Source organism: Streptomyces amritsarensis, from assembly GCF_001953875.1.
Taxonomy (GTDB): Bacteria; Actinomycetota; Actinomycetes; order Streptomycetales; family Streptomycetaceae; genus Streptomyces; species Streptomyces amritsarensis.
On the sequence record NZ_MQUR01000028.1, the window covers coordinates 1 to 56052 of the forward strand.

Here is a 56052-nt window from a genome sequence, read left to right on the forward strand (position 1 = left end):
CCTGGGCGGCACCACCGCCCAGGCCGCCGATGATGGCGCTGATCAGGATGACGACGACGAAGAAGACGCCGAGGGTCGGCATCGCGCCGACGCCGGCGACGAGCAGTACCCACTTGCGGTTGTTCTTCTTCTTTCCGCCTCCGCCGCCCTGTCCCGAGGCCACCTGGGCCGCGCTCTTGGCGGCCTTCGCCACCTTGGCGGCCTTCGACGCGGCCGCCAGTACGGCAGGAGCCACCACGGCTGCCTCACCCTCCCTTGGGCTCGGGCGCGCCCACGTTGCCCAGGCCGTAGATGTCGAAGCCGCTCACCTGCCACTTGCCGCCGCTCTTGCGCGCGCTCACCAGCCAGGTGTTGGTCTCGGTCTCGGCCTTGCGGCCGTCGTTCGAGCGGGTCGCGGTCACTTCCACCACGCTCGAGATCGTCTGGCCGCTGCCGCGTGTGAGTTCGTCGGCGATCAGCGCGTCCCGGCGTACGAAGGCCTGTCCTGTGGAGGAGCACTTGGACTGCCGGCACACGGCCCAGGCCTTGTCGCTGGGCAGCACGGTCAGTTTCTTCATCGTCTCGCCGCCCTCGGTGAGGGCCAGCAGGCGCGGTGCCCAGGAGGCGGTGTCGTCGGTGTACTTGAAGGTGTTCAGGCCCGCCATGTAGTCGGCCATCGTGCGGTGGGCCTCGACCAGGTCGTCGGGCTGAACGATCGGGGGCACCCCGGAAGCCGCCCCGGACTGCGCCCCGGCGGTCCCGGCGGCGGAACCTGCACCCGTACCTGTGCCCGCGCCTCGTGTGGCTGTGGTCGCGTTGGGCTTGGCATCGGCCTCGGCGCCGTCCTCGCCGTCGAAGACGATGAGCACGACCAGGCTGCCGACCAGCAGGGCACCCAGTAGTGCCAGCGCCAGTACCGCACTTCGCTTGTTTTCGGCAGGAGAATCCACCGTCCCGGCCCTCCCTCAGTCAGGTCGCCGAGACACGGTAGGTGGCGGGACGGCCGGCCGGACGTGCGCTTTCCTCGCGGGGAAAGACGAGGAAAGGGGCGGGGAGGGGTGGGGAAAACGCCTGGTGGGCGCGGGAGATGCCGGCGCGGACGCCGTTAGGGCCGCTGAGTGTGCCCCCACCGGGCACCTACAAGGGCTGAGCCTCGGGGTCGTACTCCTCCAGCGGGAGCGCGTCGAAGGGATACGCGGTGTGCCCGCCCTCCTTGGGCGAACAGGCTGCGAACGGGCCGAGGTCGGTGTCCATCAGCACGCGCAGGTGCGGATCGGCGTGGTGCAGCCACCACGTCGACAGGCCGAGCGTCGGTTCCAGGCGCAGTTGCTCCCAGGCCAGCCACAGCGCGGACAGCCGCGCGCCGGCCTCGGGGTGCTCCCACCAGCGGGGGCACCAGGTGGCGGAGGACCCGTTCAGCCGGCGACGCACCGTCGGGGCGAGGAACTCCTTGACGAAGGCGAAGACGTCCGAGAAGTAGAGCTCGACCTCCTCGCCGGGGGGCGGTACGTCTTCGTGACCGGTCACTGCTCGATCCCAGGGGACTTGGGGGCGGCCTCGGGCACCGGGTTGATCGTGCCGTGCGTGCCTGCCACGACGGGGCGGGGGCGCGGCGGCACGACCACACGGCTGGGAACTACCCCGCCGTGCACGAAGGAGTGCCCCAGCGGGGGTGCCTTGGGCTCGGGTTGCGCAGGCGCAGCCGGTGTGGGCACCGACTGCGCGGGTTCGGCCTTGGCCGGCTCGGACTGAGCGGGCTCAGGCTGGGTGATCTCGGACCCCGTGGCCTCCGCCGCGGGCGCGGTCAGCTCCTCGTAGCTCGTGGCCGCACTCAGCCTCGCGACCGCTGCGGTGTGCGCCTGCTTCAGGTGCTCGGGGACATCGATGGCGCCGAGCTTGGCGGCGAACTGCTCGGGAGTCGTCGTCCCCTCCTTGTAGTCCTCCAGCCGTAGCTGACACCGGATGGAGTCTTCGGACAGAAAGGCGTACATGCTCTCCGGCAGGTGGGCGTGGTGGGGGAACTCGACCGGAAAGCGCACGGCCTCCTTGCCCACGCCCTCGGGGCCGAGGACCCGGGGCATCTCCATTCGCCCCAGTACCGAACGGGCGCCGATGTCCGCGGCGAAGATCTCGACCTCCCCGGTGGCCGCTTTGGCGTAGCACTCGGAGGCGGCGTCCCAGATCTCCGCGGGGCTCTCCTGGACGTACTCCTCGTCCAGACCGAACCGCTTGATGAGCGCCGATTGAACGTTCTCGTCCCACAGCTCGTACGAGTCCAGCCGCCGGCCCACCGGAGAGTCCTCCAGCACCTGGTAACCACGGCTCTCACCGCACGCCTGGGCGAGGAACCGGTGCCCCACCTCGCGCGGGGCACCCTCCGGCTGGGATTTGAAGGACCAGAGCGCGCGGGTCTCACCCCGGTGCTCGGCGGTGGGCGATTCCGTCTTCGCGACGTGGGTGGCGAATTGCAGTACGTCCGCGAACTTCTTTTCGCCACCCGCCGCGATCCATTCGCCGTACAGGCGGTCCACGGCCTGCTTGACCCGCTCCGGGGGGAGAGGACGGCCTTGCTGGTACGCGTCCTCGAGATCGATGGCACGTTTGATCTCGGCCTGTGTGAACCGGGGGGCCTCTGTCACCGGCGGGCCTTCGCGTACTCGGCGGGGGGACGGATTTCGAGCGAGACGGCCGAGCCACCCGCCATGTCGGCGGTCCACGTGGGAAACGTGACCGACTGCGTCAGCGTGATGAACGGCAGTCCCGGAACACCCGCCTCCGGTGCCCAGTAGGCGAAGCGATAGGGCTCACGGTTGAGCATCCGCTCATCCCGGTCGGACCAGTACGACGGGTGGGGCGGATCGGGGAAGTCGACCGAGTCCCAGGATCCGGTCCAGGTCGGAGCGCCGAGCACCGTAGCGGCCGCACTGAGAAATTCCGGCCACCTCGCAGCTGCGGTGTCGAGCACCGCACCGTTCTCGGCCGCTGTCTCAGCCCTTGTCTGCCACGTGTAGTGGACGAGGCTTGCCAGGGGGCTCCACAGGCCACCCACCCGGTCGTAGAACGTCCATTTTCCGCCGCTGCGCGTCCGGACGCGCAGCTGCCGATCGAAGGTCAGCGGCTCCCAGCCGTACCGCCCACACCACGTGTCGAACTCTGCCGATCCGCTCTGCGGCGGTCCGGCCCACACCGAGGGCCAGTCGTCGACGGCCTTGAAGCCCGCCAGTTCGGCGGCAAGGTCCTGGGGTGTCCGGCCGGTCGATTCCGTCAGCATGTGTGTCTCCTTCGTCCGTGGTGCGTTTGACCGTATCTCGTCAGGAAAGCAAGATCCCGAGCGCGAACACGGCGAGGACGATCGCACCCATGACAAGGCGGGCCTTCGGGTCCTCCCGCTCCCACAGTTCGTGGACCACGGCCCAGCCGGTCAGTCGCGCCGCGCGGCCGTTGTGCAGGCTCGCTGCCTCCGCCGGTCCGTCAGGCTGTGCGCCGTCCTCGGCCCCCTCGGCGTCGGGGTCGTACAGGGCGTCCGCACCCGTCACCCCCTGCTGCTCCTGGGCGACGACCACCAGGCCCTCCAGCAGGTCGGGCATGGTGTGCGGCGTGAGGGGATACGCGACCGTGCCGTGCGCGGTGCGCAGGCAGAGCTTCGCCTGCCAGGGGTTGCCCGGCTCGTAGTCGGCGATCCAGGCGTGCTCGGCGTCCGCGACCGGCACTTCGGTGGGCTCGTCGGCGGTGCCCGCGTCCTGCCACGGGTGAACCTTCAGCTCGCTCAACTCTCGTCCTTCGGATGGTCGGGGACGGCTCCGCGCCCGCAACCCGGGCACAACCCGGCATTGTGACGGAGCCGCAGGTCGGTCGCCTCGCCATCGGCCCGCGGTTTTCCCCACAGGGATTCCTTATTTTTTCCTCACTTCTCCCCGTGAGGAAAAGCGGAAGGGGAATGTCGGCTCGATTTGCCACACTGCCGACCGCACCTGGTCTCACCAGGCCCGCCGCACGCCCGACCGGCGGACGGGGATCACACGCGGGGGGAGAACCGAGTCGATGACGGACCACAGCAGTTCTGCTGACGGGGCCGGCGAGGGATGGCCTTCCCAGCAGCCCGTCCCGCCCCAGCTCTCTGCGGAGGCCGCCCGCAGTCAAGTGGCCGCGGCCTGGGTGCGCGTGGCCCCGCAGTCCAACGTTCCGCCGGGGCAGGTGGCTGTACCGAGCCTTCCGCCGCGCGCGGACCGACCTGCCGGCGAGTCGAAGAAGGAAAAGCGGGAGCAGGCGAAGGCCGAGCGCAAGGCCGAGTACGAACGCAAGAGGGCGGCCCGCAAGGCCGAGTACGAGAGCAAGCAGGCCGCGCGCGCGAGCCGCAAGGGCGGCGGAAAGGTTTCCGTCCCCGCGACATCCGCCGAGGCCACCGCACCCACCGCCGGTGCGGCCCCGTCCGCCGCCCAGGCTGCCCCCGCGCCCGCGCGGAGCGGCGTCAAGGGGCCGGAGGCCCGGTTCGACGTGCCGCGCCCCGGAGGCCGCCTCCCCTCGAACGGCCGGAGCACGCACGTCGCCCTGCGCGCGACCCTGTTGGTCACCACCTGCGCCTTCGCGCTGGGGTCCTGCGGCGTCACGGGCCTGGTCATCGGCCGGTCCTCCGTCTCCGTATCGCCCGCAGCCCTGGACGACAAGGACCTGGACCGCTACCGCCTCACCGACTTCCCCGTTCAGTCGGCGGCCGTCTTCGCCGAGGAGTACGCATCCCTCTGCATGACGTACGCACCGGAGAACACCGACAAGCGACGCGAGTCCCTCGCCCGCTACATCTCGGCGGGCGTCGACCGGGACTGCGGCTGGAACGGGAAGGGCAAGCAGCAGGTCAAGCAGGCGAACTGGGACGGGACCGTCGAAGAGCTCCCCGAGTACGGGAAGAACGGCCGGTACCTCAACATCCAGGTCACCTACACGGGCGGCCGCACCACCACCCTCTCCGTACCGGTGTACGTCAAGGACCTCGCCGGAGCGTCGGGGCTGCGGATCGTCGGCAACGTCGGCGAGATGCCGCTGCCCGTCCGCGACACCGCGCCCGCGTTGGAGAAGTCGGAAGAGGTCGTCGACCAGGAACTCTCCACGCAGCTCAAAGACCAGGTGCTGGCGGGCTACTTCAAGGCATGGGCCGCGTCAGACACCACCGCCCTGACCCGCTTCACCACCCCTGATGCCACGCCTGCGGCGGTCTCGGGCCTGGCCGGCGCGCTGACCGCACCGGTGGTCCAAGAGGTCCAGGCGCTGGCCCCCGAGGGCACCGAGGTCGGCAAGAAGGCCACATACGCCCAGGGCCAGGCGGTCCCGGCACGGGTGACGGTCGTCTGGGGCGGTGGAGGTGCCGATGACGCGAAGGCGGAAGTGGCCCTGAAGCGCTCGTACCGGGTCACCGTGGTGAACACGGCGCAGGGCTGGTTCATCAAGGACATCCACGGCGGTGTCATGGACCCGACGGGTGGACGGGCGGACACGCCGAGCCCGGCCTCCCCGACCGCCTCCCCGACCGTCGCCCCGGCCTCCGGAGCGAGCGCTCCGGCCGCCGCGGCCGCCGCCCCGTCCGGCGCCGCCTCGCCCGCGTCGCCCAAGCCGGCTGCTTCCGCGCCGGCCCACTGAGTCGGCGTCGTGCACGGCGGCGTACCGGCTGCCCTGCGCGACGCACCACCCATCCGTATCCCTCACACCGAAGGACACCGCGTGATCCTGGCAGCAACGACCCTCGACAGCATGTTTGGCAAGATCCAGGACATCCTGGGCGGCCTGGGCATCACGATCGCCTCCTGCGCCCTCCTCATCCTCGGCATCCGGATGCTGCTGTCGATGAAGCGCGGCGAAGGCATGCGCGAGGCCTTCCAGGGCTTCGGCATGATCGCGCTGGCCGCCTTCATCATCGGTGGCGCCGCCGGCCTCGCCGGAATGCTCATCAGCCTCGGCGAGCAGATCGGCGGCAAGGGCTGATCCCGGGTCCCGGCCGCGCCGCAAGGGACGTGGCCCGCCGCCGTGGACGCGCCGCCCACGACCGCGCCCGCGACCACATCCACGCCCGCGACCACGCCGGCGCCCGCGCCCACGCCCAGCGGCACGCAACCAGGCCAGAGAGGGGGACCGACTGATGACACAGGAAGCGCCGGATGCACCGGCGACCATGGTCGCTTACGACCACACGGACCTGCTGAACCGTCCCAAGCGCATCTGGAACTGGGGCAACATTCCGCTGCCCGGTCTGCTCCTGCCCGCCCTGGGTGCCGCTTTCGCTTTCGGCGTGCTGTGGATCGTGGTCCTGCTCTCGGTGTCGGCCTTCGTGCCCTTCCTGGGGCTTTCGCTCATCACGTCGGTCCTGTACCTCGGGCCGCCGGTCGGCGTCTACTTCGTCTGGGGCCGACCGCTGCCCTCGGCCCTCACCCTCAGCCAGCAAGTGGTGGTGTGGGCCGACTACTGGGTGCAGCCCAAACGGCTCCAGGGCCTGGCCGCGGACCGCGAACCGGAGGAGCTGCACTGGCAGGTCATCCTCTGGCAGCCGCAGGCGCGCCGCTGGCACAGGCGCTACGACGCGGCACTCGCGACGGCGGCCCGGGACGGCTCCTCGTACGCCGCCTCCGCCCCGTCCCCGTCTCCGAGCACGTCCTCACCGAACGCGCCCGCCGAGACCGCACACTCCGAGACTGCAGGATGACTCGTCCATGTTCATGCTGATCATTTTTGGCGGGGCGGTCGCCTTCTTCCTCGTCGCCATGCTCCTCGCGTCCACTTCCTCCAAGAAGAATGCCGGTGCCAAGAACGCCGGCTCCAGGAACGGCGGCTCCCCACGGAGCCAGGCGCCGGCCAAGCGGCGCGAGGAGATGCGGCTGCCCTACCGGTACGCCGACGACCTGATCTTCGTCCACGGGGACTCCGTCTGGACGGGCATCGCCCTGCCCACGGCCATCGACGAATACCTCAACGCCGTCGAGCTCCAGGCCATGGCCGAGGCCCCGGCCCGCGCGCTGCTGAACCTCGCCCGCGGTGACCGCAACGTCGAGTGCCACTACCGCAAGGTGTACCGGCCGATCACCGCCCAGGACTGGGCCGAGCAGCTCAACGCCGTGGCCTGGGACCCGACGGAGAACTACAAGGCGTACAACTTCCGCAAGGCCGAGTACCAGGAGCGCATCGGCGCGCTGCGCGAACGCAACATCCTGCTCGTCAAGCTCGGGTCGATGAAACGGAAGTCCGGCGGTGAGAGCGGCGTGCTCCCCGGCGGCGACGACCCGGTCGAGGAGGCCGGTCTGACCCAATCGGTACGCGGTGCCGCCGACACGGCGGCCGCCGGTGCCACAGGCGTGCACGACGAGCACCTGTCGCCGGAGCTCCTGGCCCGGTGGACCCAGGTCGCCCGCGAGGTGCACGAGAGCCTCGACGGTCTCGGCGGTTCCCCGCTGAGCCGCGAGGAACTGGTCTGGCTGATCCGCAAGCCGCTCCACGGCGACCTGCCGGTTCCCGCCGAGCCGGTGCTCGGCAGCCGTTCCTGGGGGCCCGACCAGTTCGACCTGGTGGTCGACTTCTCCGGCGAGAACCACAAGACGCACATCGTGCTGCACCAGTACGACGAGATGACCGGTGAGCGGCACACCAGCTACACGACGACGCTCGTCGCCGCGAGCTGGCCCACCGAGACCCGTTTCCGGCAGTCCACCGCGTGGGCGCGCTACGCGGCGCAGCATGTCGACTTCCCCGTGGAGATCGACATGCGGTTCTCCCTCATCCCGTACCTGAAGTTCCAGGACCGGGCGAAGAAGATCAGCGGCAACCTCGTCGACGAGATGAACGACATGGCCAACTCGGGACGTGCCCCCGGCACCCAGCTGGCCGCGCAGGTCACCCGTGCGCAGAACCTCCTCGACGACGTGGAGGAGCACAAGATGCCGGGCATGGAGGCGCAGATCCGCTTCACCGTCTCGGCCCCCGACCTCGCCGAGCTGGAGCGCCGCCGCCGCGTCCTGGAGATGCAGTTCAAGCAGGACCTGAAGGTCACCCTGCTGCGTCCGAGCCGCCAGCAGTGGCGGCTGCTGCAGTCGCAACTGCCGGGTGACGCGCCCAAGCTGCCCATCGCGCCGTACCTGCGCCTCCAGGAGGTCGAGCAGCTCGGTGCCGGGCTGCCCACCGCGGGCACCGAGCTCGGCGACAACCCCGAGCGCCGCTCCGGCAAGCAGCTCGGCTGGGTCGGCAACCTCGTCGGCTGGGCGGGCAAGACCCCGGTCCACTACTCCCTGCACGTCGGCCCGGCGCGCAACGACGGCGGTGGCGTCGCCATCGTCGGAGCATCGGGCGGCGGCAAGTCCTCGCTGGCCCTGCAGAAGTTCTACGAGGAGTCGGAGGCGGGTGTGCGCTGCCTCGTCATCGACCCCAAAACCGACTTCGCCCAGCTCTGCTACTACCTGGCCTTCGGGTCCCAGGTGAACGATCCCGAGTTCCCCCTCGATGCCGAGGCGGGCCTCCTCGGGACCGCGCAGAGCCGCTTCCAGCCGGTCAATCCCGAGTTCTGGGCCGAGACCGAGGTCGTCGACCTCCTCAAGGGCCAGGCCGGCGTGCTCGACCCCTGGGTGGTCGCCCGCGACGTCCCCTCCGGCCGGCTGCTCGCCGAGACCATGCTGAGGGGCTTCCTCGGGGACGAGGACTACCAGCGGGTGCGCCTTCCCGTCATCGAGGCGATGGCCACCGTGGTCGGCTGGTACAACTCGGCGATCAGGCAGGCCACCGAGCAGGGCCTGAGCGCCCGCGACGCCGAGCGCCAGGTGCCCAGGCCGACGCTGTGGCAGGTGGTCGACGAGGTCATCCGGGCGTACGACGAAGCGGTGGCCTCCGGAGACCGCGAGGCCGTCAAGGACCTCAAGCTCGCCCAGATGCTGCTCACCGAGCTGCGCACCCTGCCGTACGCACGCCTCGCCTTCTCCGAGAACCCGCAGACCCTGTCCGCCATGCGCAAGCGCCGTACGGTCATCACCCTGCGCGGTTTCCAGACGCCGGCCTCCTCCGACCCGCGCAGCTGGAACCCCGCCGAGCGGTTGGCCGCCACCGCCCTCATGGCGGTCGTGGAACTGGGCAGCCAGATGCTCGACGTGGGCTACGAGAAGAACCCCGTGACCGGCGAGGTCGGGCTGCGGCCCAAGGCGCTGTTCGTCGACGAGGCGTATGTCGTCACCGCGACCGAGAGCGGCCGCGACCTGATGCGGCGCGCGCTCAAGCAGGGCCGCTCGTACCTGGCGGTGATCGTCCTGATCACCCAGCAGGCCATCGACCTCGTGCAGATCGAGGACTCCGAGGCGCGCAGCGGTGGTGCCAACCAGATCCACACCGTCTTCGCGTTCAAGCAGAAGTCCGCCCAGGAGGCCTCGCTGGTGGCGCCGCTGCTCGGCCGGCCCGAGAGCGACACCAAGGTGTCCAACTCCCTTCAGGAGCTGCGAACGGGTGTCTGCCTGCAGCGGGACGTCGACAAGAGGGTCGGCACGGTCGCGGTGGACCTCGTCTTCCAGGAGATCCTCGCCGCCACGGACACCAACGGCACCACCCGTCCGGGCCGCCAGGCCACCGACCCGCCCCTCAGCGTGTGGGACTGGACCTTCATGCAGGAGGCCGCCCGCGAGGAGCGGGCGGCCGAGGCCGAGGCCGCCCGATAGCGGTGCCTCGCACCAAGACCCATCCGAACGCATAACCCAGGGAGACACACCATGCGCCTGTCCAGGACCCTCACCGCAATGACCGCGGCCGTCGCGCTGACGGCACTGACCGGTTGCGGTGGAGAGGGAAACAGCGGGCCGCTGGCCGCCCTCGGCCTGCCCAAGGCGGACAACATGGCTGCCGTCGAGAAGCTGATCAACGCCAACGGCACCTGTCGCGAGCTGGAAGGCGGCCCGAAGCACCTCGACAAGGACACCGCGAAGATGGTCGACGACCCGGCCTTCGCCATCAAGGAGAGCGCACGCTGCAAGGACCGAAACGGCAAGAGCATCTACCTGCTGCTGCTGTCCGACATGAAGAAGTTCCAGGAAGCGAACAAGAAGGCGCAGGAGACCGACGAGGACTTCGACTCGTCCTACCTGATCGGCCAGAACATCGCGCTCGTCTCCAAGGGCGACGACACGGTTCGGGGGCTCATGGCGGCCAAGTTCGCCCTCATGAGCTGCAATCCCCAGCACACGAAGGACATCCCCAGCGGCTACAAGAAGGACGAACCCCTGGTCAAGGGCTGCGTTGTGACCGACTACATCCCCGGATAGTCCGCGCGCCGGCCACTGCCCCTTGTCCGATGCGGAACCTTTGAAGGAAGCCGATGTTCGTGCGCCCCAGCACCACACCACGCCGAACCGCCGATGCCCCCCCGTCGCTCAGTGACCGGCTGAAGGGGGTCGGGCGGGCAGCCAGGGCCGGGGCGTTCGTGATCCTCGCGCTGATCGCGCTGACCCTGGCGACACCCGGCACCGCGTCCGCGGACTTCTCCTGCAGTTTCACCGGCGACGACTCCTACGAACTGGACTCACCGGGGGCCAACGGCGAGTCCGTCTTCCCCGCCGTCAACCAGTGGGAGAGCGAGGCTCAGCGGGCCAAGAACCTCAACGACACCACCGGCATGATCACCGGGGCGGTGAACATGCCCAACGGCGCGGACCAGTACACCATGTACGAGATCAACGCCATGCGCGGCATGAACTGGACCGGCACGCAGAGGGACATCGGAGACGCCTCCCAGACCGATTCCCGTTGGGACGCCAGCGGCGCCGACAACTGCAAGGTCATGGACTATGTCAACAACGGCATCGCCAACATGGTCTTCGACGGCACCAAGATCCTGACGCGCGTATCCATATCCATCAAGGAGTTCGCCTCCAACCCCAGCCCCCTCAGCGGGCTGTACACCGGCCGGGACAACGTCGTCGAAACGCTGAAGACGAAGGTCTTCGTCCCCGCCGTCCCAGTCATGATCGCCCTCACCGGCTTCTGGGTCTTCACGAAGTGGCGCAAGGGCGAGATGCGTGAAGCCTGGTCCGGCGTCGGCTGGGCCGCACTGACCACGGTCGCCGTCGTGGCGCTCCTGACCGGCGGCAACTTCCACAAGGTCATCAATACGGCAGACGCGGGTATCGCCGAGGCCAACAGCCTTCTCAGCGCAGCGGTGCTGGGCGGCATCTCGGACGAGATGCAGCCTCCTTGCGACCTTCCCGCGAACGCGCCCAACCGCGGTCTGCGGCAGTCGAGCTGCGCCATGTACGACACGCTGGCTTTCCGGCCCTGGGCGCTGGGGCAGTTCGGCGCGAGCGGCACGAACTGCATCTTCAAGCGGAACGAAGGCGGCAAGGTGGCCAACGGTGTGTGCCATCCGGGAGACAGCGTCACCAAGAGTTGCACCTGGGGAAAACCGGGTAGTGCCCGCTGTGAGGACCTGCGTGTCCGTCAGATGGTTTCGCAGTCCATGACCAACTTCGATGTCGCCAAGGACGTGAGCACGGAGAAGAAGTACAAGGAGGACTGGTACGGGGTCCGTCAGGACATGGCGGGCGGCAAGGGCTCCAACCAGGAGACGGAAGACCCGAAGAAGCGCGTGTACCCGGTCGCCTACAACGAATGGGCGGGTCGCGACGCCGGAAACCGGATCGGGCTCGCCTTCTACTCCCTCGTGGCCGCGCTGATCGTCGGCATCATGGTGATCGTGCTCAGCGCGCTGACCCTGCTGTGGCACGCGGTCACCCTCATCATGATCATCATGCTGCCGCTGATCGCCACGCTGGGCATCCATCCGTCCCAGCAGAAACTGCTCAAGGGCTGGCTGCAGACCTTCATCCACAGCTTCGTCCTGCGGGCGGGCTTCGGCGTCATCCTGACCGTGCTCCTGATGCTCTACCAGATGATCCTGCCCGCCAGGATCTCCCTCGGTATGCAGCTGCTGATGTTGCTCCTGGTCACGGTCGCCGTCGTGATGATGCTGAAGAAGCTGCTCGCCGGGAACTTCAGCCCGCAGATCGCCGGGGCGCAGGACGCCCTGGGCGTGGGGGACATGGCGAACACCGTGGGCGGCAAGCTGGCCCAGTACGCCCCTGGCGCCGCAGCCGGCGTCGCGAAGAAGACGGGCCGTGTCGCCGGAAAGACCGCGGCCGGAACGGCGAAGGTCGCGGGGGGCGCGGTGAAGCTGACGGGGAAGGCCACCGGAAAGGGCGCGCTGGCCGCCGCGCGGGCCTACGACAACAAGAAGAACGACAGCCGGTGGCAGAAAGAGGGCAAGCTCCCTGTCCGCAACTCCAGGCGTGACCAGCGCAGGCGTGCGTACGAGGCCAACGAGGTCCAGAGGGACGCGTACCAGAACGTGCTGGACCGGCGGGCGCAGCCGTCCCCGGCGGGCGGGGAGCCGTCGTCCGAGCCGGCGCGCCAGAGCGGCCGCGTCAGCCCGGGGAACTCGACACCCCCAGCCCCGGCACCAGCCCCTGCCGTCGCACCGCAGCAGGGTCCTCGGCCCACCGGCGGTCGGGTGAACGCCCCTGACCCCGGCCCCGCACGGCAGCAGCCGCGGCCGTCGGCGCCCGACCTCCAGAGCACGCCGACACCGCCGAACCCGTCTCCGCCGCCCGCGCCACGAGAGGGCGACGGCAGGGTGTCCCGCTAGGAAGGCCCGAACATGGCAAGTGTCATCGCCGACCACCCGCCGCAGGAGCTCGCCGCCGAACTGAGTGCGTTCCTGCGCGTGGACTGGCGTGCGGTCTGGCCCGGGATACCGGACGGTGAGGCCGAGCGCGCCGAGTGGTGCGCGGCCTTCGGCTGGGAGCCGCTATGGCTCCAGTCGGGCCTGTGGGTGCGTACGCCGCAGGGCGGCCGCCTGCACCTGGCCTCGGCGCCCGGCCCCGGCCGGCCCGTGACCCGGGCGTCGTACACCGTCTGGAAGGCCACTGCGGCCGAGGAGTCCGAAGGCGAGGCCGTCCTGGCGGTCGCCCTCGACCGCTACGCGGCCCACCTCGCCCGTATGACGGCGGCGTTGGGGGCCCCTGGCCGGTGGGGCGACGCCGAGGAGCGGGGGTTGGAGAGCGGTGCCCCGTACCGGATGGCCCAGTGGAGGTACGCCAATCCGCTCGCCCCGGTGATCGTTCTCGATCTGGACCACCGGGCCGGCGGGTACGCGGGGGGTGGGACGATCTCCCTCGCCTTCCACGGGCCGGCCGACCCGAACCCGGACAACGGCCCAGGCTGGCTGCTGTGACGTACGAGATGTGAGAATGAGAGACCACGACATGAGCACCCCCTTCGAACCGCCGGTGGACCGCACCCCGCAGGAACTCGTCACGGAGCTGCGCGGACTGACCGACGTCCACTGGGAGACCGTCTGGAACGGCCCGCCCCCGGCCAGTCAGGGCCTGGACGAGTGGTGCGCCCAGTTCGGCTGGACGCCGACCCAGTTCGAGTACGTCCTCAACGTGCGCACGGCCACGGGTGGCAGCCTGACGTTGAACGCGATGGGCGGTAGCTGGGCACCCGTGCAAAGCCTCCGGCACTGGGTGTGGGGCGCGGCGGCGACCAGCCCGGAGGGCAACCCGAGTGTCCTGGCTGAGGCCGACCGGGTCTGGCCCCTCTACCGAGACGCCGTGTCCTCCGTACTCGGCGCACCGGCCTGGGAAGGCGCCTGGGATTCCACCGCCTTTCCGCGCGAGCTCGGTGAGTTCGCGATCCCACAGGACGCCGACCGCATCGAGGAGAAGGACCCCTATCACATGGCCTACTGGGAGCTCGCCGCTCCAGGAGGCACCCTCGTGAGCCTGCGCATCTCACCGGCTGTGGGCACCGCCGACGGGTCTGATGCCGGCGTGGTGAACATGAGCCTTCGGGTCTATCCCCGTCCTCTGGAGGCCTGACGACGGTGGGCCCGGAACCGATACCGGCGGGTGTGGAGGAGGGCGCCCTCCTGCGGGCGAACGCCCGGCACAAGGCAACCCTGGATGCCAAGGCCAATGCACGATCTATAGCGCGGCGCATCAGGGCTGCGGCCACGGCGGCAGGGCTGGAGGACAAGCTGGCGGCGGACGGCAAGTCCCGCGTGTCCAAGGCAAGGCAGTACATCGACGCGCTTGCCGAGGACAAGGCGAAGCTCACGCCACCCGACGGGACGAAGCCCATCAGTGCCTTCTGGTCATACGGCATTGAGCACCCGAAGGCGCCGAAAAACGACCGGAGTGTCCCGTTCCTGTCGCAGCGTTTCTTGGCCGAGGAGTGGGCCGCTCAGCAGAACGAGAGGGCCCCCGGCACCGCACAGACCCTCGAGACGACCCGGGGTGGCCGGGAACTCGACGACATGTTCCTCTGGGAAGACGAGGTCATCGAGGCTCTTGGTGGTGAGAAGGCGGGCTTCCCTGAGGGCTATGCCAAGGCCACCTGGGCCAAGATCTCCGAGACGTACGCCGGGCTGGCCGATGGCCGGGTGTTTGTGTTCGGGCAGACCGCGGACACCCGGTCGATCCTTCATCAGCAGGAACTCGGCACGCTCCGCGGGAACGAGAACGTCGGTCTGGAGAACATCCACTTCGTCTACGAGGCGCCCCGGTCGTGGCCGGAGGTCACCCGTACGGAAGCCGGTACGAACACCGTGCGGGGCGTCGCGCAGTTCGACAACAAAGACCTCCCCCACTACATCGACCCGCAGGGCTTCGCGGCCGAAACCCCCGAGGCCCGCAAGGCGAAGATCGACAGCCTCCTGGTGGGCGTCGCGCAGGCGCAGGAACAGTCCCCGGCCCCGGCCCAGGCTGTCGAGCAGCAGGCCGCGCCGAAGGGACCGGCCGCCCCGCTGTGGCAGATGGGTTTCCAGCAGCCGCAGACCATCACGCGGCCCAAGCGTTCCGGTCCGGCCTCCGTTGTCGGCGCCCCAGGAGCTCCGCCCCTCGCTCCCCGCCCCCTCGCAACCGGTATGGACGGTCCGGCATGACCTCTCGCCCCTCCCTCGAAGCCCTCCGTCGGCTGCTCCGCCAGGAGCGCGACGACGCGTGGGCCGTGCGGATGTTCCGCCGGATCGTCCTCGGGATCGCCGGCGCCTACACCCTCTTCACGCTCGCCTCGGCCGGCAAGGGCGCGTTCGCCATGGTGTGCGGGCTGCTGTTCCTGGCCGTGGCCGTCTGGATGCTGCGCCGGCGCGGCCAGTTGCTGCTCGGGCTCGCCTCGACCGTCGTCACTGCCGCGATGACCGGCTACCTGGCGGCCGTGGGCGACATCGCGCGGGGATCTGCCAGTGGACTCCTCAGCGGCCAGGCGGTCTTGGGCTACTGGGCCCTCGGCGGTATGGCGCTCCTGGGTGCCTGGATGCTGAAACAGCCCCGGGGCCGCCGGGGCGTCACCGTCGTCCTGGCCGACGTACTGCTCATCTGCGCGTCCGGGGTGGGCATGCTGGCGCCGCTCTTCGGCGTCCCTCTCGGATTCATGTGTGTCGCGGGGGTTCTGACGCTCCGTAGCGGAACTTTCCGCTCCGTGAAGCGGTGCGAACGGGCGGTGAAGGGCCGGGAGGTTCGCAGGCTCCTGGCAGCCGCTGAAACGGATGGCCGGTGAGGTGGGCTACCTTTGTGTAATAAATGATCAACAAGGTTCGTTCCGGCTTTGCCGCTGCCAATTCCCCTGTTCTAGAGTCCCCTTTGGTCACAGGAAACATCGGGGGACCTCTTTGATGGCCAAGACGGCGCCGAGAACCCGGCCGGCAGCGACGCTGCCGGCCACCACCACACTTCTGCCTTGCCAGCGGCGGCCCGACATATTCAAGGAGCCGCTCCTTGAGCATCCGCCCGCGGGTGTCCAGGAACTACCCTTCCGGACGCGCAGGAGTCAGGCCCTCACCCACGCGGCCCGGGAGCTCTGCTTCTCCTGTCCGCTGAGGGCGCAGTGCCTGCGGAACTACGTCGTCCGGTTCGATCCGGGCGGCTACGCCGCTGCCACCACCGAGCAGGAGCGGCGCTGGATCCGCATGTGGCTGCACATCGGTGACAGCCGGGGACGTCTGCCCGCCGCCGATTCCGCCTCCGGCGGGCTCGGTGAAGCAGTCGAAGCCGCAGCTGTACTCGACGCCTTCAGCGCCCTCCAGACGCACCGGGCGCGCCGGTCGTCCGGTGTCGGCCGGGGGCCGGTTCCCGCCCAGCGGCAGGGTCCGGCACAGCACTTCACAGCAGATCGACGACAGCGCGCCCACACAGACGAGGTTTCGACAATGGCGGCTCCGGCCCTGCCGGGGGAACGGATCACCTACTCGCTCGGTGATCCTGCCCTGGCCATACAGAAGACCGTGCTCGGTCCGCTGGCGCGCGCCACGCTCCTCATGCTCAAGGTCGCCGAGCAGCTGGCGGGGATGCTCGCGCTCACGCCGTCCGCTGCGGTGGAGCCCGAGTTCCTCGCCGCCCTGGGAAAGACCCGCCTGAGCCTGGAGTCCTGGCGCACGGCAGCCGGTGACGAGGCCGCCTACGAGATCGCGGACAGCGGCCTGACCGGTTCCGTGAGCATCGAGCTCGCGACCAGTGACCCTGTCGCCGCCATGCGGCAGGACATCTTCGAGCCCCTGCTGCGCCGCCTGGCGGACTCGCTGCACCGTGTCGAGTCCATCACGGCGGTACTCGTCCCCGCAGCCGGCACCGGGAACTCGGCCTCCGTCCCGCACGCCCCGAAGCTGGCGGCGGTACTGGAATCGGTGCGCGAGCTCGGCTCCCACCTGGAGCGCTACCAGCCCCTAGCCCTGCGCCAGGAGCACGGCGAGGGCCACGCGGGCATCCAGCGCGACGATCACCCGCACCACGCCGCGACGGGCGGGTCCGGATCCTGGAGCGTCCCCAGCCTGCGCCGCGCCGTGGAGACGGCAGTGTCCTCCTTCCCGGGCCACTTCACCGGTCGCGACGTGATCGGGGTGCTGCCCCCGGGTGCGTACCAGGACGCGGGCAAGTCGGTCAGCAACGCCCTGTCCGCCATGGTCAAGTCGGGCCGACTGCTACGGGTCTCGCGCGGTACCTACACCGCGCACCCGCCGACCGTAGGCGAAGCCGTCCCGAACTCCTGAAAGGCAGTTGCTGTGCAACCCACTCCTCCGGCCGCGGAAGTGCGCGTCTTCTCCTATCACGCGGGCCTGATCGACGGGGTCCCCGTGACGGCCCCGCCCTTCGGCACCATTCAGGACGTCGTCATCGGCATCCTCCAGCAGCGTGCCCAGCAGCTCGGCTTCCCGACCCCCGCAGTGATCACCGACGACCGCTACGGCGGTGCGGTCCGCCTCCTGATCCATCCCGACGGCAGCACCGAAACCCTGCCCGAACCCGACCGCTGACCCGCCGCGCTCGGCGGTGACCGGGTCACGCGTCACCCGTGACCGGGGTCACCGTGAGGAGTGGCTGGGGTGAGGCCGCCTCCGACCCCCATCCCGGCCATGCATGCCGCGAGGGTCTCGTCTCAACTGCGGTCCCGTTCCGGGGACAGTTTCATCGTGTAGCCGAACCGCTGCACAGCCGGGCCCTGGCGGCGCTCGATGAGAATCGGACTCTGGATGAACTCTTTGGGTCACCTGCTGCGGGACCTCTCTTCACGCTCACGCACGCTTTTCCGGACCGAAAGCCCAGACGCTCATCGTGACGATCACGAACGTGCTGCCGAAGCACCTTGACGGCTGCTTGCTCGGCCGTGCGCCCCGGTGGTCACCGGGGCGCAGGCCATACTCAGCCGCCCGCCATGCCCCGAAGTTCATGCAACGTGAGACGCGCCTCCTGGGCGGCGACGCCTCCTTCGAAGCGGACGCCCTCGGTCGCCAGGACGTCGGCGGGTGAGTCCGTGCGGGTGGGGTCGGTCCAGCGGAATCCGGGGCTGACGCGGCCCGCTGCGTTGAGGACCCGCCAGGCGTTGGGGCACTGGCCGCAGGTGGCCAAGTGGGTGCCGACCGGGACGGCGTGGCTGTTGACCACAGCCGCCACGTCCCCGTAGGTCGTCCACCGCCCGGCAGGGACAGCGTTCAGGAGGGCGTGCAGGCCCGTCCAGTCCTTGCTGGTGCCGTTGAGCTGCTTGGCTAGGCCCGCCAGGTGGGTGGCGGCCAGTGCTCTCCACTCGTCAGGGTCGACGGTGTCCGGGACGTGGGCGGTGTCGATGTCCCACCAGGTGGTGCCCTGGATGCCGTCGGCCTTGCGGCCGGTCACGCTGGTGAAGATGTGGTTGGCCAGTCCGGTCGGCGTGTACGGCTTGCCGTCGGCCTGCCATGTAAGTGGCTTGGCGGTGTTGTTGCTCCACGTGACACTTGCTCGGCTGCGGTCCTCACCGACCCAGGCCAGGATGTCCTCGCGGATGCCTTCGGTCACTCCGTGCCTCGGCGTCAGCCGGAGCAGGGCCCCATCCGGGAGCAGTCCGGCGCCGACGATGACGTGCACGGCGTTCTGGGCCCGCGAACGTTCCTCCAACTTCTGGGCCGCGGCCTTGGCCTCGATTCTGGCCGGAGCGAGAGTGAACTCCTCCACTTCCGGGGTGGGATACACCTTGGTGAAGCCGGCGATGAGCTGGTCCTTCACCTTCCACAGGCCCACCTGGATGAGGTCGATGTCGAGGTTCATCTCCGACAGCCACACCACGGTGTGGGTGACCTGCTTGGGAAAGTCGGCAGCGATGATCACCTGCCTGGGACGCTGGAGCAGTTCAGGGCTCCAGTCCCCGTCCACGTGGTCGAGGAGGCGCTGGCGGCACGTGTCGAGTTCGAGGTTTTCGCCCCGCCCCTTCCGGAATTCGCGGTGCGCCTGGGCCAGCGTGTCGAGGTCGAACCGGGACACCAGGGCGGCGTAGGTGATCGCCTGGAGGTGGACGTCGCGGTCGGCGATGCCCCGTTTCAGCTCGACCACCACGAGGCGCCCGGTGGCATCCAGGCCCAGGACGTCCAAGCGGTCGCGCGCCGGCACCCCGTCCGTGTCGGCCCACCGATCGAACTCGGAGGTGATCACGAGCACCGATTCGCCGAGGACCTGAGGGTGCGCGATCACCCACTCCTGGAGGTGCTGCCGTTCGAGGAGGCCTTCCGTCGCCAGCGTGGTCGGTGAGACCGGCGTGGCCGAGTAGCCGTCGACGGTGAAGAGATGATCCACGCTGTCCCCCTGCCCCGATGTGTAGGCCAGGCGCTCTCACGTCGGCCGCCCCGAGCCTACGTGCGGGTCGCTCCCCGGGTCAGTTCGTTGTGGTAGATCGCGGAAGGGCTTGGGAGCCGACGGGGAGCCACTTTCGAAGCCGGCTCCCCGTTGGCTCCCAAGGCAGGGGCAAACGCCAAACAGGGGCCTGATCCACTGAGTGGATCAGGCCCCTGACCTGGTCTTACGAAGTCGGGGTGGCGGGATTTGAACCCACGACCTCTTCGTCCCGAACGAAGCGCGCTGCCAAGCTGCGCTACACCCCGATCGTCGCCCTGAAGTGTTGCTGTCCTGGCGACATCGATTACTTTAGCGGACCTCTCGCCGGAGACGAAATCCGGTTTTCGCGGAGCGGGCGGTGGGGCCCTACTCCTTCGGGGTCAGCGTCAGGAGCGTGGCCTCCGGCGGGCACGCGAAGCGGACCGGGGTGAAGCGGTTGGTGCCGCAGCCGGCCGAGACGTGCAGGTAGGAGCGGTGGCCCGCCGCCTCGTGCGTGGACAGCCCCTTCACCCGCTTGGTGTCCAGGTCGCAGTTGGTGACCAGAGCCCCGTAGAAGGGGATGCACAGCTGGCCGCCGTGGGTGTGGCCCGCGAGGATCAGCGGGTACCGGTCGGCGGTGAAGGATTCGAGGACCCGCAGGTACGGGGCGTGCACCACGGCCAGGGAGAAGTCCGCGTCCGCCTCCGGCCCGCCGGCGACGCATCCGTAGCGGTCCCGCTTGATGTGCGGGTCGTCGAGGCCGGTGAAGGCCAGCTCCAGCCCTTCCAGCTTCATCCGCGCCCGGGTGTTGGTGAGGTTGAGCCAGCCCGCGGCGTCGAAGGCGTCCCGCATCTCCTCCCACGGGTTGTGCACGGCGCCGACGACCGGCTTGTTGCCGTTCAGCCCGTGCCGGCCCTGGACCTTCTCGACCAGGTAGCGCCCCGGGTTGCGCAGCCGCGGCCCGTAGTAGTCGTTCGACCCGAAGACGTACACGCCGGGGAAGGACATCAGCGGGCCGAGGGCGTCGAGGACCTCGGGGACGCCCTCGGTGTCGGAGAGGTTGTCGCCGGTGTTGACGACGAGGTCGGGACGCAGGCCCGCCAGCGACTGCAGCCAGGCGCGCTTCTTGCGCTGCCCGCCGACCATGTGGATGTCCGAGACCTGGAGTACGCGCAGTGGGCGCATCCCCCGGGGAAGCACCGGCACCGTGACCCGGCGCAGCCGGAAGGACCGTGCCTCGAAACCGGCGGCGTAGGCCACACCTGCGGCCCCCACCGCAGCGATTCCGGCAGCCGCTTTCAGTGGTACTCCGTAACGCGCACGCATGGACCCATCGTCGCAGACCGGAAAACAGGTGAGCGCCACCGTCCCCGCACCTGGCACACTCACCTGCATGACCACGCTCAAGGCCAAGCTCCAGGAAGACCTCACCACCGCCATCAAGGCGCGCGACGAGCTGCACTCGTCCACGCTGCGCCTGACCCTTGCCGCCATCACCAAGGAGGAGGTCGCGGGCAAGGAAGCCCGTGTGCTCTCCGACGAGGAAGTCCTCAAGGTGATCGCCAAGGAGGCGAAGAAGCGCCGCGAGGCCGCGGATGCCTTCGCGCAGGGTGGTCGTCCCGAGCAGGCCGCGCGGGAGAGCGCCGAGGGCGAGTTCCTGGACACCTACCTGCCCAAGCAGCTCTCCGACGAGGAGCTCGCCGGGATCGTGGCGGAGGCTGTGGAGGAGGCCCGGTCGGCGGGTGCCGAGGGGCCGCGGGCCATGGGCGCCGTCATGAAGATCGTGAACCCGAAGGTCTCGGGCCTGGCGGAGGGCGGGCGTGTCGCCGCCGCCGTGAAGAAGGCGCTCGCGTAACAGGCCGCGCGGCAGAGGTACGGGCAGACAGAGAGGGAGGGCCCCGGCCGTATCGGCCGGGGCCCTCCCTCGTGTCGTGTCCGCGTACCGGCCGCGACGGCTACTGGCCGTCGCGGCCGCCGATCACCGTGCCCGGGTCGATCGTGATGCCGGGGAAGGGGTTGTCCGGCTGGTCGGCCCCGCCGCCCGTGGCGCCTCCGCCGGGGCCGCCGGTCTGGCCCGTGCTCTGGCCGCCGGGCCGTCCGCCGGGCTTGCTGTCGCCGCCGGGCTTGCCGGGGCGGCTCGGGCTGGTGGACGGCTTGTTGCCGCGGGGACCGCCGGAGGGGACGTTCGGTTCCGCGATGTGGACCGTGGTGAAGCGCAGGGCCTCGCGGCCGGCCAGCGCGCCGGTGATCGCGTCCTTCCAGATCGGGCCGGGCAGGCCGCCGCCGAAGACCTTGGCGTAGGACCTGCCGCCGATCACGATGTTCTCCATCGTGATCTTCTTGGCGCCGCCGGAGCCGACCCACACCGCGCCGGAGACGTTCGGGGTGTAGCCCACGAACCAGGCGTTGTAGCGGGAGTCCGTCGTACCGGTCTTGCCCGCGCTGTCGCGGTCGGTCAGGCCGGCCCGCTCACCGGTGCCGGAGTCGACCACGCCGCTCAGCAGGGTGTTGATGGTGTCGGCGGTGTTCTGCGACATCGCCCGCTCGCACTTGCTCTTGGGCACCGCGAGCGCCTTGCCGTGCGCGTCGGTGATGGACTCGATGGCGACCGGGGTGCAGAAGACGCCGCGGTTGGCGAAGGCCGCGTACGCGTTGGCCATCGTCAGCGGGGACATCTCCTCCGAGCCGAGCGCGATGGCGGGGCCGTCGGCGAGCTTCGCGCCGCTCGCCGGAACCACACCCAGCTTGGCCGCCATCTCCGACACCGGGCACAGGCCGATCTCGCCGATCATCTCGACGAAGTAGGTGTTGATCGACTTCTCCATCGCCGTACGCAGCGCGTACGGGCCGATCTCGTCCTCGGTCTCGTTCTCCGCGGATTCCTTCTGGGTGTTGATGTACTGCGAGCCGTCGCAGCGGGAGATCGGGCTCGGGTAGTCGAGCTTGTTCGGGGCCCCGTAGACCTTCGTCGGCGGCATCCCCCGCTCCAGGGCGGCGGCGGCGATGAACGGCTTGAAGGTCGAACCGACCTGGAAGCCGAAGTTCGAGCCGCCCATCCGCTTGTCCACGGAGTAGTTGATCTGCGTCTCGTTCTTGCCGAAGCCGTACGGCTTGGACTGGCCCATCGCCAGGACCCGTCCGGTGCCCGGCTGGACCATGGTCACAGCCGTCGCGATGGAGTCCTCCTGGTAGACGTGGTCCTTGATCGACTCGTTGGCCGCGTCCTGCGACTGCGGGTCCAGGGTCGTACGGACGGTCAGGCCGCCCTTGTTCCAGACCTTCGCCCGCTCCTCGCGCGTCTTGCCGAAGACCGGGTCGGTCAGGAAGGTGTTGCGCACGTAGTCGCAGAAGAAGCCCGCGCCCTTGACCGCCGTGATGCAGCCGTTCTTGGGCCTGGTGACCTTGAGGGTGACCGGCTTCGCCTTCGCCGCGTCCGCCTCCGCCTGGGAGACGTCCTTGGTGTCGGCCATGCGCTGGAGGACGATGTTGCGGCGCTTCATGGCCTCCTGCGCGTCGTTGACCGGGTCGTAGCGGCTCGGTGACTGCACGACGCCCGCCAGGAGTGCGGACTCCTCCAGGGTCAGGTCCTTGGCGGGCTTGCTGAAGTAGCGCTGGGCCGCGGACTCGATCCCGTAGGCCTGCTGGCCGAAGTAGGTGATGTTGAGGTAGTTCTCGAGGATCTTCTTCTTCCCGAGCTCCTCCTCGACCTGGATCGAGTACTTCAGCTCGCGGATCTTGCGGCCGAGGCTCTTCTCCTGGGCCTCGCGCACCTTGGTCTCGTCGTCGCCGGCCTCTTCGACGAACACGTTCTTCACGTACTGCTGGGTGAGCGTGGACGCGCCCTGCGCCGCGCCGCCCTCCTGCGCGTTGCGGTTGACCGCGCGCAGGATGCCCTTGAGGTCGACCGCGCCGTGCTCGTAGAAACGAGAGTCCTCGATGGCGACGATGGCCTTCTGCATGTACGGGGAGATCGACGTGAGCGGGACCACCTGCCGGTCGCGCGAATAGACGGTGGCGATCAGGCCACCCTCGGCGTCGAGAATCGTGGTCCGCTGGCTCAGCGGCGGTGTCTTGAGATTGGCCGGGATCTCGTCGAATCCCTCGACCGTGCCCTTGGCGGCCAGTCCCAGGGCTCCTGCAGCCGGAATCGCCATGCCCGCCAGCACGACGCCGGAGAGAACGGACACCCCGAGGAACTTGGCGGCCTGCTGGCTCCCGGTGAGCCCGCCGCCCGAGCGCTTCTTTCCCATGGAGGGCAGCCTACGTTCTGATTCGCCGGACACACGCGAATGCCTTGGCCTAAGCTGACCCCAACTGTCACAGCAGTCCGGTGCGACATCAACCCCTCGGCTTGATTTTCACCCTTCCCGAATGGGGTGGACTGATGTCCGAATCTTGCCGAACCGGTGCAGCCGATCCGCCGATTGCACCCGAATCGTCGGAATGGCCGGGCATGTCGCCGGATCACTCCGTCGGGTGATCTGCCGCTTACCCATAGTCCGTTCGGACCATTCAAGATTGGGCCCGTCGGGGGTGTTGCACTGTGCCCGCCTTCCGTAACGTCCTCAACTGGCAGCGGTGAATATGCCGCTACCGCCGTGGGGGAGCCTCGATTCGGGAGAGGACGGCGCCGGGATGGGCTGGGTTACCGACTGGAGTGCGCAGGCAGCCTGCCGCACTACCGATCCGGATGAACTGTTCGTTCAAGGAGCGGCACAGAACAGGGCCAAGGCGGTGTGCACCGGATGTCCGGTGCGGACCGAATGCCTGGCCGATGCGCTCGACAATCGCGTCGAGTTCGGCGTGTGGGGCGGAATGACCGAGCGGGAACGACGTGCGCTGCTGCGCCGGCGTCCCACCGTCACCTCGTGGCGACGGCTGCTCGAAACCGCCCGTACGGAGTACGAGCGCAGCACGGGCATCCTCACCATGGATGCAGACGCGGAGATCGACGTTCCGTACGAGACGTACGCGGCAGCCGGGTAGCACACGCGGCCACCGCCTTCGTACGAACGCCTACGCTCCGGCCGGCACCCCGGCCGCGAGTCGTTCTCCGATGGCCCGCAGCCCGGCGAGGTCGTGCACATCGCCGGGCAGGGCGGCCACTTCGGTCACCGCCACCTCGGGGTGAAGCGAGGTGAAGCGATCACGCGTGCGCTGCTCACGCGCGATCACCTGCATCCGTTCGGCGTGCAGGCGCAGCAGTCCTGCCGTGATCCGGTCGACGGCCGTGGTGTCGTCATCGGCGCCGGGGGGTTCGGCGGCCGTGTCACGAAGTCCAGCTTTCCCGGACTCCTGATCGACAATGCCGCCTTCTTCAAGATTCTCTGCGGCGGCCAACGCCCGTTCGGCGGACAGCTGGTCGGCGCCGCTCGCGTGCACGCGGTTGAGCACCAGGCCGGCCAGCGGCATGCGCTCCTCGGCCAGCCGCTCCACGAAGTACGCCGCCTCGCGCAGGGCGTCCGGTTCGGGCGCCGCCACCACGAGGAAGGCCGTACCGGGCGCCTGGAGCAGCCGGAAGGTCGCGTCGGCGCGTGTGCGGAAGCCGCCGAACATCGTGTCCATCGCCGCCACGAAGGTCTGCACGTCCTTCAGCAGCGAGGCGCCCATCAGCTTGCTGAGGGTGCCGGTCATCATCGACATGCCGACGTTCAGGAACTTCATCCCGGCCCGGCCGCCCACCTTCGCCGGAGCCATCAGCACCCGGATGAACTTCCCGTCCAGGAAGGACCCCAGGCGCTTCGGCGCGTCCAGGAAGTCCAGCGCCGACCGGCTCGGCGGGGTGTCCACGATGATCAGGTCCCAGTCGTCCCGGGCCCGCAGCTGCCCGAGCTTCTCCATCGCCATGTACTCCTGCGTGCCCGCGAAGCCCGCCGACAGCGACTGGTAGAAGGGGTTGGCGAGGATGGCACGCGCACGTTCGGCGTCCGCGTGCGCTTCGACGATCTCGTCGAAGGTCCGCTTCATGTCCAGCATCATGGCGTGCAGTTCGCCGCCGTCCTCCCCGGCGACTTCGACCCTGCGCGGGGTGTTGTCCAGCGAGTCGATCCCCATCGACTGCGCGAGCCGCCGCGCCGGGTCGATGGTCAGCACGACCGCCTTCCGCCCGCGCCCGGCCGCCCGTACGCCCAGTGCCGCGGCCGTCGTGGTCTTGCCGACGCCGCCCGCCCCGCAGCACACGATGATGCGGGTCTCCCGGTCGTCCAGCAGCCGGTCGACCGCCAGCCGCGGCGGAGTGTCCAGGCCCACCGTCTCCACCCCCTCGCTCATTCGGCCACCGACTGCTTGCGAAGTTCCTTGGCCAGCTCGTACAGCCCGGCCAGATCCATCCCCGCGCCGAGCAGGGGCAGTTCGTACGTCGGCAGGTCCAGGCCCGCCAGTACGGAGCGCTGCGCGCGCTCCAGCTCCACCCGGCCCGCGTGCTCGGCGGCCTGCGCGAGCAGCGGTTCGACGAGCCGCTCGGCCAGCCCGCCGCGGCGCGCACCGCCCAGGCCCGCCCGGGACAGCGCCTTCGCGACGCCGGCGCGGTGGTCCTCGGCGGCGGTGCGCAGGGTGTCCTCGTCGAGGTGGTGCGGGCGGACCATGTTCACCACGACCCGGCCGACGGGCAGCCCCGCCTCGCGCAGTTCCGCGATGCCGTCCGCGGTCTCCTGGACGGGCATCTCCTCCAGGAGGGTGACCAGGTGCACCGCCGTCTCGGGCGACTTGAGGACCTTCATGACGGCCTGCGCCTGGTTGTGGATCGGGCCGAACCGGGCCAGGCCCGCCACCTCGTCGTTGACGTTCAGGAACCGGGTGATCCGCCCGGTCGGCGGCGCGTCCATGACCACGTGGTCGTAGACGTACTGTCCGGCCTTGTCCTTGCGGCGCACCGCCTCGCACGCCTTGCCGGTCAGCAGCACGTCGCGCAGGCCCGGGGCGATGGTCGTCGCGAAGTCGATGGCGCCGAGCTTCTTCAGCGCGCGTCCGGCGGAGCCGAGCTTGTAGAACATCTGGAGGTAGTCCAGCAGCGCCCGTTCGGCGTCGATGGCGAGCGCGAAGACCTCGCCCCCGCCGGGCGCCACCGCGATCTTCCGCTCCTCGTAGGGGAGCGCCTCGGCGCCGAAGAGCTGCGCGAGCCCCTGCCTGCCCTCGACCTCCACCAGAAGAGTCCGTCTGCCCTCGCGCGCGAGGGCAAGCGCGAGTGCCGCGGCGACCGTGGTCTTGCCGGTGCCGCCCTTGCCGCTGACCACCTGGAGCCTGCTCACATCGACCGAGCCTAACCACTCGGCTCCCGGGGCGCGCATGAGCCCCGCATCTCAGGCACTACCCTCGCTCCCATGACCAAGAAGTTCGAATACGCGACGGTCCCGCTGCTGGTCCACGCCACCAAGCAGATCCTGGACACCTGGGGCGAGGACGGCTGGGAGCTCGTCCAGGTCGTGCCCGGCCCGAACAACCCCGAGCAGCTCGTGGCCTACCTCAAGCGGGAGAAGGCATGAGCGGCGTCGTCGACGCGAAGCTGGCCGAGCTCGGCCTGACCCTGCCCGAGGTCGTCCCGCCGCTGGCCACGTACCAGCCGGCCGTGCGGTCGGGCGCCTACGTCTACACCGCGGGCCAGCTCCCGATGGTGAAGGGCAGCCTGCCGGTCACCGGCAAGGTCGGCGCCGAGGTCTCGCCGGAGCAGGCCAAGGAACTGGCCGCCACCTGCGCGCTGAACGCCCTGGCCGCCGTCAAGTCGGTCGTCGGCGACCTCGACAAGATCGCGCGCGTCGTGAAGGTCGTCGGCTTCGTCGCCTCGGCCCCCGACTTCACCGGCCAGCCGGGCGTGCTGAACGGCGCGAGCGAGCTGCTGGGCGCCGTCCTCGGCGACAAGGGCGTCCATGCCCGCAGCGCCGTCGGTGTCACGGTCCTGCCCCTCGACGCGCCCGTCGAGGTCGAGGTCCAGGTCGAGCTGGTCCCCGGGGCCTGATCCCCGCGGGAGCCGTACGGATCGGGGCGCGGCGCCGCTCGCCGGGCCCGCCCCGCTCCGGTCGCCGCGCGGCGACCGCTGAAAGGGCGACCCTCGAACATCGGGCCGGATGGCCGTAGCATCCGGCCATGCCGAATGGTCAGCAGCAGCCCCCCGCCGGGGGCCAGTGGTACCCGCCCGAATGGCCCGACCGCATCCGCGCGCTCGCGGACGGCTCGCTCACCCCGGTGCCACCGCGGCTCGCCGCCACCGTGATGCTCCTGCGCGACACCGAGGACGGGCCCGTCGTCCACATGCTGCGCAGAAGGGCCTCGATGGCTTTCGCCGGCGGTGCGTACGCCTATCCGGGCGGCGGGGTCGACCCCCGTGACGAGGAGCACCACGTCGGCTGGGCGGGCCCCTCCCAGGCCGACTGGGCGGCCCGGCTCGGGACCGACCCCCGCACCGCCCAGGCCATCGTCTGCGGCGCCGTGCGGGAGACCTTCGAGGAGGCGGGCGTCCTGCTCGCCGGCCCCACCCCGGACACGGTCGTCGGCGACACCACCGGCGACGACTGGGAGGCGGACCGGCAGGCCCTCGTGGCCCGGGAGCTGTCCTTCGCGGACTTCCTCGAACGCCGCGGCCTGTGGCTGCGCTCCGACCTGCTGGGGGCGTGGGCGCGCTGGATCACCCCCGAGTTCGAGCCGCGCCGCTACGACACCTGGTTCTTCGTGGCCGCCCTCCCCGAGGGCCAGCGCACCCGCAACGCCTCCACAGAGGCCGACCGGACCGTGTGGATCCGTCCGGCCGACGCCGCCGGCGGCTACGACAAGGGCGAGCTGCTGATGATGCCGCCCACCATCTCCACACTGCGCTCCCTGGAGCCGTACGGGAGCGCCGCGGACGCGCTCACCGCGGCCGCGGCCCAGGACCTGGCCCCGGTGCTGGCGCAGGCCGCGCTGGAGGACGGCGAGGTGGTGCTCAGCTGGCCGGGCCACGACGAGTTCACCAAGCGCGTCCGCCTCGGGCGCCCCGGAGGCACCGGAGGCCCCGCATGAGCGACGCCGCAGCACTGCCCGGACAGCCCCGCGCGGTCGTCGCCTCCGGACCGGCGACCGCCCGTGCGGTGAACGTACTGGCCCCCAACCCGTCCGCGATGACCCTGGACGGCACCAACACCTGGCTGCTGTCCGAGCCGGACTCCGACCTCGCCGTCGTCATCGACCCAGGGCCGCTGGACGAGGCCCACCTGCGGGCGGTCGTCGCCACCGCCGAGCGGGCGGGCAAGCGCGTCGCGCTGACCCTGCTCACCCACGGCCACCCCGACCACGCGGAGGGCGCCGGCCGCTTCGCCGAGCTGACCGGTACCAAGGTTCGCGCGCTGGACCCGGCCCTCCGCCTGGGCGACGAGGGCCTCGCCGCCGGGGACGTCATCCGGACCGGCGGCCTGGAGCTGCGGGTGGTGCCGACGCCCGGCCACACCAGCGACTCGCTCTGCTTCCACCTGCCCGCCGACCGGGCGGTGCTGACCGGCGACACCATCCTCGGCCGCGGCACCACGGTGGTCGCGCACCCCGACGGCCGCCTCGGCGACTACCTGGACTCCCTGCGCCGCCTGCGCTCCCTCACGGTGGACGACGGCGTGCACACGGTCCTGCCGGGCCACGGACCGGTCCTGGAGGACGCGCAGGGCGCCGTCGAGTACTACCTGGCCCACCGGGCGCACCGGCTCGCGCAGGTCGAGACGGCCGTCGAGGACGGCTTCACCACCCCCGAGGCGGTCGTCGCCCGGGTGTACGCGGATGTCGACCGCTCCCTGTGGCCGGCGGCGCAATGGTCCGTCCGGGCCCAGCTCGAGTACCTTCAAGATCACGGATTGATCCCTGGAGGACCCGAATGAACACCGTGTTCCTGCTCGTCGTGCTCATAGGCACCGCCGGATGGATCACCTCGACGGTATCGCTGCGCGTGAAGAGCCTCCAGGCGCAGGCGGACCGCACGGAGCGCCGCCTGGCGCTGCTGCTGGACCACCTGGGCGTCGAGGAGCCGGAGCCGGCCGGCATGAACGAGGTGCGGGCCCTGATCCGCGAGGACCGGCAGATCTCGGCGATCAAGGCCTACCGCCGCATCACCGGCGCGGGCCTGGTGGAGGCCAAGCTGGCCGTCGAGGCCCTCGCCGCCACCGTGCAGAAGGACTAGGCAGGGGCTGTCCGACCCCGATCCGCCGGGCACCTGCCGGCTCCCGCCCCCGCGCCGGGGCTCCGCGTCTTGGTGCCGTGGCGGGCCGTGTACTCGTCCGCGAGCCACGGGCCGAGGTCCTCGACGTACGAGAGGGGCACGGCCGGATCCTCGACGGGATCCAGGGCCACCGCGGCCGCGGCCCGCATCTGGGCGGCGCGCTGCGGGTAGTAGCTGCCGAAGACTTCCGCGGACTCGGCCAGATCGCTGGTCCAGCCGCCCCATCGGGGCATGACGAGCGTGAATCCCGTGCGCACCAGGCGGCGTGCGAAGAGCCGGCTCAGGCTCCGGTACTCCTGCGGTGCGGAGGCCTCCCGCAGGCGCGTGCGCCATTGGGGGAGGAGCGAGGCCAGGTCGCCGTTGGTCTCGCGGGCGAGCAGGCTGTCCGGCCGGTAGCGCGGCAGGTGCTCGGCCAGGTCCGCGCCGAGCAGCGGGGTGCACAGGCAGGCGAGGAACCAGCCCAGGTCGAATCGTTCCTCCTCGCTCAGCACGGTGTCCTTGTCGTGGAGCAGGACGCCGACTCCGTCGATCTCCTCGAAGTCCTCGTCGATGCTGCGCGCGAGGACCTCGGCGGTGTCGCGGTCGTCGTCCGAGGGCTTGTGGTGCAGGACGAGGAGCAGGTCGAGGTCGGAGCGTCCGGGCCGGGCGGTCCCGCGCGGCACGGACCCGTACAGGTACGCGCTGTGCAGCCGGCGGCCGTACGCCTCGGCCGTCCGCTCGCGCGCGGCGGCCACGGCCCCTCGGAACGCGCGCTGCACCTGCCCGAGGGAGCCCTCGCGCTCGAAGTACCCGTAGGCGTCCAGACCCCTGTGCTCCATACCTCCACTGTGCACAGACCGGCCCCGCGGGTGGTCGAGGCGCGGGGGAGCCGGGAGGGGGCCACCGCGAACGGATCCGCCCGGGTACGCGGAAGGGTCCTGCCCGGCCGGGCAGGACCCTTCTGTCGCGACTGACTGCCGGTGCTGTCAGCGGGAGCGCTTCGCGAGGCGCTCGACGTCCAGCAGGATCACCGCACGCGCCTCCAGGCGGAGCCAGCCGCGGCCGGCGAAGTCGGCCAGGGCCTTGTTCACGGTCTCCCGGGAGGCGCCGACGAGCTGCGCGAGCTCTTCCTGCGTGAGGTCGTGCACCACGTGGATGCCCTCCTCCGACTGCACGCCGAAGCGGCGCGACAGGTCGAGCAGTGCCCGGGCCACGCGGCCGGGAACGTCGGAGAAGACCAGGTCGGACATCTGGTCGTTGGTCTTGCGCAGGCGCCGGGCGACGGCGCGCAGCAGCGCGGTCGCGACCTCGGGCCGGGCGTTGAGCCAGGGCTGGAGGTCGCCGTGGCCGAGGCCGAGCAGCTTGACCTCGGTCAGCGCGGTGGCGGTGGCGGTGCGCGGGCCCGGGTCGAAGAGCGACAGCTCGCCGATCAGCTCGCCGGGGCCGAGGACGGCCAGCATGTTCTCGCGGCCGTCGGGGGAGGTGCGGTGGAGCTTCACCTTGCCCTCGGTCACGACATACAGCCGGTCGCCGGGGTCGCCCTCGTGGAACAGGGCGTCACCGCGTGCGAGGGTCACCTCGCCCATGGAGGCGCGGAGCTCCGCGGCCTGCTCGTCATCGAGCGCCGCGAAGAGCGGGGCGCGCCGCAGAACGTCGTCCACGAGTCTCTCTCCTATGTCGACCAGCTCAGGGGACCGTGCTCCCCATTTTGCCGGACGGCTCAAACAGTGCGATCAATCACAAGGATGCCGGACGGACGGGCATGCTGTGCGGCGAGAGGCCAATCGGAGTGGTGTTACCTGAGGTCCAGGCGGGTGTCAGCGCCCGGCCTTAGGCTGGCCGGGTGTCCAATAAGCCGGTGAGAGCACAGGCCAAGGGGTCCGCAGGAGTGACGGACGCCCAAAATTCAGCTGTGGGCGAACAGGCCCCCTCGAAGGTGCCCCAGAAGGCCGCGGCCGCCTCCCAGGGCAAAGTTTCGGCCAAGAAACCGAAGGCTGCCAAGCCGGAATCCCGCCTGGCCATGGTGCGCCGGGCCCGCCGCATCAACCGCGAGCTGGCCGAGACCTACCCGTACGCCCATCCGGAGCTCGACTTCCGCAATCCCTTCGAGCTGCTCGTCGCCACGGTGCTGTCCGCCCAGACCACCGACCTGCGGGTGAACCAGACGACGCCGGCGCTCTTCGCGGCCTATCCGACCCCCGAGGACATGGCCGCGGCCGTCCCCGAGGACCTGGAGGAGCTCATCCGCCCGACCGGGTTCTTCCGGATGAAGGCCAAGTCGCTGCTGGGCCTCTCGCAGGCGCTGCGGGACGACCACGGCGGTGAGGTGCCGGGACGGCTGGAAGACCTGGTCAAGCTGCCGGGCGTCGGCCGCAAGACCGCCAACGTGGTCCTCGGCAACGCGTTCGGCGTGCCCGGGATCACGGTCGACACCCACTTCGGCCGGCTGGTGCGCCGCTGGAAGTGGACCGAGCAGGAGGACCCGGAGAAGGTCGAGGCGGAGATCTGCGCGATCTTCCCCAAGAGCGAGTGGACCATGCTCTCGCACCGGGTCGTCTTCCACGGCCGCCGCATCTGCCACGCCCGCAGACCCGCCTGCGGGGCCTGCCCGATCGCCCCGCTCTGCCCCGCGTACGGAGAGGGCGAGACGGACCCGGAGAAGGCGAAGAAGCTGCTCAAGTACGAGAAGGGCGGCCAGCCGGGCCAGCGGCTGAGCCCGCCCCCGGACTACCCGGGCCTGCCCGCGCCGCCGCTCGGCGCGGTCGCCGCGCAGGAGTCGTAGGAGCCGTAGGAACGAATCGGTACCCGGACCGCGTTTGCGGTGTGGGAGACGCTGTTGACAGAGGAACGCGGACAGGAGCGCCTATGACGCGCGGTACACGGGACGAGGCCGGGGTCACTGCGGGAGTGCGCGAGGGGGGCGGCCCGGCCGTCACCACCGCGGGGCTGCCCGACTGGCTGGATCCCGTCGTCAAGGCGGCCCGGACCGTGGAGCCGCGGCAGCTGAGCCGGTTCCTGCCGCCCGAGGACGGCCGGGGACGGCAGTCGGCCGTCCTCATCCTCTTCGGCGAGGGCCCCCGCGGGCCGGAGCTGCTCCTGATGGAGCGCGCCGGCACGCTGCGCTCGCATGCGGGCCAGCCGTCCTTCCCGGGCGGCGCGCTGGACCCGCAGGACGGGGACCCGGTCACCACGGGCCCGCTGGCGGCCGCGCTGCGCGAGGCCGAGGAAGAAACCGGACTCGATCCTTCCGGCGTGCAGCTCTTCGGGGTGCTGCCCCGGCTCTACATCCCCGTCAGCGAGTTCGTCGTGACCCCGGTCCTCGGCTGGTGGCACACCCCGAGCCCGGTGGGCGCCGTGGACCCGGCCGAGACGGCCCGCGTGTTCACGGTCCCCGTGGCCGATCTCACGGATCCCGCGCACCGGGTCACGACGGTCCACCCGCGGGGCCACCTGGGCCCCGGATTCACCGTCGAATCGGCCCTCGTCTGGGGTTTCACGGCCGGGGTGATCGACCGGATCCTGCACTTCGCCGGCTGGGAACGCCCGTGGGACCGATCACGCCAGGTCCCGCTCGACTGGCACGCATGAGACGGTGGCCCACGTGAACGTGCTGGACATCCTGTTGCTGCTCGCCGCCGTGTGGTTCGCGATCGTCGGCTACCGCCAGGGGTTCGTCGTCGGCATCCTGTCGGTGATCGGCTTCCTGGGCGGTGGCCTCGTCGCCGTTGCCCTGCTCCCGCTGATCTGGGACCGGGTGACCGACAACGGCACCCAGGTGTCCACCACGGTCGTCGTCATCGCCGTCGTGGCGATCATCATCTGCGCCTCGGTCGGCCAGGCGCTGACCACGCACCTCGGCGGCAAACTCCGCCGCCAGATCACCGGTACGCCGGCGCGCGTGCTCGATGCCACCGGCGGCGCCCTGGTCAACGTCGTCGCGATGCTCCTGGTGGCCTGGCTCATCGGCTCGGCGCTCGCCGGCACCTCGCTGCCCACGCTGGGCAAGGAGGTCCGCAACTCCAAGGTGCTCCTCGGTGTTTCGCGGGTGCTGCCCGACCAGGCGAACAGCTGGTTCTCGGACTTCAGCTCCACCCTCGCGCGCAACGGCTTCCCGCAGGTGTTCAGCCCGTTCTCCAACGAGCCCATCACCGAGGTGCAGGCGCCCGATCCCGCGCTCGCCACCAGCCCCGTCGCGGACGTGGCCAAGCGCTCGATCGTGAAGGTCGTCGGTACGGCGCCCAGTTGCAGCAAGGTGCTGGAGGGCACGGGCTTCGTCTTCGCGCCCGGCAAGGTCATGACCAACGCGCACGTCGTCGGCGGGGTCGGCGAGCCGACCGTGCAGATCGGCGGCGAGGGCAGGCTGTACGACGGCAAGGTCGTGCTCTACGACTGGGAGCGCGACATCGCCGTCCTGGACGTGCCCAAGCTGAAGGCGCCGCCGCTGGAGTTCACCGACAAGGATGCGGCGAGCGGCAGCGACGCGATCGTCGCCGGCTTCCCGGAGAACGGCGCGTACGACGTCCGCGCGGCCCGGGTCCGCGGCCGGATCAATGCCAACGGACCGGACATCTACCACCGCGGTACTGTCCGACGGGACGTCTACTCGCTGTTCGCGACCGTCCGCCAGGGCAACTCCGGCGGCCCGCTGCTGACGCCCGACGGCAAGGTGTACGGGGTCGTGTTCGCGAAGTCCCTGGACGACCCGAACACCGGTTACGCGCTGACCGTGGACGAGATCCGCGACGACATCGAGCAGGGCCGGACGGCCGAGCGCCGGGTCGAGAGCCAGGGCTGCGCCCTCTGACGCGGCGCCGCCGCCGGGTCTTCCTACGTCCGCGGATGCCGCAGGCGTGCGGAGACCCAGCGGGCCCGGCGGCGCAGGATGCGGGGGATTCCGAGACGTGGGTCGTGGCCGTGCCGGCCGGCCCTCTCGTGCGTGCCCGGCGTAGCTGCCGAGCGGCGTTCGTGCGCGGTGTCACCGTAGTCGTGCGTCCAGCTCATACTCGGCTCTGTGCCCGGGCCCCAAGGTCCGTAACCCCGTCCGGGGCGGCCAATTGGCCTATGCGCCGGGCAATTGAATGCCTGTAAGACGATCGGAGCACTGAACTGCCGTTCGCGCGACGGACGGTCACCGGTCCGGTTCGGGGTCCTTCAGCCAGTTCACCAGCTCGGTCGAGAAGGCGACGGGGTCCTCCTCGTGCGGGAAGTGCCCGAGACCGTCGAACAGCCGCCACCGGTACGGGGCTTCGACGTACTCGCCGGATCCGGCGGCGCTGCGCGTGCGCATCACCGGGTCGAGCGAACCGTGCAGGTGCAGCGTGGGCACCCGGACCGGCCGCTTCATCCGGCGGTTGAACTGCAGCCCGTCGGGCCGGGCCATCGACCGCATCATCCAGCGGTACGGCTCGATGGAGCAGTGGGCGGTGGACGGGATGCACATGGCCCGCCGGTACACGGCGAGGTCCTCCTCCTCGGGAGGACGCGGCCCCGACCAGTCGCGGATCAGGTCCCCCACGAGGGCCCCGCCGTCGGCGACGAGCTGCCGCTCGGGAACGAACGGCCGCTGGAAGCCCCAGATGTGGGAACTCGCCCGGGTCTGCCCGAAGTCCGACAGCATCGCCGAACGCCACCGCCGCGGGTGGGGCATGGACGACACGACGAGCCGGCGCACCAGCTTGGGCCGCATCACGGCCGCCGTCCAGGCGAGGTATCCGCCCAGGTCGTGCCCGACGAGCGCGGCGTCCGGCTCGCCGAGGGACCGTACGACCCCGGTGATGTCGAGGGCCAGGTTGGCGGGGTCGTAGCCGCGCGGGGTGCGGTCGCTGCCGCCGACCCCGCGCAGGTCCATCGCGACGGCCCGGTAGCCGGCGTCGGCCAGCGCGGTCAGCTGGTGCCGCCACGTCCACCAGAACTGCGGGAAGCCGTGCAGCAGCAGCACCAGCGGCCCGTCACCCAGCTCGGCGACGTGGAAGCGGGCGCCGTTGGCGGCCACGTCCCGGTGCGTCACCGCTTCCCCGCCGGGGAGGTCGAGCCGCACAGCTGTGGCGGCCGTGGGCGGAGTGCTGGGGTCCGGTGTGGGCGCTGTCATGAGGACGAGCGTGCCACACCCACAGCCTTGTCACTGACCGGCCGCGGGTGCGGCTTGACGGTCCCGACCAGCGCGGCGGTCTGCTTGACCGAGGCGATGGACTTCTCCGGCGGCTTGACCTTCTTGAACTTGCGTACGGCGATCAGCGCGAGCACGCCCGCGATCAGCAGGAACGCACCGCCGACGATCAGGAAGGACCAGGCCAGGCCGAGCCCCAGATTGTGGATCCCGTACGCCGCGGCGAAGGTCAGCACCGGGAGGGAGAAGACGGCGAACACTCCGGCGGAGGCGATGGAGGCGCTGCCGCTGCCCACGCGCTTGGCGTCCTCGCGCAGTTCCGCCTTGGCCAGGGCGATCTCGTCGTGCACCAGGGCGGACATCTCGGCGGTGGCCGAGGCGACCAGCTGGCCGAGTGTGCGCTCGGCTCCCTGCGCCTCTTGGTCCACTGCGCTCATCGCTCTCTCCCTCTGTCGTCCGCCACCTGGCGGCGCGTGTGTCCCTGCGTCGTCACTCAGATCATGCCGGACGGTCGGCCTCGGTGGTGGACCCGGCCGCGCTTTGGAGCGCGGCGGCGGCCGCCTTCTGCGCCCTGCGGCGGTGTTCCGCGGCCCGGTCCTCGTAGATCTTCGCCATCCGCAGGTGGTACTCGGGGTTGCCCTCCTCGTAGATGTCCGGGATGCCGTCGCGGTCCTCGTCGCGCTCCTCGGCCTCGGTGAGCGCCCGGTAGCGGCGGTCGCGGAGCTTGAGCAGGACGCACGCGATCACGGCGGCGATGAGGGAGCCGAACAGCACCGCGGCCTTGACCTCGTCGGCGAGGGTCGCGTCGCCGGCGAAGGCGAGCTCGCCGATGAGGAGGGAGACGGTGAAGCCTATGCCGGCGAGCGTGGCGACGGCGAGGACATCGGGCCAGGCGAGGTCCTCGTTCAGCTCGGCCTTGGTGAAGCGGGCGGCCAGCCAGGTCCCGCCGAAGATGCCCACGGCCTTGCCGACCACGAGGCCGAGGACCACACCGAGGGTCTCGGGGCGGGTGAAGACCTGCGCGATGGCCTCGTCGGAGAGCGAGACGCCGGCGGAGAAGAGCGCGAACAGGGGCACGGCGAGACCGGCCGAAACGGGTCGGACGAGGTGCTCGATGTGCTCTCCGGGGGAGGTCCGCTCGCCTTCCCTGCGCGTGCAGCGGAGCATCAGGCCCATGGCGACGCCGGCGATGGTGGCGTGGACGCCGCTGTTGTACATCAGGCCCCACACGGCCAGGGCGAGCGGGACGTAGATGTACCAGCCCCGGACACCGCGGCGGAGCAGGAACCAGAAGAGGGCCAGTCCCACCAGTGCGCCGCCGAGCGCCAGGAAGTCGATCTCGCTGGTGAAGAACACGGCGATGATCAGGATGGCGAACAGGTCGTCGACGACGGCGAGGGTCAGCAGGAAGGCGCGCAGGGCCGAGGGCAGGGAGGTGCCGATGACGGCGAGGACGGCGAGTGCGAAGGCGATGTCGGTGGCCGTCGGGACCGCCCAGCCGTCCATCGAGCCGTCGCCCGCGACGTTGACCAGTGCGTAGACCAGCGCGGGTGCGGCCATGCCGCAGAGGGCGGCGATCACCGGGAGCGCGGCGGCCCTGGGGTCGCGCAGATCGCCCGCGACGAGCTCGCGCTTGAGCTCGATGCCGGCGACGAAGAAGAAGACGGCGAGGAGCCCGTCTGCCGCCCAGTGCTGGAGCGAGAGGTCCAGGCCGAGGGAGGCGGGGCCGATGTGGAAGGACCGGACGCTCGCGTAGCTGTCCGAGATGGCCGGGATGTTGGCCCACAGCAGGGCGGCGATCGCGGCCACGAGCAGCAGGACGCCGCCCACCGTCTCGGCGCGCAGGGCATCGGCGATGAAGCGGCTCTCGGGGAGCGAGAGGCGGCCGAGCAGCTTGCGGTTCTTGTGGTCGGTGGGGCTGGGCGCGGCCACGGGGGGCACCTCCGGGGGCTGTTGGACGGCATGGTGGAACTCGTTGCCGACCAGACTTCCCGGCGCACCCTGTGGTCTTTCTTTACGCTTTGAATACTTTACAGGGCGTGCGCAAGGGCATATCCGGCGATCATCACTTTATGTGCGAAAGGGGCACTCGGCGCGTCGCGCCGAGTGCCCCTCCCGTGTGGAATGCCGGGGTTGCCGTGTCAGTCCTCGCTGCCGGCGGCCGGGAGCTTGCTCTGGATGAGGTCCATGACCGAGGAGTCGGCGAGCGTGGTGACATCGCCGACCGCGCGGTTCTCCGCCACGTCGCGCAGCAGGCGGCGCATGATCTTGCCCGAGCGGGTCTTCGGCAGCTCCTGGACCGGCAGGATCCGCTTCGGCTTGGCGATCGGTCCGAGGGTGCTGCCCACGTGGTTGCGCAGGTCCGCGACCAGGTGCTCGGTCTCGGAGGCGCTGCCGCGCAGGATGACGAAGGCCACGATGGCCTGGCCCGTGGTCTCGTCGGCCGCGCCGACCACGGCCGCCTCGGCGACCGCGGGGTGCGAGACGAGCGCCGACTCGACCTCGGTGGTCGAGATGTTGTGCCCGGAGACCAGCATCACGTCGTCCACCCGGCCCAGCAGCCAGATGTCGCCGTCGTCGTCCTTCTTGGCGCCGTCGCCCGCGAAGTACTTGCCCTCGAAGCGCGACCAGTAGGTGTCGATGAAGCGCTGGTCGTCGCCCCAGATGGTGCGCAGCATCGACGGCCACGGCTCGGTGAGGACCAGGTAGCCGCCACCGCCGTCCGGGACCTCGTGCGCCTCGTCGTCCACGACGGTGGCGGAGATCCCGGGCAGGGCGCGCTGGGCGGAGCCCGGCTTGGTGTGCGTGACGCCCGGCAGCGGGGAGATCATCATCGCGCCGGTCTCGGTCTGCCACCAGGTGTCCACGATCGGGCAGCGGTCGCCGCCGATGTGCTTGCGGTACCAGACCCAGGCCTCGGGGTTGATCGGCTCGCCGACCGAGCCCAGCACGCGCAGGCTCGACAGGTCGAACTTCGCGGGGATGTCGTCCCCCCACTTCATGAAGGTGCGGATGGCCGTGGGCGCCGTGTAGAGGATCGTGACGCCGTACTTCTGCACGACCTCCCAGAAGCGGCCCTGGTGCGGGGTGTCCGGCGTGCCCTCGTACATGACCTGCGTGGCGCCGTTCGCGAGCGGCCCGTAGACGATGTAGGAGTGCCCGGTCACCCAGCCGATGTCGGCCGTGCACCAGTAGACGTCGCTCTCCGGCTTCAGGTCGAAGACCGCGTGGTGGGTGTACGCCGCCTGCGTGAGGTAGCCGCCGGAGGTGTGCAGGATGCCCTTCGGCTTACCCGTGGTCCCCGAGGTGTAGAGGATGAAGAGCGGGTGCTCGGCGTCGAAGGCCTGCGCGGTGTGCTCCGCGGACTGGCGGGCGACCACGTCGTGCCACCAGACGTCGCGGCCCTCGGTGAAGGCGGTGTCCTGGCCGGTGCGGCGTACGACGAGCACGTGCTCGACCTGCGGGCACTTGGCGACGGCCTCGTCGATGGCGGGCTTCAGGGCGCTGGGCTTGCCGCGGCGGTAGCCGCCGTCGGCGGTGATGACCAGCTTGGCGTCGGCGTCCTGGATGCGGGAGGCCACGGCGTCGGCGGAGAAGCCGCCGAAGACCACGGAGTGCGCGGCGCCGATCCGGGCGCACGCGAGCATGGCGACGACCGCCTCGGGGATCATCGGGAGGTACACGGCGACGCGGTCGCCGGCCGCGACGCCCAGCTCCGTCAGGGCGTTGGCGGCCCTGGACACCTCGTCCTTGAGGTCGGCGTAGGTGATCGCGCGGCTGTCGCCGGGCTCGCCCTCGAAGTGGATGGCGACGCGGTCGCCGTTGCCGGCCTCGACGTGGCGGTCCACGCAGTTGTACGCGACGTTCAGCTTTCCGTCGGCGAACCACTTCGCGAAGGGCGGGTTCGTCCAGTCGAGCGTCTCGGTCGGCTCTGTGGCCCAGGTCAGCCGCCGGGCCTGCTCGGCCCAGAAGCCCAGCCGGTCCGCGTCGGCCTGTGCGTACGCAGCCTCTTTCACATTGGCGGCGGCGGCCAGATCGGCGGGCGGTGCGAACCGCCGCTCCTCCTTGAGCAGATTGGCCAGGCTCTCATTGCTCACGACATCTCCCTTTCCCAGGGTGTCCGTTGTGTCCCCGGGCATAGCTCATCAGTCTGCGGCCCGGGTGACAAGGGTTAGCCTGAAATTGGTTTAGACCTATATCACGGAGGCGGCCCGTACGAGAACGGCGTGCGAAGGGCCCCTTCCCGCTGCAGGGTGCGGGAAGGGGCCAATCGATGGCACGGATTTCGGAGAGTATCGGTTCAGACGGGCTGGCCGACGGTGTCGAAGACCCTGCAGTCGAAGAAGTCCTCGCCCTCGGACAGCAGGTACGCCTGGGCCTCACCCACGTGGAAGTACATCCCGTGCAGCTCCAGGGTGCCGTCCGCCAGCCGCCGGGCCACCGATTCGTGGGCCTTCAGGTGCTCCAGCTGCTGGACCACGTTGGTCAGGCACAGCTGCTCCACCGCGTCCGCCGGGAGCCGCCCCGCGATCCGGGCCCAGGCGTGGTGGCGGCTGGCCATCCGCTCCAGGCTGGGCAGTCCGTGCCGCAGCCACCGGCGCAGCGGGGACATCGCGACCCCGGGCGCGGAGCTGAGCAGGGCCTGCATCGCCCCGCAGCCCGAGTGCCCGCAGACCGTGATGCTCTCCACCTGGAGCACGTCCACCGCGTACTCGATGGCCGCCGCGACGGAGTCGTCCGTGGACTCCGCGCCGGGCAGCGGCACCAGATTGCCGACGTTGCGGACGGTGAACAGGTCTCCCGGGCCGCTCGCCGTGATCATGCTGGTCACCAGGCGGGAGTCGGCGCAGGTGATGAAGAGCTGTGAGGGCCGCTGCCCCTCGCGGGCCAGCCGGGCCAGCTCGTCGCGCACATGGGGTGCGGTGTCGCGCTGGAAGGCGCTGATCCCGCTGGCCAGTTGGCCCGCCCCGCGCCGCCGGGGCGCCGTCGTGCGGCCCTGCGCCCCGTCGTCCTCCACGTTCCCGTCCGCGTTCGCGGCCACCGCTGCCGCGGCCGTTGCGGCCGTGGCCGTGGCCGTACGGGTGGAAGGGGCGCGGTGGTCGCAGTGGTTCTGCCAAGGGGTCCAGGGGCGGCAGCACTGGTGCGTCCCGCGCTGGCCGCGCCGGGACCGCTCGCCCTGGTGGCCTCCCTCGGCGTGGCGTGCGTCGTGGCCGCGGCCTGCCCCGTGGGTCCCGTCGGAGGAGTCCGCCGTGCCGGCCGCGTCCGGGTCGGCCCCGGTGATCCGGGCCGCCTGCCCCGAGCGGCCGGTGACCTCCAGGGATCCTCCGTGCGCCAGATGGGACTGCTGCCAGTCCTGGATCGTCTCGTAGGCCGCGTGGTCCATGAAGGAGCCGTCGAGCTCGACCACGGTGTGGGCGTCGTGCGGGATCTGGTTGAGCACCCGGCTCAGCCGCGGCACCGCGAGGAAGGTCAACTGCCCGCGCGCCCGCACGCGGTGGACTCCGCTGTCCAGCCGCTCCAGGGTGATCCGGGTGCGCGCGAGCCGGTGCAGGGCCAGGGCGACGGCCACAGCGATGCCCACGGCAACGCCCTCCAGCACTCCACCGAGCACGACGGCCACGATGGTCGTCCCGTAGACGAGGGCCTCCCGGTGCCGGGTGACACTGCGCAGGTGCGTGATGCTGACCATCTGCACGCCCACCGCCATCACCAGGGCGGCCAGCGTGGCCAGGGGGATCAGGTCGAGGAGCGGGACCAGCAGGAAGGCCGCGAGCAGCACCCAGAAGCCGTGCATCATGGACGACTTCCGGCTGGCCGCGCCGGACTTGACGTTCGCCACGCTGCGGACGGCCACACCCGTGATGGGCAGTCCGCCCAGGGCCCCGGAGACGATGTTCGCCGCACCCTGCCCGCGCAGTTCCCGGTCGAGGTCGGCGCGCGGCGGGCGGTTGTCCGTACCCCGCTCGGAGGCGATCAGCTTGTCGGTCGCGACGGCGGAGAGCAGGGACTCCACGCTTCCGACCAGGGTGATGGTCAGCACGGCGGCGATGAGCCCGAGGACCGGCCCTTCGGGCATCTCGGGAAGGGCGTGGCTGCGCCAGGACGGCAGGTCCACCCGCGGCAGGCTGAGCCCGGCCAGTGCGGCGAAGGCGGTGGCCGTGGCGACGGCGGCAAGGGGTGCCGGCACCTTGCGCAGGGCGCGGCCCGCCCGGCCGGGAAGCCGCGGCCAGCCGAGCAGGACGAGCAGCGTCAGGGCGCTGACTCCGAGCGCCACCGGGTGCAGGTCCGCCAACTGGCCGGGCAGGCCGAGGACATTCGCCACGGCCGAGCTCTGCGGGGTGCCGCCGAGCACGATGTGCAGCTGGGCGAGGGCGATGGTCACGCCGATGCCCGCGAGCATGCCGTGCACGATGGCCGGGCTGACCATGAGCGCGGACCGGGCGGTGCGCAGGGCGGCGAGGCCGAGCTGGCAGACGCCGGCGAGCACGGTGATGGCGCACGTGGTGCGCCATCCGTACCGCTGGATCAACTCGGCGGTGACCACGGTGAGTCCGGCGGCGGGTCCGCTGACCTGGAGGGGTGCGCCGCCCAGGCGCCCGGCGACGATCCCGCCCACCGCGGCCGCCACCAGGCCGGCCTGGAGCGGGGCTCCGGTGGCCAGCGCGATGCCGAGGGAGAGCGGGATGGCGATCAGGAAGACGGTGATGGAGGCGGAGAGGTCCGCGGGCAGGTCTTTGCGAACCCCTCGGGGTGTGCGTGTGGGGGAAGTGGCTGTCATGGGGTCCCGTCTCCTCGGGGATGAGGGGTGAACGGCGGGAGTCTCAACACTCAGTAAATGGATGGTAATGGAGAGTAAAGATGAGTGGTGGATAATTCGGGCAAATGGCCTACGAATTAGCACTCAAGGGTGATTAAGCATTTTGTCCGGCTTGTCATACCTTCCTCGCGAAGGGCGGCGTGGGACGTTGCGGCGCGGAAGACCTGCGTTGCAACAGCGAGGGAGAGGTGGGCGGATGATCGCCGCCACGAAGAAGATCGCCGGCGGCCTGGCCGCCACGGCGCTGGTCCTGGGTGTCGCCGGGTGCACCGCCTCGGAACCCGCGAAGTCCCCGGCCGCCGGAGGCCCGAACGCGCGCAAGGGCGCAGCCGAGGCCCCCGGCAGTGTCCACCGCCCCATCGGTGACGGCTCGACCGCGTACACCGGGCCGCAGCCGAACGTGCACAAGCCCCGGAAGCTGAAGCCGGGGGAGAAGCCCCCGCAGTTCGTGGTGTTCTCGTGGGACGGGGCCGGCGAGGACAGCCAGAAGCTCTTCTCCCACTTCCGCGAGGTCGGCAAGAAGTACAACGCCCGGATGACGTACTTCCTCAGCGGCGTGTACATGCTCCCCGAGGAGAAGCGTTTCCTCTACACGGCTCCGCAGCACTCGCCCGGCCGCTCCGACATCGGGTTCGGCGACCTCCAGGGCATCAAGGACACCGCCACCCAGGTCCGCGCCGCCTGGCTGGAGGGCAACGAGATCGGCACCCACTTCAACGGGCACTTCTGCGGGCCCGACGGCGGCGTCGGCACCTGGTCCGTGGAGGAGTGGAAGAGCGAGATCGACCAGGCCAAGTCCTTCGTCAAGAACTGGAAGACCAACGCGGGCCTGAAGCAGGAGGAGGCGCTCCCCTTCGACTACGACAAGGAGCTCATCGGCGCCCGCACCCCCTGTCTTGAAGGACAGAAGAACTTCATGCTGGCGGCGAAGGACATGGGCTTCCGCTACGACTCCAGCGGGATCAGCAAGCAGATCTGGCCCAAGAAGACGGACGGGCTCTGGGACATCCCGCTCCAGCTGGTGCCGATGCCTGGCCGCGCCTTCGACACGCTGAGCATGGACTACAACTACATGGTCAACCAGTCCGGGACGACCTCGCAGGGCGACCCCTCGCAGCACACCTACTGGGGCGACCAGATGCGCGACGGCCTGCGGCAGGCCTTCGACCGCGTCTACCAGGGCAACCGCGCGCCGCTGATCATCGGCAACCACTTCGAGTCCTGGAACGGCGGCACCTACATGCGCGCCGTCGAGGAGTCGATCAAGGGCATGTGCACCCAGAAGGAGGTCCGCTGCGTGCCGTTCCGGGAGCTGGTGGACTGGCTGGACGCCCAGGACCCGAAGGTTCTGGAGTGGATGCGCACCCTCGACGTCGGCGAGGCGCCGAAGGAGGGCTGGACGAAGTTCCTGACCGCGGGGCCGCCGGCGCCGCCGGCCGCCCCGGTCGGCGTCAAGCCGGCTGCGGAGCCGGCCGAGGAGACTGGGGACGAGGGCTGACGATCTCCTCGCCGCCCGCGCCGCCGTCGAACGTGCCGGGGGCGTCCAGACCCTCGCGCAGGACGAAGCCGGGGTCCACCTGCTCCGCCAGGTCGGCCCCGGTCTTGGCGTTGCCCCAGCTCTCCGCGTTCTTGAGGTGGAAGCTCACCATCTGCTCGGTGTACCGGTCCCAGTCGCGGTGCGCGTAGGAGTCGTCGGCGGCGTCCTGGAGCGCCTGGAGGGCGAACCGGTTGGTCGCCTCCAGCAGTTCGAAGGAGGCCGGGCGGCCCTTCTCCATCGCCCGTACCCAGTCGGAGTGCCCGACGGTGACCAGCAGGTCCTCGCCGACCTCGTCCTGGAGGAACTCGATGTCCTCCGGTCCCTGGACCTTGTTGCCGACGACCTTGAGCGCGACCCCGAAGTCCCGTGCGTACTCCTTGTACTGGCGGTAGACGGAGACGCCCTTGCGGGTCGGCTCGGCGACCAGGAAGGTCACGTCGAAGCGGGTGAACATGCCCGAGGCGAAGGAGTCGGAGCCCGCGGTCATGTCGACGACCACGTACTCGTCCGGTCCGTCCACGAGGTGGTTGAGACAGAGCTCGACCGCGCCGACCTTGGAGTGGTAGCAGGCCACGCCCAGGTCGGCCTCGGTGAACGGCCCGGTGGCCATGAGCCGTACGGGCTCCCCGTCGAGCAGGACGGTGCGCGCGCAGGCCTCGTACACCGGGTTGTCCTCGGTGACGCGCAGCAGGCGCGAGCCGCGGCCGGGCGGAGTGGTCTTGATCATCGTCTCGGCGGAGGCGATGCGCGGGTTGGAGCCCCGCAGGTACTCCTTGATCAGGGGCAGGTGCGCGCCCAGGGCGGGCAGCGCGGCGGCCTCGTCCTCGGCGAGCCCGAGCGCGGCGCCCAGGTGCTGGTTGATGTCGGCGTCCACCGCGACGACGGGGGCTTCGTTGGCGGCGAGGTGGCGGATGAAGAGGGAGGACAGGGTCGTCTTGCCGCTGCCGCCCTTCCCTACGAAAGCGATCTTCATGTTCACCAAGCGTAGTGGGTAAGTAGCACTGAGTTGTCAAGGTGAGTGAAGAAGACCACTCCAAGGAGGGGTCGGTGCCATGCCCGGACAGTGCGTAGGCTCCCTACTTATGAGTAGCGCTTCTGACCCGCTGGCCGGCCTCGCCGGACTCCCGGGTGTCGCCGATTCCGTGGATTCCGTACGCAAGGCCGTGGACCGGGTCTACGGGCACCGGGTCATGCGCCGCCGCAGCGGTGAGATCACCTCGGAGGCCGCCCTGCGCGGCGCCCGCGGCAGCGCCGCGCTGTCCGGCGCGGACTGGGCGCTGGAGGAGGTGCGGCGGCGCACCGACTTCGGCGCGGAGCCGGAGGCGCTGACCGTCGGCGCCGCGCTGCGGCTCACGGCGGAGGCCGGCCAGCTGCTGAGCATCTGGCGCCAGTCGCCGCTGCGGGTCCTGGCGCGCCTGCACCTGGTGGCGGTCGGCTCGACGGCCGAGGGCGACGTGGTCGGCCGCCCGCGCCTGGCGGGCGAACCGGTGGTGGAGCCGCTGGTGGAAGCGCCCCTGCCGGGTGCCGATGAGGTCGCCGGCCGACTGGACGGCCTGTCCCGGATCGTCATCGCGGGGGGTTCGGCCCCCGCCCTGGTCACAGCGGCGGTGGTGCACGGCGAGCTGCTGGCCCTGCGGCCGTTCGGCTCGTACAACGGTCTGGTCGCGCGGGCGGCCGAGCGGATCGTCCTGATCAACAGCGGGCTGGACCCCAAGGCCATCTGCCCGGCGGAGGTCGGCCACGCCGAGCAGGGTGCCGGGGCCTACCTGGAGGCCTTTGAGGGCTACCTCTCCGGGACTCCCGAGGGCATGGCCGCCTGGATCGGACACTGCGGCCGTGCGATCGAGCTCGGGGTGCGGGAGTCGACGGCGGTCTGCGAGGCCCTGCAGCGCGGCGCGGCCTGAGCCCTTCGCGGGCTTCGGCGTCCGGACATGGGTTGCGGCGACACCGTACTGCTCTGGTGTCGCCGCTGGCATTCACGCCCAGGTACCAAGCGTCCTCGAAATGTGCCCATCAGGTCGGGTACTTTGCCCGTCACCTGGTGCGGCTGGCCCGTAATCGACGGGTCGACGTCGCGTGGGTGCTCGGCGTTCATGCTTCGGTCCGTGGGCCTTACTGCGTTTTAAAGATGATCCTCTCGGATGTTCTTTGGTCTCGCGGGCCGTTGCTTTATTTGTACTCCGCTTCGCTGCTAAGCGAAACCCCTGGCTCCAATTTTTACTTTCCGGGACGAGCGGGGCTGAACCGGACAGGCCGAATTGGTGCAGGTGGGGCAATCAGGCAGAGCGGACGGCCGACAGCGCGTGGGCCCGGCGCCGGCTCGCGTACCAGACCAGCCCGGCCGTGGCGGCTGCCGCGCCCACCGCGGCCGCGGCGATCAGTGCCGGGCGTGCGGGCATCGACAGTCCGGGGAGTCGCTGCTTCAGCCGTACGGGCCGGTTGAAGACCAGCACCGGCCATTCGCGGGCCGTCGCCTCCCGGCGCAGCGCGCGGTCGGGGTTGACGGCGTGCGGGTGTCCGACCGCCTCCAGCATCGGGATGTCGGTCGCCGAGTCGCTGTAGGCGTAGCACCGGGCGAGGTCGTAGCCCTCGGACTCGGCGAGCTCCCGTACGGCTTCCGCCTTGGTGGGCCCGTAGGCGTAGTAGTCGATCTCGCCCGTGAAGCAGCCGTCCTCGCCCACGACCATGCGGGTGGCGACGACCCGGTCCGCGCCGAGCATCTCTCCGATGGGCTCGACCACCTCCGCGCCGGAGGTCGACACGATCACCACGTCTCGGCCCGCCGTGTGGTGGGCCTCGATCAGGGAGGCGGCCTCGTCGTAGATGATCGGGTCGATGAGGTCGTGCAGGGTCTCCGCGACGATCTCCCGCACCTGCTGCACGTTCCACCCCTTGCAGAGGGCGGACAGGTACTCCCGCATCCGCTCCATCTGATCGTGGTCGGCGCCGCCGGCCAGGAAGATGAACTGGATGTAGGCGGTGCGCAACACGGCTCGCCGGTTGATCAGGCCGCCTTGGTAGAAGGACTTGCTGAACGTCAAGGTGCTCGACTTCGCAATGACCGTCTTGTCCAGATCGAAGAAGGCGGCGGTGCGAGGCGAGGAGTGCGGCAAGGGCTGATTTTCCACGCCCCGAGCATATGCGCCCACCATTCGGCGTAAGGTGTGGCGCGTGGGTTTGCCTGAGAGGGCTCTCGGGTACACCATGGAAGTCACGGATCGTTCGCGACCGTGCTAACCCGGTCTGGCTCCTCCCCCCCCGAGTCGGACCGTGGGGACGACCCCCGCTCTCCCCCCCGGCGGGGGTCGTCGCATGTCCGGACGCGGTTCGCGTCCCCTGCCTCGGCCTCGATCGACCATCTCCTCGGCCCCCCTCTTGTGCGGGGCCCGCCTGTGGCAGGCCCTCACCCCCTCAAACTCGTGACGCTGCGTAGTGGTTCCCGTGCGCTCCGGAACTCACCTGTGTGAGTGACCGGGTTATTCACAATCGAGGGGTTGTCCACAGTTATTGGGCAAGATCCACTTCTTTTTCCCGATCGCTGCACGGTGATTCCAGCCGCGAAGTCCGCGGTGCTGGGATTTGCAGTGAGAAGGGGGCGGAGATCGTGGCTCGATCGAAGTCGTGCGAAACACCGAAGTCCGTGATGACCGGAAGGGCGGCGGGGGCCGGGGCGGCCGATGCGCCGGCGCCGGCGGCCGGGTCCGCCGGAGGCCGACCGCTGATCATCACCGAAGACCCCCTGCTGCTCGACGACTTGCTGAGGCTGTGCGCGGCGGCGGGGGCCGACCCGCACCTGCCCCGCGCGGTGCCGGGGCGCAGCGGGCCGCCCGCGGAAGCGGAGGGCGGGCCCGCCGGGACCGCCGCCGATCCGGTGGACGGGCCAAGTGGCTGCAATCACACGGGAGTTGGCTGGGAGTCGGCCCCGCTCGTCCTGGTCGGGCACGATGCCGCGGGGCGCGTGCGGGGCATGCCCCGCCGGACCGGCGTGTTCCTCGTGGGACGGGACCTGGACGACCCCCTCGTGTGGCAGCGGGCCGTGGAGATCGGCGCCGAGGAGGTGCTGTGCCTTCCCGATGCCGAGAGCCGGCTCGTGGACCGGATCGCCGATGTCGTCGAAGGGGCCGGACGGCCCGCCCTCGCCGTCGGTGTGATCGGGGGCAGCGGCGGGGCGGGCGCCTCCACCCTCGCCTGCGCCCTCGCGGTCCGGGCCGCCCGGGCCGGCGAGCGGACCATGCTCATCGACGGCGACCCGCTGGGCGGCGGCATGGACGTACTCCTCGGAGGCGAGGGCGCCCAAGGGCTGCGCTGGCCGGACTTCGCGGCCTCCCGGGGCCGGGTGGCCGCCGGAGCCCTGGAGGAGTCCCTGCCCGAACTGCACGACCTGCGGGTGCTCAGCTGGGACCGCGGCGACCGGGTGGTCGTACCGCCGGCCGCCGTCCGATCGGTGGTGGCCGCCGCGCGCCGCCGGGGCGGCGTCGTCGTGGTCGACCTCCCCCGTCGGGTGGACGAAGCCGTGGCCGAGGTGCTGGCCCAGCTCGACCTGGTGCTGATGGTGGTCCCGGGCGAGCTGCGCTCCGTGGCCGCGGCGGGCCGGGTGGCCGCCGGAGTGCGGATGGTGGCCCGGGACGTCCGCGTCGTCGTCCGGGGCCGCTGCCCCGGGGGCCTCGACCCGGAGTCCGTCGCAGGGCTGTTGGGGGCGCCGCTGGCCGGCGAGGTGCCCGTCGAGGTGGGCCTCCCCGGACGGGTGGCCGAGGGGGAGGCGCCGGGCGCCGCGGGACGCAGCGCCCTGGCCCGCTTCTGCGACGGCTTCTGGCAGCGGGCCCTCGGCGCCGGTCAGGGGGTGCCGGCATGAGCGCCGTACTGCTGGACGCGGTGCGCCGGCGGCTCGCCGAGAGCGGGGCGGAGCCGACCCCGGCGCGGGTGGCGGCCGCTCTGCGCGCCCAGGGCCGGCTCCTGGGCGATGAGGAAGTGCTGGGCGCGGCCGCCGAACTGCGCTCCGAACTGGTCGGCGCGGGCCCTCTGGAGCCGCTCCTGGCCGACTCGGAGGTGACCGACGTGCTGGTGGCCGCCCCGGACCGGGTGTGGGTGGACCGCGGTGGCGGGCTGGAGCTGACCGGAGTGACCTTCGCCGATGCGGGGGCCGTCCGGCGCCTCGCCCAGCGGCTGGCCGCCGTGGCCGGGCGGCGTCTCGACGACGCCCGGCCCTGGGTGGACGCCCGGATGCCCGACGGCACCCGGCTCCACGCGGTGCTGCCGCCTGTCTCGGTCGGCTCGGCCTGTCTGTCGCTGCGGGTGGTGCGGCCGCGGGCGTTCACGCTGGAGGAACTCGTCGCGGCGGGCACGCTGCCGCCGGGCGGGCAGCGGCTGCTGCGGGACATGATCGAGGCCCGGTTGTCGTTCCTCGTCTCCGGGGGGACGGGGACCGGCAAGACAACCCTGCTCAGCGCCCTGTTGGGGCTGGTCGGGCCGGGTGAGCGGATCGTGCTGGCAGAGGATTCGGCAGAGCTGCGCCCCGACCATCCGCACGTCGTGCGGCTGGAGACCCGACCGGCCAATCAGGAGGGTGCGGGGTTGGTCACGCTGGCCGACCTGGTCCGGCAGGCGCTGCGGATGCGGCCCGACCGGCTGGTGGTCGGCGAGGTGCGGGGCGCCGAGGTGGCGGACCTGCTCGCCGCCCTGAACACAGGCCATGAAGGGGGATGCGGCACGGTGCACGCCAACGCCGCCGCGCATGTACCGGCCCGGCTGGAGGCGCTGGGTACGGCCGCCGGGCTCGACCGGGGCGCTCTGCACAGCCAGTTGGCCGCCGCGCTGACCCTCGTGCTGCACCTGGTGCGGGACCGGGAGGGGCGGCGCCGCGTGGCCGAGGTGCACGTGCTGGAGCGGGACGCCGCCGGACTGGTGGTGACCGTGCCCGCGCTGAGGTGGGGCGCCCGGGGCTTCGTTCGGGAGCAGGGCTGGGAGCGGCTGCGTCCGCTGCTGCGAGGTGTCAGGTGAGCGCGGGGGCGGGGCTGCCGCTGCCGCTGTTCGCCGGGGTGCTGTGCGCGGGCGCGGCCGCGTGGGGGATCGCCGGGTGCGACCGGGTGTCCCGGCGGGCCCGGGTGGTGCTCGCCGGAGGGGGGAAGCCGCTCGTGTGCGGGCCGCCGCGTCTTGAGCTGCTGCTGGGCGCCCTGCGGGTACGGGCCGCACGGTGGTGGGAGTGGGCCTGCCTCGGGGGCGGGCTGCTGATCGCCGTCCTGGGCGGGTCGGTGCTCCCGCTGCTGGCCGGAGCGGCCGCGGTGCCCCTGGTGCGGCAGTGGCTGCGGGCGCGGGCACGTGAGCGGGCCCGTACTGCGCGGGCCGCCGAGGTGGTGGCCCTGTGTGGGGCGGCGGTGGGTGAGCTGCGGGCCGGGGCCCAGCCCGGGCAGGCGCTGATGGCGGCGATGCGGCGGACGGCCGCGGGCCCCGGCCGGCCGGGTGCGGCGGAAGCGGGAGTGCTGGCCGCCGCGGCGTTCGGCGGGGACGTGCCAGGAGCGCTGCGCCAGGCAGCGCGGGAGCCCGGCGCGGAAGGGCTGGCCGGGATGGCGGCCTGCTGGCGGGTGTCGGTGGACGGCGGCGCGGGGCTGGCTGCCGGGCTGGACCGCCTGGAGGGAGCCCTGCGGGCCGAGCGGGACCGGGAGGAGTCGCTGCGGGCCCAGCTGGCGGGCGCGCGGTCGACGGTGCTGGTGCTCGCCCTGCTGCCCCTGGTGGGCCTGTTGATCGGCACCGGGCTGGGCGCGGATCCGCTGCGGGTCCTGCTGCACACCCCGATGGGATGGGGCTGCCTGCTGACGGGCGGGGTCCTGGAGGTGCTGGGGCTGCTCTGGTGCCGGCGGATCGTGCGGGCGGGGGAGCGGTGATGGCCGGCTTCTCCATCCACAGGCTGGGGATCGTCCTGGGGGCGGCGGCGGCCCTGTGGATGGTGTCGGCGGTGGCGGCGCGGGTCAAGGCGCGCGCCGTGCGGCGCAGGACCGCGGTGCTGCTGGGGGCGCCGTCGGGGCCGCGCGGGCCGGTGTTCGGCCCCGCGCTGCGGGGCGCGGCGGTGGCTTGGGCGGCTCCGGCAGGGGCACTCCTGGCGGGCCTGCTACTCGTAGGTGGGATGGCCGGTGCGGTCGTCGGCTTCCTGGCCGCGGTGGTGGTGCGGCGCCTGCGGGCCCGGCCGCGGCCGCCGGCCGGGCTGGATCCGCGGGAGGCCGAGCGGCAACTGCCGTTCGCCGCCGATCTGCTGGCCGCGTGCCTGGCGGCCGGGGCCGGGCCGGTGGAGGCCGCGGAGGTGGTGGGCGAATCGCTGGGCGGGCCGGTGGGCGAGCGGCTCGCGAGCGCCGGGGCGGAGCTGCGGCTCGGCGGCGAACCGGGCTCCGGGTGGGGGAGGTTGGCGCAGATACCGAATGCCCGGGCGCTCGCCGAATGCCTGGAGCGGGCCGCGCGGAGCGGGGCGCCCGCGGCGGAGCCGATGTCCCGGCTCGCCTCCGGGCTCCGGGAGGACCGGGCCCGCCGGGCCGGGGCCAGGGCGCAGCGGGCGGCGGTCCTCGTCACCGCACCGGTGGGGCTGTGTTTCCTCCCCGCATTTCTTTCGATCGGGGTCGCGCCGGTGGTGATCGGCATGGCCTCGGGACTTCTCTCGAACCCCTGAAGTCGCATTGACCACACATCACCAACGGAAATCCACAGGAGGTTGCCATGAGGATCATCTGGTTTCGTGTTCGGGCGGCGCTCGCCGGTCGCGGGAGCGACGCGGGGATGTCCACTTCGGAATACGCCATGGGCACGATCGCGGCCTGCGCATTCGCGGCCGTTCTCTACAAGGTGGTGACGAGCGAAGTCGTCGCCACGGCCCTTCAGTCGACCATCGGGAAGGCGCTCGATGTGCCCTTCTGAGAAGAAGTCGGGGGGAGGCCGAGGCCGGGAAAAGCGGGACCGGGGATATGTGACGGCGGAGGCCGCCCTGGTGATTCCGGCGCTGGTGCTCTTCGCGGCGTCGCTGGTGTGGGCCCTGATGGCGGCGGCCGGGCAGATCCGGTGCGTCGACGCGGCCCGGGTCGGTGCCCGCGCGGCGGCCAGGTCGGAGCCGGCGGAGGTGGCGGTGGCGGCGGCACGCCAGGCCGCGCCGTCGGGGGCGCGGGTGGAGCTGGAGCGGGCGGGCGACCTCTGGCGGGTCCGGGTGGCGGCGCCCGTTCCGGGGCCGGCCGGGATCCCGCTGCGGCTGGGGGCGCAGGCGGTGGCCCTCGCCGAGGACAGCGTGGGGCCTCCGCCGTGAGCCGGGACCGGGACCGGGATCGTGATCGGGGCTCGGCCACGGTGTGGGCGGCTCTGGTGGCGACGGTGCTGGGCGCGGTGTTCGCGGGGGTGCTGATGCTCGGCCAGGCCGTCGTGGCCCGTCACCGGGCGGCTGCGGCTGCGGACCTGGCGGCGCTCGCGGCGGCGGCCACCTGGGCGCACGGGCCGGACACCGCCTGCGCCGCGGCGCTCCGGGTGGCCCGGGCCCAAGGGGCGGAGCTCGTCGGGTGCCGCCTCGGGGGCGAGGTGGCCGAGGTGGCCGCCCGGGTCGCAGCTGGCCCGTTCCGGCCCGAGATCCGAGCCCGCGCGGGCCCGCCCCGGGAGCCGCCGGCTGAGGACATGCCGGACTGAGAGCCGGTCCGGCCGGCCCAGGCGCCCGCCAGCCCTGCGGAAGCCGCCCGGACAGGGCCCCGCCGGACACCCGCGCGGCCGTGCGAAGCCGCCGGGCCCGCCCCAGGGGCCGCCCAGGCGCGGCAGGGTCTACGGCCCTTTGGGGCCCGGCCCAGCGCCGTAGACCCTGCCGGCCCGCCGTCCGGCCGGTTCCGCGGGGCACGCCTCCGGGGCTGCCGGGCACGGTCGTCCGGGCCTGGCGGGGGTCTGGGGCCGGCCCTTGCGGGCCCCGCCCAGGGCCGCGGCCTGGTGCGTCAGGGCGCCAGGCCCGTGCGCCGAGTGGGCGCGGGCGGGTCAGGGGGAGGGGGGTTGCGGGGATTCGGAGAGGAGGCGGGTGAGGAGGCGGATGGCGCCGCGCTTGTGGAGAGGGTCGTTGCCGTTGCCGCACTTGGGGGACTGGATGCAGGAGGGGCAGCCTGCCTCGCACTCGCAGGCGGCGATGGCGTCGCGGGTGGCCGTCAGCCAGGCGCGGGCCGTGTGGAAGGCCCGCTCCGCGAAGCCGGCGCCGCCGGGGTGGCCGTCGTAGACGAAGACCGTGGGAAGGAGGGTGTCGGGATGGAGCGGCACGGACACGCCGCCGATGTCCCAGCGGTCGCAGGTGGCGAACAGCGGCAGCATGCCGATGGAGGCGTGCTCGGCGGCGTGCAGGGCGCCGCCGAGGATCTCCGGGTTGATCCGGGCCTCGTCGAGCTGGTCCTCGGTCACGGTCCACCAGACGGCCCTGGTGCGCAGGGTGCGGGGCGGCAGGTCCAGCTTGGCCTCGCCGAGGACCTCGCCGGTGATCAGTTTGCGGCGCAGGTAGGAGACGACCTGGTTGGTCACCTCCACGGAGCCGAAGCAGAGCCGGGCCGGGCCCCAGGGGACCTCGGTCTCGGTTTCCAGGATGGAGATGGAGGTGGTGTCACGGGCCGTGGTGGAGAAGGGCGGGTCGGCCGCCTCCACGAGGGCCGCCGAGCCCTCCAGGTCCAGGTGCTGCACCAGATACGTACGGCCCTGGTGGAGGTGGACGGCACCCTCGTGGACGGCGGTGTGGGCCGCCGACTCGTCGACCGTGCCCAGCAGCCGGCCGGTGGCGGCCTCGACGATCTGCACCGGACGCCCGCCGCCGCCCCGGATGTCGGTCAGGTCCGAGGCCCGCTCCCGGCGGGTCCAGTGCCAGCCCGCCGCCCGCCGGCGCAGCAGCTTCGCCGCTTCGAGCTGGGGGAGGAGTTCCGCGGTGGCTGGCCCGAAGAGGTCCAGGTCCGCCTCGGTCAGCGGGAGCTCCTCCGCAGCCGCACACAGGTGGGGGGCGAGGACGTACGGGTTGTCGGGGTCCAGGACGGTGGCTTCCACCGGTTGGCGGAACAGCGCTTCCGGATGGTGGACCAGGTAGGTGTCGAGCGGATCGTCCCGGGCGATCAGCACGGCCAGCGCGCCCTGGCCCGAGCGCCCGGCCCGGCCCGCCTGCTGCCACAGGGAGGCCCGCGTACCCGGATATCCGGTGATCAGCACGGCGTCCAGGCCGGAGACGTCCACGCCCAGCTCCAGGGCGGTCGTGGCGGCCAGCCCCAGCAGCTCGCCGGAGTGCAGGGCCCGCTCCAGGGCCCGGCGCTCCTCGGGCAGGTAGCCGCCCCGGTAGGCCGCGACCCGCCGGGGCAGGGACCGGTCGACCTCCGCGAGGCGCTCCTGGGTGATCACGGAGATCAGTTCCGCGCCGCGCCGGGAGCGCACGAAGGCCACCGTACGGACGCCCTGGACCACCAGGTCGGTCAGCAGGTCTGCGGTCTCCGCGGTGGCCGTACGGCGTACGGGGGCGCCCCTCTCGCCCCGCAGCTCGGTGAGCAGCGGCGGCTCCCAGAGGGCGAAGACCACCTCGCCGCGCGGTGAGGCGTCGTCGGTGATCTCGGTCACCGGTACCCCGGTCAGCCGGGACGCCGCCGCCGCCGGGTCGCTGGCGGTGGCGGAGGCCAGCAGGAACACCGGCTCGGAGCCGTAGCGGGCGCACAGCCGCCGCAGCCGGCGCAGGACCTGTGCCACGTGGGAGCCGAAGACCCCGCGGTAGGTGTGGCACTCGTCGATCACCACGTAGCGCAGGGCGCGCAGGAAGGAGGACCAGCGGGGGTGGGCCGGGAGGATCCCGCGGTGCAGCATGTCGGGGTTGGTCAGGACGTAGTTCGCGTACTGGCGCACCCATTCGCGCTCCTCGACGGGCGTGTCCCCGTCGTAGACCGCGGGGCGGACGGCGTTGCCCAGCGGGGCGGCCAGGTCCCGTACGGCGCGCCGCTGGTCGGCCGCCAGGGCCTTGGTGGGGGCCAGGTACAGGGCGGTCGCGCCCCTGCCGTTCGGCGCCTGTGCGCCGTCCGCGAGGGCCGAGAGCACGGGGGCGAGGTAGGCCAGGGACTTGCCCGAGGCGGTTCCGGTGGCGACGACCACGGATTCGCCGTCCAGGGCGTGTTCGGCGGCCGCGGCCTGGTGTTCCCACGGATGGCCGATCCCGGCGGCCTGGATGGCGGCTACTACGTCCGTTCGGATGCGGTCGGGCCAGACTGCATGACGGCCCTCCCGAGGGGGCAAGTGCTCCGTATGGGTGATGCGCGCAGACCGGAAAGGCCCCCGTGACAGGCGGTTCAGGACCGTGTCGGGGGTGGGTCGGGAGTCCGCGTCTGCCGTGGGCCGTCCGGGACCGTGAGTGTGGGCCATCGGAACCGAGTGTGTCACCGGCGTGCGGGACAATGGTCGGAAGGCGTCGTGCGCGCCTGCCGGTAAGTGATTGAATGCCATTGCGGCAGCCAATCCCTCACCTACCTTCGGGTGGGGAGGCCCCTGGGGGGCGCCGCTCGATAGCAAGGTGCTGGAGGATCCGTGGACCTGTCCCTGTCGACTCGCACTGTCGGCGACCGTACGGTCGTGGAGGTCGGTGGCGAGATTGATGTGTATACCGCGCCCAAGCTGCGCGAGCAGTTGGTCGAGTTGGTGAACGACGGCAGCTACCACCTGGTCGTCGACATGGAGCGAGTGGACTTCCTCGACTCCACCGGACTTGGTGTGCTCGTGGGAGGTCTCAAGCGCGTCCGCGCGCACGAGGGTTCGCTCCGCCTGGTGTGCAACCAGGAGCGCATCCTGAAGATCTTCCGTATTACCGGTCTGACCAAGGTGTTCCCGATCCACACCACGGTGGACGACGCCGTCAACGCCACCGACTGACGGCTCCGGACGGCCCCCGGCAGTTTCCGGACAGTCGGGGGCCGGCAAGGAGAGCGGGGGTGCCGGACCATGGATGGTCCGGACCCCTGTCAAGGCACGCCCGTAGTCCGAGGGGGACGCCCATGGCCACCGTTGAACTGCGCTTCAGCGCCCAGCCCGAACACGTCCGGACGGCCCGCCTGGTCGCGGCCGCCGTGGCGCGCAGGGCCGGCGTGGAGGAAGCCGTCCTCGACGAGGTCCGCCTCGCCGTGGGCGAGGCGTGCTCGCGTGCCGTCGGACTCCACCGGAGCAACGGGCTGACCGCGCCCGTCCGGGTGGTGCTGACCGAAGAGGACAAGTCGTTCTCCATCGAGGTCGGCGACGAGGTTCCCGGCCCGGAGGGGATCCCGGCCGACACCGTGTCCGGCATCGCCGCGGTCCAGGACTCCGACGGGGACACCGAGGACGAGATGGGGCTCGCGGTGATCAGCGGGCTCGTCGACGACG

The 56052-nt window shown here is 71.2% G+C and carries 53 protein-coding genes, 1 tRNA gene and 2 pseudogenes (1 of these 56 only partly in view); 34 read left to right on the top strand and 22 right to left on the bottom strand.

What is annotated here, in order from left to right; translation table 11 throughout:
* From AVW11_RS14590 to AVW11_RS14615, 6 genes and pseudogenes are all read right to left on the bottom strand, one after another.
* Positions 1-238, bottom strand: a pseudogene (locus tag AVW11_RS14590) (peptidoglycan DD-metalloendopeptidase family protein); the annotation flags it as partial.
* 7 nt (positions 239-245) lie between these two features.
* Positions 246-929, bottom strand: a complete 684-nt coding sequence (locus AVW11_RS14595) for a hypothetical protein (protein WP_076044188.1) — start codon at positions 927-929, stop codon at positions 246-248.
* A gap of 187 nt (positions 930-1116) precedes the next feature.
* Positions 1117-1506, bottom strand: coding sequence for a DUF4913 domain-containing protein (locus AVW11_RS14600; protein WP_030838700.1), 390 nt, complete (start codon positions 1504-1506; stop codon positions 1117-1119).
* Positions 1503-2618, bottom strand: a complete 1116-nt coding sequence (locus tag AVW11_RS14605) for a RodZ family helix-turn-helix domain-containing protein (protein ID WP_076044189.1) — start codon at positions 2616-2618, stop codon at positions 1503-1505. Before AVW11_RS14605 ends, AVW11_RS14600 begins: the two co-directional genes overlap by 4 nt.
* Positions 2615-3250, bottom strand: coding sequence for a hypothetical protein (locus AVW11_RS14610; RefSeq protein ID WP_076044190.1), 636 nt, complete (start codon positions 3248-3250; stop codon positions 2615-2617). Before AVW11_RS14610 ends, AVW11_RS14605 begins: the two co-directional genes overlap by 4 nt.
* A gap of 40 nt (positions 3251-3290) precedes the next feature.
* Positions 3291-3749, bottom strand: coding sequence for a hypothetical protein (locus AVW11_RS14615; RefSeq protein ID WP_076044191.1), 459 nt, complete (start codon positions 3747-3749; stop codon positions 3291-3293).
* A gap of 424 nt (positions 3750-4173) precedes the next feature.
* Between AVW11_RS14615 and AVW11_RS14620 the strand changes: the two genes are divergently transcribed.
* The 13 genes and pseudogenes from AVW11_RS14620 (at position 4174) to AVW11_RS14675 (ending at position 17287) form a co-directional block, all read left to right on the top strand.
* On the top strand, positions 4174-5610 hold the full coding sequence (locus AVW11_RS14620) for a conjugal transfer protein (RefSeq protein WP_076044220.1): 1437 nt from the start codon (positions 4174-4176) through the stop codon (positions 5608-5610).
* Between the two features lie 81 nt (positions 5611-5691).
* Entirely contained in the window at positions 5692-5952 is a 261-nt protein-coding gene (locus tag AVW11_RS14625; protein WP_031147587.1) for a hypothetical protein, read from the top strand.
* A gap of 154 nt (positions 5953-6106) precedes the next feature.
* A complete protein-coding gene (locus AVW11_RS14630) occupies positions 6107-6667 on the top strand; it encodes a hypothetical protein (RefSeq protein ID WP_240528179.1) in 561 nt (186 codons plus the stop codon).
* A gap of 7 nt (positions 6668-6674) precedes the next feature.
* On the top strand, positions 6675-9647 hold the full coding sequence (locus tag AVW11_RS14635) for an ATP-binding protein (protein WP_076044192.1): 2973 nt from the start codon (positions 6675-6677) through the stop codon (positions 9645-9647).
* A gap of 51 nt (positions 9648-9698) precedes the next feature.
* Entirely contained in the window at positions 9699-10247 is a 549-nt protein-coding gene (locus AVW11_RS14640) for a hypothetical protein (protein ID WP_143568842.1), read from the top strand.
* Positions 10248-10405: 158 nt separating this feature from the next.
* Positions 10406-12622 carry a hypothetical protein gene (locus AVW11_RS14645; protein WP_225884891.1) on the top strand — a complete coding sequence of 739 codons (2217 nt, stop codon included), beginning with the start codon at positions 10406-10408 and terminating at the stop codon, positions 12620-12622.
* A gap of 12 nt (positions 12623-12634) precedes the next feature.
* Complete coding sequence (locus AVW11_RS14650; protein WP_076044195.1) at positions 12635-13210, top strand: hypothetical protein; 576 nt, start codon at positions 12635-12637, stop codon at positions 13208-13210.
* Between the two features lie 31 nt (positions 13211-13241).
* On the top strand, positions 13242-13859 hold the full coding sequence (locus AVW11_RS14655) for a hypothetical protein (RefSeq protein ID WP_076044196.1): 618 nt from the start codon (positions 13242-13244) through the stop codon (positions 13857-13859).
* A gap of 32 nt (positions 13860-13891) precedes the next feature.
* Entirely contained in the window at positions 13892-14923 is a 1032-nt protein-coding gene (locus AVW11_RS14660; RefSeq protein ID WP_076044197.1) for a hypothetical protein, read from the top strand.
* Complete coding sequence (locus AVW11_RS14665; RefSeq protein ID WP_076044198.1) at positions 14920-15537, top strand: hypothetical protein; 618 nt, start codon at positions 14920-14922, stop codon at positions 15535-15537. Before AVW11_RS14660 ends, AVW11_RS14665 begins: the two co-directional genes overlap by 4 nt.
* Before the next feature lie 115 nt (positions 15538-15652).
* A pseudogene (locus tag AVW11_RS39265) lies at positions 15653-15925 on the top strand (WhiB family transcriptional regulator); the annotation flags it as partial.
* Between the two features lie 261 nt (positions 15926-16186).
* The gene (locus AVW11_RS38340; protein ID WP_240528180.1) at positions 16187-17023 is read left to right on the top strand and encodes a hypothetical protein; all 837 of its coding nucleotides are present in this window, start codon (positions 16187-16189) and stop codon (positions 17021-17023) included.
* Between the two features lie 12 nt (positions 17024-17035).
* Positions 17036-17287 carry a hypothetical protein gene (locus tag AVW11_RS14675; protein ID WP_076044200.1) on the top strand — a complete coding sequence of 84 codons (252 nt, stop codon included), beginning with the start codon at positions 17036-17038 and terminating at the stop codon, positions 17285-17287.
* Between the two features lie 385 nt (positions 17288-17672).
* On the opposite strand, the gene AVW11_RS14680 is transcribed toward AVW11_RS14675, so the two are convergent.
* The 3 genes from AVW11_RS14680 to AVW11_RS14690 form a co-directional block, all read right to left on the bottom strand.
* Complete coding sequence (locus AVW11_RS14680; protein WP_076044201.1) at positions 17673-19073, bottom strand: MGMT family protein; 1401 nt, start codon at positions 19071-19073, stop codon at positions 17673-17675.
* Between the two features lie 231 nt (positions 19074-19304).
* Positions 19305-19378: transfer RNA gene (locus AVW11_RS14685), tRNA-Pro, on the bottom strand.
* 100 nt (positions 19379-19478) lie between these two features.
* Complete coding sequence (locus AVW11_RS14690) at positions 19479-20417, bottom strand: metallophosphoesterase (RefSeq protein ID WP_076044202.1); 939 nt, start codon at positions 20415-20417, stop codon at positions 19479-19481.
* A gap of 67 nt (positions 20418-20484) precedes the next feature.
* Between AVW11_RS14690 and AVW11_RS14695 the strand changes: the two genes are divergently transcribed.
* Complete coding sequence (locus AVW11_RS14695; protein ID WP_030845709.1) at positions 20485-20946, top strand: GatB/YqeY domain-containing protein; 462 nt, start codon at positions 20485-20487, stop codon at positions 20944-20946.
* Positions 20947-21046: 100 nt separating this feature from the next.
* Here AVW11_RS14695 and AVW11_RS14700 read toward each other — a convergent pair whose 3' ends face one another.
* Positions 21047-23341, bottom strand: a complete 2295-nt coding sequence (locus tag AVW11_RS14700; RefSeq protein ID WP_030845712.1) for a transglycosylase domain-containing protein — start codon at positions 23339-23341, stop codon at positions 21047-21049.
* Between the two features lie 385 nt (positions 23342-23726).
* Between AVW11_RS14700 and AVW11_RS14710 the strand changes: the two genes are divergently transcribed.
* Entirely contained in the window at positions 23727-24077 is a 351-nt protein-coding gene (locus tag AVW11_RS14710) for a WhiB family transcriptional regulator (protein ID WP_030648100.1), read from the top strand.
* A 30-nt stretch (positions 24078-24107) separates the two neighbouring features.
* On the opposite strand, the gene bagB is transcribed toward AVW11_RS14710, so the two are convergent.
* Entirely contained in the window at positions 24108-25361 is a 1254-nt protein-coding gene (bagB, locus tag AVW11_RS14715; RefSeq protein WP_076044204.1) for an ATPase BagB, read from the bottom strand.
* Entirely contained in the window at positions 25358-26338 is a 981-nt protein-coding gene (gene bagA / locus AVW11_RS14720) for an ATPase BagA (protein ID WP_030845718.1), read from the bottom strand. The genes bagB and bagA overlap by 4 nt, the downstream gene beginning before the upstream one ends.
* Before the next feature lie 72 nt (positions 26339-26410).
* Here bagA and AVW11_RS36560 point away from each other — a divergent pair, with 72 nt between their 5' ends.
* The 5 genes from AVW11_RS36560 to AVW11_RS14745 all read left to right on the top strand — a co-directional run bounded on the left by AVW11_RS36560 (position 26411) and on the right by AVW11_RS14745 (position 29220).
* Positions 26411-26572, top strand: coding sequence for a Sp36 family protein (locus tag AVW11_RS36560; RefSeq protein ID WP_007264966.1), 162 nt, complete (start codon positions 26411-26413; stop codon positions 26570-26572).
* Complete coding sequence (locus tag AVW11_RS14730; protein WP_030845722.1) at positions 26569-27042, top strand: RidA family protein; 474 nt, start codon at positions 26569-26571, stop codon at positions 27040-27042. The genes AVW11_RS36560 and AVW11_RS14730 overlap by 4 nt, the downstream gene beginning before the upstream one ends.
* A gap of 128 nt (positions 27043-27170) precedes the next feature.
* Positions 27171-28079: an NUDIX hydrolase gene (locus tag AVW11_RS14735; RefSeq protein WP_076044205.1), complete on the top strand. Its 909-nt coding sequence runs from the start codon at positions 27171-27173 to the stop codon at positions 28077-28079.
* Positions 28076-28921 carry an MBL fold metallo-hydrolase gene (locus tag AVW11_RS14740; RefSeq protein WP_030845732.1) on the top strand — a complete coding sequence of 282 codons (846 nt, stop codon included), beginning with the start codon at positions 28076-28078 and terminating at the stop codon, positions 28919-28921. The genes AVW11_RS14735 and AVW11_RS14740 overlap by 4 nt, the downstream gene beginning before the upstream one ends.
* Positions 28918-29220, top strand: a complete 303-nt coding sequence (locus AVW11_RS14745; RefSeq protein ID WP_076044206.1) for a ribosomal protein L7/L12 — start codon at positions 28918-28920, stop codon at positions 29218-29220. The genes AVW11_RS14740 and AVW11_RS14745 overlap by 4 nt, the downstream gene beginning before the upstream one ends.
* On the opposite strand, the gene AVW11_RS14750 is transcribed toward AVW11_RS14745, so the two are convergent.
* Both AVW11_RS14750 and AVW11_RS14755 read right to left on the bottom strand, forming a co-directional pair.
* Positions 29217-30077, bottom strand: coding sequence for a nucleotidyltransferase domain-containing protein (locus AVW11_RS14750; RefSeq protein ID WP_076044207.1), 861 nt, complete (start codon positions 30075-30077; stop codon positions 29217-29219). The genes AVW11_RS14745 and AVW11_RS14750 overlap by 4 nt on opposite strands.
* Before the next feature lie 147 nt (positions 30078-30224).
* The gene (locus AVW11_RS14755; protein WP_003981529.1) at positions 30225-30899 is read right to left on the bottom strand and encodes a Crp/Fnr family transcriptional regulator; all 675 of its coding nucleotides are present in this window, start codon (positions 30897-30899) and stop codon (positions 30225-30227) included.
* Positions 30900-31150: 251 nt separating this feature from the next.
* On the opposite strand from AVW11_RS14755, the gene nth reads away from it, so the two are divergent.
* From nth to AVW11_RS14770, 3 genes are all read left to right on the top strand, one after another.
* Complete coding sequence (gene nth, locus AVW11_RS14760; protein WP_076044208.1) at positions 31151-32020, top strand: endonuclease III; 870 nt, start codon at positions 31151-31153, stop codon at positions 32018-32020.
* Between the two features lie 83 nt (positions 32021-32103).
* Positions 32104-32826 (top strand): NUDIX hydrolase, encoded by a 723-nt coding sequence (locus tag AVW11_RS14765; protein ID WP_199818536.1) that lies wholly within the window; start codon positions 32104-32106, stop codon positions 32824-32826.
* A gap of 13 nt (positions 32827-32839) precedes the next feature.
* Positions 32840-34042, top strand: coding sequence for a MarP family serine protease (locus tag AVW11_RS14770; protein WP_030845745.1), 1203 nt, complete (start codon positions 32840-32842; stop codon positions 34040-34042).
* 324 nt (positions 34043-34366) lie between these two features.
* On the opposite strand, the gene AVW11_RS14775 is transcribed toward AVW11_RS14770, so the two are convergent.
* From AVW11_RS14775 to AVW11_RS14795, 5 genes are all read right to left on the bottom strand, one after another.
* Entirely contained in the window at positions 34367-35326 is a 960-nt protein-coding gene (locus AVW11_RS14775; protein ID WP_030845755.1) for an alpha/beta fold hydrolase, read from the bottom strand.
* Positions 35323-35781, bottom strand: a complete 459-nt coding sequence (locus tag AVW11_RS14780) for a phage holin family protein (protein WP_076044209.1) — start codon at positions 35779-35781, stop codon at positions 35323-35325. The genes AVW11_RS14775 and AVW11_RS14780 overlap by 4 nt, the downstream gene beginning before the upstream one ends.
* 61 nt (positions 35782-35842) lie before the next feature.
* Entirely contained in the window at positions 35843-37276 is a 1434-nt protein-coding gene (nhaA, locus tag AVW11_RS14785; protein ID WP_030845760.1) for a Na+/H+ antiporter NhaA, read from the bottom strand.
* A 209-nt stretch (positions 37277-37485) separates the two neighbouring features.
* A complete protein-coding gene (gene acs, locus AVW11_RS14790) occupies positions 37486-39483 on the bottom strand; it encodes an acetate--CoA ligase (RefSeq protein ID WP_076044210.1) in 1998 nt (665 codons plus the stop codon).
* A 161-nt stretch (positions 39484-39644) separates the two neighbouring features.
* Positions 39645-42122: a bifunctional SulP family inorganic anion transporter/carbonic anhydrase gene (locus AVW11_RS14795; RefSeq protein ID WP_076044211.1), complete on the bottom strand. Its 2478-nt coding sequence runs from the start codon at positions 42120-42122 to the stop codon at positions 39645-39647.
* Positions 42123-42357: 235 nt separating this feature from the next.
* On the opposite strand from AVW11_RS14795, the gene AVW11_RS14800 reads away from it, so the two are divergent.
* Positions 42358-43659: a polysaccharide deacetylase family protein gene (locus AVW11_RS14800; RefSeq protein ID WP_060177038.1), complete on the top strand. Its 1302-nt coding sequence runs from the start codon at positions 42358-42360 to the stop codon at positions 43657-43659.
* On the opposite strand, the gene AVW11_RS14805 is transcribed toward AVW11_RS14800, so the two are convergent.
* The gene (locus AVW11_RS14805) at positions 43613-44671 is read right to left on the bottom strand and encodes an ATP-binding protein (protein WP_060177037.1); all 1059 of its coding nucleotides are present in this window, start codon (positions 44669-44671) and stop codon (positions 43613-43615) included. The genes AVW11_RS14800 and AVW11_RS14805 overlap by 47 nt on opposite strands.
* A 109-nt stretch (positions 44672-44780) precedes the next feature.
* Between AVW11_RS14805 and AVW11_RS14810 the strand changes: the two genes are divergently transcribed.
* Entirely contained in the window at positions 44781-45602 is an 822-nt protein-coding gene (locus AVW11_RS14810; RefSeq protein WP_060177036.1) for a Fic family protein, read from the top strand.
* Between the two features lie 372 nt (positions 45603-45974).
* Here the strand turns inward: AVW11_RS14810 and AVW11_RS14815 are convergent, their stop codons facing one another.
* Positions 45975-46850 (bottom strand): HAD family hydrolase, encoded by an 876-nt coding sequence (locus AVW11_RS14815; protein WP_051700180.1) that lies wholly within the window; start codon positions 46848-46850, stop codon positions 45975-45977.
* Positions 46851-47341: 491 nt separating this feature from the next.
* Here AVW11_RS14815 and ssd point away from each other — a divergent pair, with 491 nt between their 5' ends.
* From ssd to AVW11_RS36570, 7 genes are read left to right on the top strand one after another with little or no spacing between them, the layout of a single operon-like run.
* Positions 47342-48550 (top strand): septum site-determining protein Ssd, encoded by a 1209-nt coding sequence (gene ssd / locus AVW11_RS14820; RefSeq protein WP_076044212.1) that lies wholly within the window; start codon positions 47342-47344, stop codon positions 48548-48550.
* Complete coding sequence (locus AVW11_RS14825) at positions 48547-49695, top strand: TadA family conjugal transfer-associated ATPase (RefSeq protein WP_060177033.1); 1149 nt, start codon at positions 48547-48549, stop codon at positions 49693-49695. Before ssd ends, AVW11_RS14825 begins: the two co-directional genes overlap by 4 nt.
* Positions 49692-50576, top strand: coding sequence for a type II secretion system F family protein (locus AVW11_RS14830; protein ID WP_240528181.1), 885 nt, complete (start codon positions 49692-49694; stop codon positions 50574-50576). Before AVW11_RS14825 ends, AVW11_RS14830 begins: the two co-directional genes overlap by 4 nt.
* Positions 50576-51349 carry a type II secretion system F family protein gene (locus AVW11_RS14835; protein WP_076044222.1) on the top strand — a complete coding sequence of 258 codons (774 nt, stop codon included), beginning with the start codon at positions 50576-50578 and terminating at the stop codon, positions 51347-51349. Before AVW11_RS14830 ends, AVW11_RS14835 begins: the two co-directional genes overlap by 1 nt.
* 47 nt (positions 51350-51396) lie before the next feature.
* Positions 51397-51594, top strand: coding sequence for a DUF4244 domain-containing protein (locus tag AVW11_RS14840; RefSeq protein WP_078094791.1), 198 nt, complete (start codon positions 51397-51399; stop codon positions 51592-51594).
* The gene (locus AVW11_RS36565) at positions 51581-51973 is read left to right on the top strand and encodes a TadE family type IV pilus minor pilin (protein ID WP_076044213.1); all 393 of its coding nucleotides are present in this window, start codon (positions 51581-51583) and stop codon (positions 51971-51973) included. Before AVW11_RS14840 ends, AVW11_RS36565 begins: the two co-directional genes overlap by 14 nt.
* A complete protein-coding gene (locus AVW11_RS36570) occupies positions 51970-52344 on the top strand; it encodes an Rv3654c family TadE-like protein (protein WP_060177030.1) in 375 nt (124 codons plus the stop codon). Before AVW11_RS36565 ends, AVW11_RS36570 begins: the two co-directional genes overlap by 4 nt.
* A gap of 333 nt (positions 52345-52677) precedes the next feature.
* Here AVW11_RS36570 and AVW11_RS14855 read toward each other — a convergent pair whose 3' ends face one another.
* A complete protein-coding gene (locus AVW11_RS14855) occupies positions 52678-55143 on the bottom strand; it encodes a DEAD/DEAH box helicase (RefSeq protein WP_076044214.1) in 2466 nt (821 codons plus the stop codon).
* 81 nt (positions 55144-55224) lie between these two features.
* On the opposite strand from AVW11_RS14855, the gene bldG reads away from it, so the two are divergent.
* Positions 55225-55566 carry an anti-sigma factor antagonist BldG gene (bldG, locus tag AVW11_RS14860; protein ID WP_030028781.1) on the top strand — a complete coding sequence of 114 codons (342 nt, stop codon included), beginning with the start codon at positions 55225-55227 and terminating at the stop codon, positions 55564-55566.
* 122 nt (positions 55567-55688) lie between these two features.
* A protein-coding gene (locus AVW11_RS14865; protein WP_030845805.1) for an ATP-binding protein crosses the window boundary here: on the top strand, positions 55689-56052 show its 5' portion. Its footprint extends 77 nt past the window's final position; the window shows 364 of its 441 coding nt (coding positions 1-364); the start codon lies at positions 55689-55691; its stop codon lies off the right edge, out of view.

Bases quoted from the DNA above. Each gene is read 5' to 3' on its own strand.
- AVW11_RS14750 (WP_076044207.1), bottom strand. From the start codon at position 30,077: ATGGAGCACAGGGGTCTGGACGCCTACGGGTACTTCGAGCGCGAGGGC.
- AVW11_RS14665 (WP_076044198.1), top strand. From the start codon at position 14,920: ATGACCTCTCGCCCCTCCCTCGAAGCCCTCCGTCGGCTGCTCCGCCAG.
- AVW11_RS14745 (WP_076044206.1), top strand. From the start codon at position 28,918: ATGAACACCGTGTTCCTGCTCGTCGTGCTCATAGGCACCGCCGGATGG.
- AVW11_RS14695 (WP_030845709.1), top strand. From the start codon at position 20,485: ATGACCACGCTCAAGGCCAAGCTCCAGGAAGACCTCACCACCGCCATC.
- AVW11_RS14640 (WP_143568842.1), top strand. From the start codon at position 9,699: ATGCGCCTGTCCAGGACCCTCACCGCAATGACCGCGGCCGTCGCGCTG.
- ssd (WP_076044212.1), top strand. From the start codon at position 47,342: ATGACCGGAAGGGCGGCGGGGGCCGGGGCGGCCGATGCGCCGGCGCCG.
- AVW11_RS14700 (WP_030845712.1), bottom strand. From the start codon at position 23,341: ATGGGAAAGAAGCGCTCGGGCGGCGGGCTCACCGGGAGCCAGCAGGCC.
- AVW11_RS14800 (WP_060177038.1), top strand. From the start codon at position 42,358: ATGATCGCCGCCACGAAGAAGATCGCCGGCGGCCTGGCCGCCACGGCG.
- AVW11_RS14610 (WP_076044190.1), bottom strand. From the start codon at position 3,250: ATGCTGACGGAATCGACCGGCCGGACACCCCAGGACCTTGCCGCCGAA.
- AVW11_RS14775 (WP_030845755.1), bottom strand. From the start codon at position 35,326: ATGACAGCGCCCACACCGGACCCCAGCACTCCGCCCACGGCCGCCACA.
- AVW11_RS14710 (WP_030648100.1), top strand. From the start codon at position 23,727: ATGGGCTGGGTTACCGACTGGAGTGCGCAGGCAGCCTGCCGCACTACC.
- AVW11_RS14780 (WP_076044209.1), bottom strand. From the start codon at position 35,781: ATGAGCGCAGTGGACCAAGAGGCGCAGGGAGCCGAGCGCACACTCGGC.
- AVW11_RS14805 (WP_060177037.1), bottom strand. From the start codon at position 44,671: ATGAAGATCGCTTTCGTAGGGAAGGGCGGCAGCGGCAAGACGACCCTG.
- AVW11_RS14795 (WP_076044211.1), bottom strand. From the start codon at position 42,122: ATGACAGCCACTTCCCCCACACGCACACCCCGAGGGGTTCGCAAAGAC.
- AVW11_RS14635 (WP_076044192.1), top strand. From the start codon at position 6,675: ATGTTCATGCTGATCATTTTTGGCGGGGCGGTCGCCTTCTTCCTCGTC.
- AVW11_RS14815 (WP_051700180.1), bottom strand. From the start codon at position 46,850: ATGGTGGGCGCATATGCTCGGGGCGTGGAAAATCAGCCCTTGCCGCAC.
- bagB (WP_076044204.1), bottom strand. From the start codon at position 25,361: ATGAGCGAGGGGGTGGAGACGGTGGGCCTGGACACTCCGCCGCGGCTG.
- AVW11_RS14690 (WP_076044202.1), bottom strand. From the start codon at position 20,417: ATGCGTGCGCGTTACGGAGTACCACTGAAAGCGGCTGCCGGAATCGCT.
- AVW11_RS36565 (WP_076044213.1), top strand. From the start codon at position 51,581: ATGTGCCCTTCTGAGAAGAAGTCGGGGGGAGGCCGAGGCCGGGAAAAG.
- AVW11_RS14840 (WP_078094791.1), top strand. From the start codon at position 51,397: ATGAGGATCATCTGGTTTCGTGTTCGGGCGGCGCTCGCCGGTCGCGGG.
- AVW11_RS38340 (WP_240528180.1), top strand. From the start codon at position 16,187: ATGGCGGCTCCGGCCCTGCCGGGGGAACGGATCACCTACTCGCTCGGT.
- acs (WP_076044210.1), bottom strand. From the start codon at position 39,483: ATGCCCGGGGACACAACGGACACCCTGGGAAAGGGAGATGTCGTGAGC.
- AVW11_RS14855 (WP_076044214.1), bottom strand. From the start codon at position 55,143: ATGGCATTCAATCACTTACCGGCAGGCGCGCACGACGCCTTCCGACCA.
- AVW11_RS36560 (WP_007264966.1), top strand. From the start codon at position 26,411: ATGACCAAGAAGTTCGAATACGCGACGGTCCCGCTGCTGGTCCACGCC.
- AVW11_RS14650 (WP_076044195.1), top strand. From the start codon at position 12,635: ATGGCAAGTGTCATCGCCGACCACCCGCCGCAGGAGCTCGCCGCCGAA.
- AVW11_RS14835 (WP_076044222.1), top strand. From the start codon at position 50,576: ATGGCCGGCTTCTCCATCCACAGGCTGGGGATCGTCCTGGGGGCGGCG.
- AVW11_RS14735 (WP_076044205.1), top strand. From the start codon at position 27,171: ATGCCGAATGGTCAGCAGCAGCCCCCCGCCGGGGGCCAGTGGTACCCG.
- AVW11_RS14740 (WP_030845732.1), top strand. From the start codon at position 28,076: ATGAGCGACGCCGCAGCACTGCCCGGACAGCCCCGCGCGGTCGTCGCC.
- AVW11_RS14655 (WP_076044196.1), top strand. From the start codon at position 13,242: ATGAGCACCCCCTTCGAACCGCCGGTGGACCGCACCCCGCAGGAACTC.
- AVW11_RS14630 (WP_240528179.1), top strand. From the start codon at position 6,107: ATGACACAGGAAGCGCCGGATGCACCGGCGACCATGGTCGCTTACGAC.
- AVW11_RS14810 (WP_060177036.1), top strand. From the start codon at position 44,781: ATGAGTAGCGCTTCTGACCCGCTGGCCGGCCTCGCCGGACTCCCGGGT.
- AVW11_RS14825 (WP_060177033.1), top strand. From the start codon at position 48,547: ATGAGCGCCGTACTGCTGGACGCGGTGCGCCGGCGGCTCGCCGAGAGC.
- AVW11_RS14730 (WP_030845722.1), top strand. From the start codon at position 26,569: ATGAGCGGCGTCGTCGACGCGAAGCTGGCCGAGCTCGGCCTGACCCTG.
- AVW11_RS14765 (WP_199818536.1), top strand. From the start codon at position 32,104: ATGACGCGCGGTACACGGGACGAGGCCGGGGTCACTGCGGGAGTGCGC.